The organism is Candidatus Methylomirabilota bacterium, from assembly GCA_028870115.1.
In the GTDB taxonomy this organism is placed as follows: Bacteria; Methylomirabilota; Methylomirabilia; order Methylomirabilales; family Methylomirabilaceae; genus Methylomirabilis.
The window spans coordinates 1-57,279 of sequence record JAGWQH010000048.1; the positions used below are offsets into that span (position 1 = coordinate 1).

At 60.4% G+C, this 57,279-nt stretch carries 49 protein-coding genes and 2 pseudogenes; 21 read left to right on the forward strand and 30 right to left on the reverse strand.

Going from position 1 to position 57,279, the window contains the following annotated elements; all coding sequences use genetic code 11:
• From gatB to KGL31_05345, 7 genes are all read right to left on the reverse strand, one after another.
• A partial coding sequence (gene gatB / locus KGL31_05315) for an Asp-tRNA(Asn)/Glu-tRNA(Gln) amidotransferase subunit GatB (GenBank protein ID MDE2321323.1) occupies positions 1-797 on the reverse strand: 797 nt, incomplete at its 3' end.
• 14 nt (positions 798-811) lie between these two features.
• Positions 812-1,255, reverse strand: a complete 444-nt coding sequence (locus KGL31_05320) for a gamma-glutamylcyclotransferase (protein MDE2321324.1) — start codon at positions 1,253-1,255, stop codon at positions 812-814.
• Between the two features lie 4 nt (positions 1,256-1,259).
• Positions 1,260-1,670 carry a hypothetical protein gene (locus tag KGL31_05325; GenBank protein ID MDE2321325.1) on the reverse strand — a complete coding sequence of 137 codons (411 nt, stop codon included), beginning with the start codon at positions 1,668-1,670 and terminating at the stop codon, positions 1,260-1,262.
• Between the two features lies 1 nt (position 1,671).
• The gene (gene gatA, locus KGL31_05330) at positions 1,672-3,132 is read right to left on the reverse strand and encodes an Asp-tRNA(Asn)/Glu-tRNA(Gln) amidotransferase subunit GatA (GenBank protein ID MDE2321326.1); all 1,461 of its coding nucleotides are present in this window, start codon (positions 3,130-3,132) and stop codon (positions 1,672-1,674) included.
• Between the two features lie 4 nt (positions 3,133-3,136).
• Complete coding sequence (gene gatC / locus KGL31_05335; GenBank protein ID MDE2321327.1) at positions 3,137-3,427, reverse strand: Asp-tRNA(Asn)/Glu-tRNA(Gln) amidotransferase subunit GatC; 291 nt, start codon at positions 3,425-3,427, stop codon at positions 3,137-3,139.
• The gene (locus KGL31_05340; protein MDE2321328.1) at positions 3,424-4,440 is read right to left on the reverse strand and encodes a cation transporter; all 1,017 of its coding nucleotides are present in this window, start codon (positions 4,438-4,440) and stop codon (positions 3,424-3,426) included. Before KGL31_05340 ends, gatC begins: the two co-directional genes overlap by 4 nt.
• Positions 4,441-6,672 (reverse strand): UvrD-helicase domain-containing protein, encoded by a 2,232-nt coding sequence (locus KGL31_05345; GenBank protein ID MDE2321329.1) that lies wholly within the window; start codon positions 6,670-6,672, stop codon positions 4,441-4,443. It abuts the gene before it with no gap.
• A 348-nt stretch (positions 6,673-7,020) separates the two neighbouring features.
• Between KGL31_05345 and KGL31_05350 the strand changes: the two genes are divergently transcribed.
• The gene (locus tag KGL31_05350) at positions 7,021-7,281 is read left to right on the forward strand and encodes a hypothetical protein (GenBank protein ID MDE2321330.1); all 261 of its coding nucleotides are present in this window, start codon (positions 7,021-7,023) and stop codon (positions 7,279-7,281) included.
• 31 nt (positions 7,282-7,312) lie between these two features.
• Here the strand turns inward: KGL31_05350 and KGL31_05355 are convergent, their stop codons facing one another.
• The gene (locus tag KGL31_05355; GenBank protein ID MDE2321331.1) at positions 7,313-10,369 is read right to left on the reverse strand and encodes a hypothetical protein; all 3,057 of its coding nucleotides are present in this window, start codon (positions 10,367-10,369) and stop codon (positions 7,313-7,315) included.
• Positions 10,370-10,850: 481 nt separating this feature from the next.
• Here KGL31_05355 and KGL31_05360 point away from each other — a divergent pair, with 481 nt between their 5' ends.
• Positions 10,851-11,462, forward strand: a complete 612-nt coding sequence (locus tag KGL31_05360; GenBank protein MDE2321332.1) for a hypothetical protein — start codon at positions 10,851-10,853, stop codon at positions 11,460-11,462.
• A gap of 48 nt (positions 11,463-11,510) precedes the next feature.
• Here KGL31_05360 and KGL31_05365 read toward each other — a convergent pair whose 3' ends face one another.
• The gene (locus KGL31_05365; GenBank protein MDE2321333.1) at positions 11,511-11,975 is read right to left on the reverse strand and encodes a hypothetical protein; all 465 of its coding nucleotides are present in this window, start codon (positions 11,973-11,975) and stop codon (positions 11,511-11,513) included.
• Between the two features lie 80 nt (positions 11,976-12,055).
• Positions 12,056-12,295: a type II toxin-antitoxin system Phd/YefM family antitoxin gene (locus KGL31_05370; GenBank protein MDE2321334.1), complete on the reverse strand. Its 240-nt coding sequence runs from the start codon at positions 12,293-12,295 to the stop codon at positions 12,056-12,058.
• Positions 12,296-12,351: 56 nt separating this feature from the next.
• Between KGL31_05370 and KGL31_05375 the strand changes: the two genes are divergently transcribed.
• From KGL31_05375 to KGL31_05385, 3 genes are all read left to right on the forward strand, one after another.
• Positions 12,352-12,657, forward strand: coding sequence for a hypothetical protein (locus KGL31_05375; GenBank protein MDE2321335.1), 306 nt, complete (start codon positions 12,352-12,354; stop codon positions 12,655-12,657).
• A gap of 335 nt (positions 12,658-12,992) precedes the next feature.
• Entirely contained in the window at positions 12,993-13,289 is a 297-nt protein-coding gene (locus KGL31_05380; protein MDE2321336.1) for an AbrB/MazE/SpoVT family DNA-binding domain-containing protein, read from the forward strand.
• Between the two features lie 3 nt (positions 13,290-13,292).
• On the forward strand, positions 13,293-13,691 hold the full coding sequence (locus tag KGL31_05385; protein MDE2321337.1) for a DNA-binding protein: 399 nt from the start codon (positions 13,293-13,295) through the stop codon (positions 13,689-13,691).
• A gap of 23 nt (positions 13,692-13,714) precedes the next feature.
• On the opposite strand, the gene KGL31_05390 is transcribed toward KGL31_05385, so the two are convergent.
• The 10 genes and pseudogenes from KGL31_05390 to KGL31_05435 all read right to left on the reverse strand — a co-directional run bounded on the left by KGL31_05390 (position 13,715) and on the right by KGL31_05435 (position 28,418).
• A complete protein-coding gene (locus KGL31_05390) occupies positions 13,715-14,152 on the reverse strand; it encodes a hypothetical protein (protein MDE2321338.1) in 438 nt (145 codons plus the stop codon).
• Between the two features lie 25 nt (positions 14,153-14,177).
• Complete coding sequence (locus KGL31_05395; protein ID MDE2321339.1) at positions 14,178-14,444, reverse strand: hypothetical protein; 267 nt, start codon at positions 14,442-14,444, stop codon at positions 14,178-14,180.
• 78 nt (positions 14,445-14,522) lie between these two features.
• Positions 14,523-15,704, reverse strand: a complete 1,182-nt coding sequence (locus KGL31_05400) for an ATP-binding protein (GenBank protein MDE2321340.1) — start codon at positions 15,702-15,704, stop codon at positions 14,523-14,525.
• 318 nt (positions 15,705-16,022) lie between these two features.
• Entirely contained in the window at positions 16,023-16,289 is a 267-nt protein-coding gene (locus KGL31_05405) for a hypothetical protein (protein MDE2321341.1), read from the reverse strand.
• Positions 16,290-16,363: 74 nt separating this feature from the next.
• Positions 16,364-18,412 (reverse strand): BREX system Lon protease-like protein BrxL, encoded by a 2,049-nt coding sequence (brxL, locus tag KGL31_05410; protein MDE2321342.1) that lies wholly within the window; start codon positions 18,410-18,412, stop codon positions 16,364-16,366.
• Position 18,413: 1 nt separating this feature from the next.
• Complete coding sequence (pglZ, locus tag KGL31_05415; GenBank protein MDE2321343.1) at positions 18,414-20,798, reverse strand: BREX-1 system phosphatase PglZ type B; 2,385 nt, start codon at positions 20,796-20,798, stop codon at positions 18,414-18,416.
• Positions 20,795-21,166: a four helix bundle protein gene (locus KGL31_05420; protein ID MDE2321344.1), complete on the reverse strand. Its 372-nt coding sequence runs from the start codon at positions 21,164-21,166 to the stop codon at positions 20,795-20,797. Before KGL31_05420 ends, pglZ begins: the two co-directional genes overlap by 4 nt.
• Positions 21,163-24,690, reverse strand: coding sequence for an N-6 DNA methylase (locus KGL31_05425; GenBank protein MDE2321345.1), 3,528 nt, complete (start codon positions 24,688-24,690; stop codon positions 21,163-21,165). Before KGL31_05425 ends, KGL31_05420 begins: the two co-directional genes overlap by 4 nt.
• Positions 24,691-24,918: 228 nt before the next feature.
• Positions 24,919-26,295, reverse strand: a complete 1,377-nt coding sequence (locus tag KGL31_05430; GenBank protein ID MDE2321346.1) for a putative DNA binding domain-containing protein — start codon at positions 26,293-26,295, stop codon at positions 24,919-24,921.
• Positions 26,296-26,314: 19 nt separating this feature from the next.
• Positions 26,315-28,418 (reverse strand): annotated as a pseudogene (locus KGL31_05435) (hypothetical protein).
• 602 nt (positions 28,419-29,020) lie between these two features.
• On the opposite strand from KGL31_05435, the gene dcm reads away from it, so the two are divergent.
• The 4 genes and pseudogenes from dcm (at position 29,021) to KGL31_05455 (ending at position 31,172) form a co-directional block, all read left to right on the forward strand.
• Positions 29,021-29,611, forward strand: coding sequence for a DNA (cytosine-5-)-methyltransferase (gene dcm / locus KGL31_05440; GenBank protein MDE2321347.1), 591 nt, complete (start codon positions 29,021-29,023; stop codon positions 29,609-29,611).
• Entirely contained in the window at positions 29,604-29,879 is a 276-nt protein-coding gene (locus tag KGL31_05445; GenBank protein MDE2321348.1) for a hypothetical protein, read from the forward strand. The genes dcm and KGL31_05445 overlap by 8 nt, the downstream gene beginning before the upstream one ends.
• A complete protein-coding gene (locus KGL31_05450; protein ID MDE2321349.1) occupies positions 29,848-30,633 on the forward strand; it encodes an HNH endonuclease in 786 nt (261 codons plus the stop codon). The genes KGL31_05445 and KGL31_05450 overlap by 32 nt, the downstream gene beginning before the upstream one ends.
• Positions 30,634-30,639: 6 nt before the next feature.
• A pseudogene (locus KGL31_05455) lies at positions 30,640-31,172 on the forward strand (HNH endonuclease).
• Between the two features lie 160 nt (positions 31,173-31,332).
• Here KGL31_05455 and KGL31_05460 read toward each other — a convergent pair.
• The 4 genes from KGL31_05460 to KGL31_05475 all read right to left on the reverse strand — a co-directional run bounded on the left by KGL31_05460 (position 31,333) and on the right by KGL31_05475 (position 39,614).
• Positions 31,333-31,578: a hypothetical protein gene (locus KGL31_05460; GenBank protein ID MDE2321350.1), complete on the reverse strand. Its 246-nt coding sequence runs from the start codon at positions 31,576-31,578 to the stop codon at positions 31,333-31,335.
• A gap of 128 nt (positions 31,579-31,706) precedes the next feature.
• Entirely contained in the window at positions 31,707-35,099 is a 3,393-nt protein-coding gene (locus KGL31_05465) for a UvrD-helicase domain-containing protein (protein ID MDE2321351.1), read from the reverse strand.
• Position 35,100: 1 nt separating this feature from the next.
• Positions 35,101-38,355, reverse strand: a complete 3,255-nt coding sequence (locus tag KGL31_05470) for a PD-(D/E)XK nuclease family protein (protein ID MDE2321352.1) — start codon at positions 38,353-38,355, stop codon at positions 35,101-35,103.
• 281 nt (positions 38,356-38,636) lie between these two features.
• Entirely contained in the window at positions 38,637-39,614 is a 978-nt protein-coding gene (locus tag KGL31_05475; protein ID MDE2321353.1) for a WYL domain-containing protein, read from the reverse strand.
• Positions 39,615-39,874: 260 nt separating this feature from the next.
• On the opposite strand from KGL31_05475, the gene KGL31_05480 reads away from it, so the two are divergent.
• The 3 genes from KGL31_05480 to KGL31_05490 all read left to right on the forward strand — a co-directional run bounded on the left by KGL31_05480 (position 39,875) and on the right by KGL31_05490 (position 41,215).
• On the forward strand, positions 39,875-40,363 hold the full coding sequence (locus KGL31_05480) for a hypothetical protein (GenBank protein ID MDE2321354.1): 489 nt from the start codon (positions 39,875-39,877) through the stop codon (positions 40,361-40,363).
• A gap of 247 nt (positions 40,364-40,610) precedes the next feature.
• Positions 40,611-40,889 (forward strand): type II toxin-antitoxin system RelE/ParE family toxin, encoded by a 279-nt coding sequence (locus tag KGL31_05485; protein MDE2321355.1) that lies wholly within the window; start codon positions 40,611-40,613, stop codon positions 40,887-40,889.
• Positions 40,890-40,912: 23 nt separating this feature from the next.
• Positions 40,913-41,215: a HigA family addiction module antidote protein gene (locus KGL31_05490; GenBank protein MDE2321356.1), complete on the forward strand. Its 303-nt coding sequence runs from the start codon at positions 40,913-40,915 to the stop codon at positions 41,213-41,215.
• A gap of 254 nt (positions 41,216-41,469) precedes the next feature.
• On the opposite strand, the gene KGL31_05495 is transcribed toward KGL31_05490, so the two are convergent.
• From KGL31_05495 to KGL31_05510, 4 genes are read right to left on the reverse strand one after another with little or no spacing between them, the layout of a single operon-like run.
• Positions 41,470-41,847, reverse strand: a complete 378-nt coding sequence (locus KGL31_05495; protein MDE2321357.1) for a TraR/DksA family transcriptional regulator — start codon at positions 41,845-41,847, stop codon at positions 41,470-41,472.
• 8 nt (positions 41,848-41,855) lie between these two features.
• Positions 41,856-44,108: an ATP-dependent RecD-like DNA helicase gene (locus KGL31_05500; GenBank protein MDE2321358.1), complete on the reverse strand. Its 2,253-nt coding sequence runs from the start codon at positions 44,106-44,108 to the stop codon at positions 41,856-41,858.
• A 25-nt stretch (positions 44,109-44,133) separates the two neighbouring features.
• Complete coding sequence (gene iscX, locus KGL31_05505) at positions 44,134-44,337, reverse strand: Fe-S cluster assembly protein IscX (protein MDE2321359.1); 204 nt, start codon at positions 44,335-44,337, stop codon at positions 44,134-44,136.
• Positions 44,338-44,352: 15 nt separating this feature from the next.
• Entirely contained in the window at positions 44,353-44,955 is a 603-nt protein-coding gene (locus KGL31_05510) for a superoxide dismutase (GenBank protein MDE2321360.1), read from the reverse strand.
• Between the two features lie 348 nt (positions 44,956-45,303).
• On the opposite strand from KGL31_05510, the gene KGL31_05515 reads away from it, so the two are divergent.
• The 3 genes from KGL31_05515 (at position 45,304) to KGL31_05525 (ending at position 46,674) form a co-directional block, all read left to right on the forward strand.
• Entirely contained in the window at positions 45,304-45,897 is a 594-nt protein-coding gene (locus KGL31_05515) for an iron-sulfur cluster assembly accessory protein (GenBank protein MDE2321361.1), read from the forward strand.
• Between the two features lie 76 nt (positions 45,898-45,973).
• A complete protein-coding gene (locus KGL31_05520; protein ID MDE2321362.1) occupies positions 45,974-46,294 on the forward strand; it encodes a nucleotidyltransferase domain-containing protein in 321 nt (106 codons plus the stop codon).
• Positions 46,291-46,674 (forward strand): HEPN domain-containing protein, encoded by a 384-nt coding sequence (locus KGL31_05525; protein ID MDE2321363.1) that lies wholly within the window; start codon positions 46,291-46,293, stop codon positions 46,672-46,674. Before KGL31_05520 ends, KGL31_05525 begins: the two co-directional genes overlap by 4 nt.
• A gap of 111 nt (positions 46,675-46,785) precedes the next feature.
• On the opposite strand, the gene KGL31_05530 is transcribed toward KGL31_05525, so the two are convergent.
• Both KGL31_05530 and KGL31_05535 read right to left on the reverse strand, forming a co-directional pair.
• Positions 46,786-47,490, reverse strand: coding sequence for an SCO family protein (locus KGL31_05530; protein MDE2321364.1), 705 nt, complete (start codon positions 47,488-47,490; stop codon positions 46,786-46,788).
• 191 nt (positions 47,491-47,681) lie between these two features.
• Positions 47,682-48,932 carry a selenium-binding protein gene (locus KGL31_05535; GenBank protein MDE2321365.1) on the reverse strand — a complete coding sequence of 417 codons (1,251 nt, stop codon included), beginning with the start codon at positions 48,930-48,932 and terminating at the stop codon, positions 47,682-47,684.
• A 340-nt stretch (positions 48,933-49,272) separates the two neighbouring features.
• On the opposite strand from KGL31_05535, the gene KGL31_05540 reads away from it, so the two are divergent.
• From KGL31_05540 to KGL31_05565, 6 genes are all read left to right on the forward strand, one after another.
• On the forward strand, positions 49,273-51,213 hold the full coding sequence (locus KGL31_05540) for an APC family permease (GenBank protein ID MDE2321366.1): 1,941 nt from the start codon (positions 49,273-49,275) through the stop codon (positions 51,211-51,213).
• Between the two features lie 117 nt (positions 51,214-51,330).
• Positions 51,331-51,423, forward strand: a complete 93-nt coding sequence (kdpF, locus tag KGL31_05545) for a K(+)-transporting ATPase subunit F (GenBank protein ID MDE2321367.1) — start codon at positions 51,331-51,333, stop codon at positions 51,421-51,423.
• Positions 51,420-53,225, forward strand: coding sequence for a potassium-transporting ATPase subunit KdpA (gene kdpA, locus KGL31_05550; GenBank protein ID MDE2321368.1), 1,806 nt, complete (start codon positions 51,420-51,422; stop codon positions 53,223-53,225). Before kdpF ends, kdpA begins: the two co-directional genes overlap by 4 nt.
• A gap of 14 nt (positions 53,226-53,239) precedes the next feature.
• Positions 53,240-55,306: a potassium-transporting ATPase subunit KdpB gene (gene kdpB, locus KGL31_05555; protein ID MDE2321369.1), complete on the forward strand. Its 2,067-nt coding sequence runs from the start codon at positions 53,240-53,242 to the stop codon at positions 55,304-55,306.
• Between the two features lie 39 nt (positions 55,307-55,345).
• Complete coding sequence (gene kdpC / locus KGL31_05560; GenBank protein ID MDE2321370.1) at positions 55,346-55,918, forward strand: potassium-transporting ATPase subunit KdpC; 573 nt, start codon at positions 55,346-55,348, stop codon at positions 55,916-55,918.
• A 19-nt stretch (positions 55,919-55,937) separates the two neighbouring features.
• On the forward strand, positions 55,938-57,279 hold a 1,342-nt coding region (locus tag KGL31_05565), incomplete at its 3' end, for a sensor histidine kinase KdpD (protein ID MDE2321371.1).

Sequence of the window (57,279 nt, forward strand, 5' to 3'; positions counted from 1 at the left end):
GCGTCCCACAACCGTGTCTCCTGGACGATCTTTCCCCCTTTTTCAAGGACCTGTGTCTGTCGCTGGATCTCATAGGCTAAGGCCTTCTGAACACTCTTAAAGGAGTTCATATTCTTCACCTCAGCCTTGACTCCCAACTCCTCGCTTCCGGCGCGCCGCAGGGAAACATTGGCGTCACAACGCAGGCTGCCTTCCTCCATGTTGCCGTCGCAGACTTTCAGGTAGACGAGGATTGCCCGAAGCTGGCGGAGATATTCGGCGGCCTCCTCCGGGGTGCGGATGTCGGGCTCGCTGACGATCTCCATCAACGGCACGCCACTGCGGTTAAAGTCCACCAGGCTATAGTCTGCCGCCTGGAGCGTGCCCGCATGCAGCAGCTTGCCGACGTCCTCTTCGAGATGGAGGCGATGGATCCGGATGCGCCTGGTCGTTCCATCGGCAGGGAAGTCGATGGACCCTCGCCAGGCGAGCGGAAGCTCATACTGCGAGATCTGATAGTTCTTCGGCATGTCGGGGTAGAAGTAATTCTTTCGATGGAAGCGGCACACGGGCGTGATGTCGCACCCCAAGGCGAGTGCAGTCCTGATGGCGAACTCCACTACCCGTTTGTTCAGGACCGGCAACGCGCCCGGCATCCCAAGGCAGACGGGACAGGTCTGGCTATTCGGCGGGGCGCCGAAGGCGGTGCTGCAGCCGCAGAAGATCTTTGATCTGGTCAGGAGCTGGGCATGCACTTCGAGCCCGATGACCGCCTCAAATCGAGTGTTGAGTGTTGAGTGTTGAGTGTTGAGTATCATGTTTCGATCCCTTGCTATGTCAGAGGGCGGATCGACTCGAGAAAGTCGATGTACTCGTCGGACAGTCCGTGTTCCTCGGCACCGCTGATCAGCAACTGCTTATACCGTTTTGAAGGCGGCATCTCTCTGGCCGGATTCTCCATGATGTATGCGAACGCCGCGATCACCTTGCCTGTGCGGCTCCGTACTTGAATCTCCTTATGAAGGTAGAGATCGGGGTACCCTTCGTATTCGTCCAACACCTTTCGTTCCGCTTCGCTGATCTCCCACACCACGCCTTCAACCGTTTTCCCGGACCGCTCGCGAATATCCGCGATCCCGCCGCCCCACATCGGGGTATTCCCGGAGAAGATCAGCTCGTAGTCCGTAAGGGTCGCCGCTGCGGCAAACTTTGCCTTCGGGCAGAGCCGCTTGAGCTGGAATCGCTCCATGTTCGAGCCGTAGGCGAAGTAGAACATCCGGCTAGCGCCCTCCGGAGCGAGCCCGACTCATCGCGCGCCAGATGGCGTGGGGTTCGAACTTGAACGATGTTGCGCTGCGGTGCTGCTCGGTGATCTCGACCTCGAAGGGCGCTTCCTGGCCGGAGTCAAGTGGAGGGAGTTTGACCGTCTGCCGGCCCAACTCCTGCCGCGTGGTATGCTTCCGCCTGTACGGCCGGGCGGGGGCGGCTGTCCCGTCGAAGAACCGGACGACAATGACGACCTCTTCCGCCCGATTGGCGCTCATATTCTTGATTGTACCCTTGAGGGTATCGATCCAGCGCTCCGATTTGAGGATCACCAGGTCGTTATTTGCGGCCGATACCTGGTACGGCAGCAGACTGACCGCCAGGAGAAGCGCTATGAAGAGTTGGCCTGCCGCCGTTCGCATCATCTTACACCGGAGGCGTCCGGCGGTGCCAGTCGGTCGCCTGCTCATAGGCGTGTGCCACCTTCAGGATTGTCGCCTCATCGAACGGCTTGCCGATCAGTTGAAGCCCAATCGGCAGTCCCGCCTTGGTAAACCCGCACGGAATCGAGATGCCGGGCAGACCTGCCAGGTTGACCGAGATCGTGAAGATGTCCGACAAGTACATCTGGAGCGGATCATCCATCTTCTCGCCGAACTTGAACGGCGGCGTCGGCGAGGTGGGCGTCGCGATCACCTCGCACGTGTCAAAGGCCCGCTCAAAGTCACGACGAATCAATGTCCGGACCTTCTGGGCCTTGAGGTAGTAGGCATCGTAGTAACCGGCTGACAGGGCATAGGTCCCAAGCATAATCCGGCGCTTGACCTCAGGCCCGAAGCCCTCTCGCCGGCTCCGCTGGTACATCTCCAACAGGTCGGCCGGCTTCGAGGTCCGATAGCCGTACCTGACCCCGTCGTATCGGGCGAGGTTGCTGCTGGCCTCGGCGGTTGCCACCAGGTAATAGGTCGCGATGGCGTACGGGGTGCTGGGGAGCGAGACCTTTTCCTGCCTTCCGCCTAGTTCCTCCAGTGTTCGGATCGCCGTCCAGACGGCCGCCTCAACTTCCGGGTCCATTCCCTCGACGAAATACTCGTCGGGAATCCCGATACGTACCCCCTGAACGTCTCCGGTCAGAGCAGCGCAGTAATCGGGAACCGGCAAGTCCGCTGAGGTCGAATCGTAGTGGTCGTGCCCGGCGATCGTGTGCAGCATGATGGCGCAATCGCGAATATCTTTCGTAAAGGGGCCGATCTGATCGAGAGATGAGGCGAAGGCCACCAGGCCGTATCGGGAGACCCGGCCGTAGGTCGGCTTGAGACCCGCGATGCCGCAGAAACTCGCCGGCTGCCGGATCGAGCCGCCTGTGTCGCTCCCGAGCGCAGCGGCGCAGAGATCCGCCGCCACGGCGGCCGCAGAGCCGCCTGAAGAGCCGCCTGGGACATAGTCGAGCGCCCAGGGATTGCGCGTCTGGAAGAAGGCCGAGTTCTCCGTCGAGGAGCCCATGGCGAACTCGTCCATGTTCGTTTTCCCGAGCAAGATCGCCTCCTGCGCCTTGAGCCGCCGGATGACCGTGGCATCGTAGGGCGGCACGTACGGTTCCAGGATCTTGGAAGCGCAGGCGGTTCGCACCCCTTGTGTGCAGATGACATCTTTGATCGCCAGCGGAATGCCGGCTAATGGCGGGAGAGATGTTCCGGCAGCGCGCAACCGATCGACGGCCTCAGCCTGCTTCAGGGCCGTCTCCTCAGTCAGGGTGGTGTACGCCATGACCTGTCCATCGAGGCGCCTGATCCGATCCAGCACCGAGCGGACAAGTTCAACAGCGCTGACCTCGCGCCTCGCGAGCAGTTCCTGCATCTCGTGGATAGTGAGTCGGGAGAGGTCCACGGCGTTACTCCTCCAGGATTCTCGGGACCCGGAAGAAGAGGTCGTGGCGGTCCGGCCCATTCGCCAGAGCCGCCTCCTGAGAGAGCGCGGGCGTGACCTGATCCTCGCGGAAGACGTTCGTCATCGGCAGAACGTGGGAGGTCGGCTCGACGGCCGACGTATCCAGCTCATTGAGCTTATCGATGTAGCTCAGAATCGAGTCGAGTTGAGCCCGCATCCGCTCCTTCTCCTCCGCGGTCAGCTCCAAGCGGGCCAGCCTGGCCACATGCTCGACCTCTTTAAGCGTGATTTTCACGGTATGTTCCTTTTCGTTGTTGACGGGATCCGAGAATCCGGTTGATGGTCGGCCGTCAGGGCGTGGTATGGATCGGCCCCTTCCCACGCGGGGTTGACGTGCACGAGGGCGTCGGCCAGCCGGGGGATGTGATGGAACAGTTCGTGCCGCACGGTCTCAGCGATCTGGTGTCCTTCGGCGACGGTCAAGCGTGGGCCGACCTCGATTGACAGCTCGATCATCACCTGGTGTCCGATCCAGCGGGCTCGCACCTCATCGACCCGGTACACGCCGGCGACGGCGCCGGCTATCCGCTCGATCTGATTGACCGTTTCCGGCTCGATGGCATCCATGATGCGCGCGAATACCTCATGGCCGGCCTCCCAGGTGATATACAGGATAGCTGCGCTGATCAGGAGGCCCATGAGCGGGTCTGCCCAGGGAAACCCCCAAAACACTCCAAGGATGCCGAAAAAGGCCCCGACAGAGGTCAGCGCATCGGCGCGGGAGTGTTGGCCGTCAGCCACCAACGCCGCGCTGCCAATCGCTTTCCCTACCCGGATCTTATACACGGCAACCAGCTCATTGCCGATAGCCCCGGCCAAGGCTGCCGCCATCCCAAGCCCAAGGTGAGTTGTTGGCGCCCCGCTCGACCACTTGTACAGTGCGGCATAGCCGGCCAGTACGGCGCTGGCCGCGATAAACAGAATGATGGTCACCCCGGCGATGTCCTCGGCGCGGGCGTAGCCGTACGTAAACCGTCGATTCGCCAAACGGCGGGAGAGGGCGAATGCGATCCCGAGCGGAATCGATGTAAAGACATCGACCAGGTTGTGAAGGGCATCGGCCAGGAGCGCCGCACTTTGTCCAACCCATACCACCGCAATCTGTATGATACAGGTCGCCATCAGGCCCACACTGGAGATCACCAGCGCCCTGATCCCGGCATCGAGCGTGGCCGGATCCGTCCACCGGTGACCGGTAGGGCGGCTGCCGGCTTCTACTGAATGTGCGCCGATCATGGCCGGACTCACTTACGCCTGCTCGAGTTGGGCATACTTAACCATGAGCTTCTTTTCACCGGCGCCATTGAACCTCACGACCACCTTCAGATCGTCCCCACTGCCGCTCCGTTCCCGGATCACTCCGATGCCGAAGTCGGGATGCCGGATGCGGGCTCCCGGATACAGGCGATCGACGAACGGCTCGTCATCGTGGCGCTCTGGAAAGGTGGAGAGTGATGCGCTCCTGGCCCCGGATTCCCACGGATCGCGGACCTGCACGACTTCGGACGGGATTTCATCCAGGAACCGTGACGGCAGGTTAAAACTCCTATTACCGTACAGGCGTCGCTGTCGCGCCGATGCAAGATAGAGCCGTCGCCTGGCCCTGGTCATACCGACATAACAGAGCCGGCGTTCCTCCTCCAGCTCCCGCTCGTCGGGCATCGCAAAGGCGTGCGGGAAGATTCCTTCCTCCAGCCCGACCATGAAGACGGTGTCAAACTCCAGGCCCTTGGCCGTATGGAGCGTCATGAGCGTGACCGCGCCACGGCCTTCGGCGTACTCGTCGAGGTCACTGATCAGGGCGACGGAGTCGAGGAACGCCGGCAGCCCACCGTCCGCATTACGCTCCGCAAACTCCTGGGCGGCGGTCACAAGCTCCTTCAAGTTTTCCAGACGGCTCTCGGCCTCCGGCGTTCGCTCGTGTTCCAACTCTGCAGCATACCCGGATCCGGTAATCAGCTCCGCGATCAGGTCTGAAATCGGGATGAAGCCGGATTTTGCCCTCACCTCTTCAATAAGGTGCAGCAATCCCTCCATGGCCGCCTGTTGCTTGGTATTGAACAGCTTCTTTTGCGCAGCGCGTCGGCACGCCTCCCAGATTGTCGTCTTCTCTTGCATCGCCAACAGTTCGAGCTTGGCGATCGTGGCCGGTCCGATCCCGCGTACCGGCGCATTCACAAGCCGCTTAAAGCTGACGCTGTCGGCGGGATTAACTACCCAGCGCAAATAGGCCAAAAGATCCTTGATCTCTTTCCGTTCATAGAAGCGGAGCCCGCCCACAATGACATATGGGATCAAGGCGTGCCGTAGCGACTCCTCCAGGACTCGGGACTGCGCGTTCGTCCGATAGAAGATTGCGTAGTTGTCGTACCCTGTCTCCTCGGCGGCCACCCGACCTTGGATGGTCCGGGCGGCGAAGAGCGCTTCATCGTTTTCGTCGAGGGCTCGGTACAGCACGATCGGATCTCCGACCTCGTTCTCGGTCCACAGGGTCTTTCCCTTCCGACCGTAGTTGTGAGCTACTACCCCCCCCGCGCCTTGGAGGATCTGCTGTGTCGATCGATAGTTCTGTTCCAGCCGGATCACGGCGCAGCCGGGATGATCCCGCTCGAAGTCCAGGATATTGTTCAGGTCGGCGCCGCGCCACCGATAGATCGACTGGTCGTCGTCGCCTACCACGCAGAGGTTCCCGTATTGGCTCGCCAGTAGATGGATCAGGCGGTACTGGGCGTGGTTCGTATCCTGATACTCGTCCACCAGGATGTAGCGCCAGAGATCCTGGTAGGCCGCCAGCACCTCGGGATGTTGCTCGAAGAGGCGCACCGTCGCCATGAGCAGATCGTCAAAGTCGAGCGCCTGCAGGCCATCCAGGCGCTCCTGGTATAAGAGGTATAACTTGGAGGTCCGTTCCTCCATCCGGTCATTGGCCTGCAACGCATACTCCTCGGCGGAGAGCAGCTCGTTCTTCGCGCGGCTGATGCGGGAAAGGATCGCGCGAGGGTTGGTCGCGCGCTCGGACAGGCCCGACGCTCGCAGGCAATCCCGCATCAGGCTCATCTGATCGCCCTCGTCATAGATGACGAAGGAACTCTTCAGGCCCAGCGCCGCGCCATGCTTCCGCAGAATCCGGACGCAGGTGGAATGAAACGTCCCCACCCAGACCCCTTCGACACCCCAGCCGTTCGTCCTGAGCTTGTCGAAGGATGCGGCTGGAGTGCTCAGGGCAGGGCTGATGTCAGCTTGCCTCAGCAGATCCGCCACCCGCCGCTTCATTTCACCGGCGGCCTTGTTGGTGAACGTGACCGCCAGGATGTTCCAGGGCGGGACCCCGCAGTGGTCGATCAGGTAGGCGATCCGCCTGGTGATCACCCGGGTCTTCCCCGATCCGGCCCCCGCCAGCACCAGGAGCGACCCCTCGGTGTGCAGGACCGCCTCCGCTTGTCGGGGGTTCAGATCGGCAACTATCGCGTCAGATCTCACTGCAGTGCGTCCCTCCGTCGGTTAGCTGATATACGTCAATAATCTCGCCTTCATCATAGGCGAACCCGCCCCATGCGACAAGCGATATTTCGCGGTTGAAAATCTTGACAAGCCATTGGAAACGCCGGAAAATCGCCGCAACTGCTTAAGGCTACTGCGAGCGAGATGCAAGGCTGGTGCTGGTATGGTTGAGCAAAGCGAAGGCGTCGCAAGTGAACCAAATGGTAGGCTGGACCGGAACGGGTGCTTCCCGAGAAAAGTGCCATGAGGAATCTTGACGCTACCCGGTAGATGACGCTAGAATTGCATCATAATGATGCATCATTTGCAACGGTACAGGAGACGCCAATGAAGGCAATCACATTGCGCAACCTTCCGCCTGAGCTCACTCGGATCATCCGCCAGAAGGCCGACGAGCAGCACGCGAGTATCAACAAGGTGGTTATCGGACTACTGGAGAAAAGCGTGGGAGTGCGAGGCAAGAAGAGCGAAATGGTCCTGTACCACGATCTGGATACGCTGGTCGGATCATGGACGCGGGAAGAGACAGCAGCTTTCAATAAAGCGCTGGCCAAGCAGCGTGCCATCGATCCGGATTTGTGGCGATGACGCGGGCGACGGGGGTCACGTCCACGTAACGTTAGCGTGATTGGATCAGGTACTCAAGGAGTACCAGTCCCCCAGATCCCCCGAGGAAGAACAGGAGAGTCCTGACGACGGGCTGCTCGCTGATGGGGCAGAAGGCTCCGTCGCGGTTCGCCTCGACCTCTTTAATGAGCAACCGGATCCGCTCGATTTGATCTGCCTCACTTCCCAGCAACTGAAACACCTTCCGGTTCAATGTATCAAGTACCCGCCGCCGACTCTTTTCGGCCCTATTCCGGAGTGCGATAGCGCAGCCTATAACCCAGGCAGCATTGAGCCCAAATACCAAGAGAAGAAACCACGGCTGACTCCATCGATCAAGCAGGGGGCTGCGGGCCACGATCATGAGCAACAGCACGATGAACGGATAATAGACAAGACGCCCGACCACCCGGGTCCGTCCGGCAATCAGTTGGATGTCCAGCCACTCGCGTAGATCATCCGGGTGCGCGCTCATACCATGTTGATCGGCGAACTTCCTCAGAGTCTGCGGAGGCCACTCGCATGGCTTTCCGACCAACCGCTCAATGAACCCGCGACACAGACGTGTCGCATCCACCACAAAGAATATCAACACAATCAAGCTGGATACGGCAAGTCGTACAATCACTCGGTCGCTCCAAAAACTGACCTCGCCACGACCCGGCGGCACGGGAAAGTCACTTGCAAAGATTAGAAAAATTGTCACAATCAAGCACCAATACAGCACAGAGGAAACCAGGACACGTTTGGGCCAACCTCTACTATCCTCTCGGTACCATGCCCACAACTGCTGCACGCTGAGCTCTTCCGACCGCTGGTCGTCGACAGCTTTTCGGCTCACTGGAGGCTCGCTCTTTATATCTAGGTCGTACCGTTCAGAGAGTTGCTTATTACTATTCCGAAGCGAGCAGATGCCTCGCACTATAAACCCCACAGCCAGGAACAGGGCATACAGGCGGATGGCCTCAGACGGCCAAAGGCTGATCCCCTCCCACAGATCCAATGGCTCGCCTTTTTGGGCATCCTGCCAGGTCACTAGCGCGCTGATCAAGGCGATGGGGGTTACAACGACGATACCTGACCGAATGAGGCGACTTTTGCCCAGCCGGCTGACCATCCAAAGCAACAGGAGGGCCAGCACGAAGATGGAACCGACAATCTGAATGATGAATCTCACACTTTTCTGCCCTGTGAGTACTGCCGGATGGACAAGATTAGGATCCTTGTGATCCTGGGGATCCTGATCTACGCTCAGGTCGAACGGCTGCCGTCTGCCGATCTCAAAGAGCCTTGGTGTTAAGCGGTCAGCCTGTGCCTGTGAAGGTTTCTCAAGCGCTACCTGGACGGCGTAGAACACTGCAGTCTGATAACTGTCTCGAAACGGCGGTATTCCACGCTGGTGGCCTGGAGCGAGTTCCAGCCCGAAACCCGAGCCCACGATCAAATTCCTGGTCCATTTGGATTGGGCTTGATGCGTATAGCGGGCATCGAGGTCGGTAGTGAAAAACAGCGCCGATGGAAAGCGGTCGTGCAGCGCCTGCAGGATGAGAAGCTTATCGTACACGTCGCTCCCCAGTACTCCGATGGCCTGCACATTCCCGTTCATGTCTTCCATCTCTCGCTCAATACGTGAGCCAAGACGGCGGAGGTAGTCGAATTGGCTGTTACCAATAGCCCTTTCCAGCGTCTGTGAATCCCTCTTGACCTCGCCCGCCTCCTTACTTGTTTTGGCCGCCTCTTTCTCCTGGAGCGGCGTCTCGCCGTCAAGTCCACGCATATAGCTGTACCGACAGATACCGTACTTGTAGCAGGCGTCTTCCCAGGTTATGTCATTCTGGCCGGTGAAGGCTCTGAAAAACGTCGCAGGCAGGCTGCGGCCATAAAATGTGTCCCATTCCGCGATCAGGGCGATATAATTCTTGGGTTTCTCCTCTGGACCCTTTGGTTTTTCCCACTTAACGCGGCGTCGGGCGAGCTCCTCTTTCAGAGAGCATGCGAGATCGTTATCGGTTGGGATGGTGCGTTGGAACGTTATTTTGAGCTTTTTAAATGCCTCGGCAATGGTTTCTCCCGCAATATCCTTGACCTTGTCCTGCTTGCCTCTTACCTCATCGTCTACCGAAAGACAGCGTAAGAACTGTTTCGGAGTGTCGTTCTCTGGAATCAGCAGCGTGTTGGGGACAGTGGCATTGGGGGAGTAAATCTCGCTTGACTTTAACGACGTGAGCGCTGGGGGTACCTTCTTAAACTTAAACGCCTCTTGTACCATCGCATGGAGCGTGGTGGAGCCGGCAGGACCGATGATCTTAATGCTGAGTGTGTCCTTTGAACCTTTGTCAATGGCCTGCTTAATCAAGTGCTCCAATCGCAACAATGGCTGATCGTCGAACAGGTTGTTATCAAGCCACAACAGTAATACTGCCCCGTGCTGTTCAGAAACGCTACCTGGAGATCTTAACTTCTTATCCTTAGGCAGCAGCCACTCATAGGGTATGACCAGACACCCTTTCGGGGAACGAGACCTAGGCGAGGATGGATTAAGATGACAGCGGTGAGCGTTGTCAGCTTGTTTATTCGAATTCAAGGGCCAGGGATCCCAAGGGATTTGCACATAGTCGATGTGCTCACCGTCGACCGGCTCATAGTCGGATACGGCTAGAGCGGACAGCACGGCATAGCGTTTGCGACGACGGTCTTCAATCTGCTCCGCATACGGGCCGCCAAAGACCATGACCGGCATGATCGTGACTTTGCCATGCTCTTTAGCCTGTTTCTTGATCTGCTTCTTCAAATGATCCGCGAAGTGATCTGGAGCGTACTGAAACATCCCCATCGGCCCTTTTTGGTCAGGTTGTTGCCCGAACTTCTTGGAAACTGCACTGAAGGGGTCCTCCCACAGCCGTGCGGGAACGAATTGGGGGCCGAGGGTAGACGACGTTTCGATCACGCCCTCGCGGGGTCGGAAACTTTCAAATGGTTTTCCATAAAAATAGACCCCGCCTACCGTCGCTGCCAGCAGGACCACACCTATCAGGGGGAGGTTTGGTTTCTGTTCCTTCGGGTCCGGCATGATACCTCGCTTATGACTTTGAGGTGTCTTCTCACCAGGAAATCCGGGGCAGTCACCCGCTCAGGGCTCCTGGGATTGCCGTGCCAGGGTGGAACTCCATCCACTACTCAGGTGCCCGTTACCTGGTGGTCTCTTCTTAATGGGCGGGGAATTTTCAGTCGCCACACCAGAGGAATTTATCATCGGTAATGACAGGTGTCCAATCGAAATCTACCATCAGCAGGATGAGTGCAACGATTATGATCGCACACGGTCAAAGCCTGCCGGAGATAGATACCTTGACGTCATCCGACGGATGACGCTAGAGTGTGCACAACAATAATGCAGAATCGGCAACGCTGCGGGGGTCGATGAAGGCAATCAGATTACGAAACCTTTCGTCTGGACTCAGCCGAATCGTCCGTCGGTGGCCTCAGGCTGGTGCTGTACAGATCAGCGAAACCACAGTGAGGCATCTGGGCGGCTGCAAAGGAACGCGTCAGTGAATCCCGAATCTTCGAACTCCGCGCAGAAACACCGGCGCCGAATGATGGTGGTCCACATTGCTGTGGTCGTTTCCCTGATTGCGGCAGGGGCTGCACTTGCGACCGTACCGGCGGTCAGGGATCATCTGTGTTATGAGCATCACATGAACACGTTCTGCTCGATAGGCCAAATCGGCGAATCCGAAGTGAGGGTATTTGCATGGTATCCGGGGGCGAAGCCGTTTGATCGGAACACGTGGACCCCTCGCACAATTCGGGGCGAGATTCCACCTTACGAAAACCGCTCATACGGCAGCAGCTTTCCGCGCGGAAAACAACTCTGGCTGTACTGGGAAGCGCGACTGAAGTCTCGTGTACCTCCAGGCCGCTCAATCAGGTTCGTAGTCCATGGGACGACTTATGATGCAGGTGGTAATTCTGTCGCGGGTGGTGTCGTTGAGGCCACGTGGGGTGCTGATGACCCGGCAGCCCTTGTTATTGGCCCTGTCGACACCGTTCCAATTGGAACCGGCGGTCAATTCCCGCCGGGGCACTATGAGATCGTTCTGAAGGCATATGGCAATCAACTGGCTGAGTCAGAGGTTCGCGGCGGCTTCGATATTTACTGATGCTTATACATTCTTTGTTCTATTTGCACACCGTTTGAATTCCGGGACTTACTTCTCTTCTCCTAAGAGCTTCTTTTCGGCCTTCTCGATCTCCCGTGAGGTCTTTGTTTCGGCTTTCTCTACGTGCCCCGTGGCCGTATCGAGCGCCTTCTCTGTTTGTTCCTTGACTTTCCCCTGCATCTGGATCGCCTTGGTCTCTGCTTTACGCTTCTGCTGCTCGGCCTTCGCCGCGGCCTTCTCCCTCTCCTGCTGGGCTTTTTTCTGCGCCTGCTCAATTTTCGCGGCCGCCTTGTCTGCGGTTTTCTTCGTTTTCTCGGCCGCCTTCTCCATGGCCTCTCTGACCTTCCCTTCCGCTTTCCCCTGTTCCTCCGCCGCCTTTTGCTCAACCCCCCTCTGGATGTCCGAGATCGTCGGCACCGTCGGGATGATGGGCGTTGGGTATTGGGCAAAGGCCCATGTGCTGAACAGCAGCGCGCTCGTGACGGTACCGGTGAATGTGAGAATCTGTTTCATCTGCGAGTCCTCCTTGGTTAGAATTCTGTTGATGAACGACAAGCCGACTTTGGGCGGCTGCCCAGAGCATCACGTGGGTGTCAAGGAGCAGGCGCACGACTCGATCCCTCAAATTCGCCGATCACGTCCTCGGGCAGCGGGGCGTCGAAGTCCTCCGGTACCAGGAGCTTGCCGGCCAGAAAGCCGAGCGTCCGCGTCTTTCGCGTTTTCTTTGCCGGAACCAACCGCGCAGCCGGCTTTCCCGCCTTGGCGATCACTACCTCGTGGCCCTCTACGGCTTGCTCAACGAGCCGGGACAAGTGGGTCTTGGCTTCATGAATGTTGACTGTGCGCGCGTCTAGTCCTCTACATGACTACGCTTAGCCTAGCTCACAACATGGATCCCGTCAACACCTGCAGCCCGATTGGGACAACTTACCTTCGCGGCGCAGCGGCCCTCGTGGATATATTACTGGGTACGGTTGGCGACGGAGATCTTTCGACTACACAGCCTTTGCATCGGCTCTGTCGTGAGGCCAAAGACCGCCATATCCGCAAGGCCAAGCTGAGCAACCACGTCGCGAATGACCTCGAGGTCGGCTTCATCGAACTTGCCTTCATTTTTCGCCTTCGCTCATTTATCGTTATAGGCACTGATCAGAGGTTAACCGATGTCGATGGGGTACAGAGCCTCAGCCCGTAGATCATTGCCGCTGCTCCTCCCACTCTTCCCGGAAGGCGATGTGGATCACGGTGAGATAGGATCGCGTTACGACAATGGACACTTGTCACTATTCATGGCGAATGGCTCTGCTGCCCAGGAGAGTAGTAAGGTCCATGCTGGCTTATGGCAATCGAGCAGGGGAGCAGACCAGGGTGGATCATTCACATCAACATGGACGCTTTCTACGCCGCTGTGGAGCAGCGCGATCACCCTGCCTATCCGGGCTGCCCCGTGTCATCTTGACAACCCTCTTGACTCAACCTATTATATGGTCAGATCATCTGAATATCAGATAATCAGGCAAGGAGACACTCGTGATCGCAGAGACGAGCAGGGTGGGAAAGCGGGGAACCATCGTCATCCCGGCGGCGATCCGCCGTCGTCTCAGAATCGAAGAAGGCGCATTCGTCATTGTCGAAGAACGAGAGGACGGAGTCCTGATCCGTCCAGCCGCCGTCATGCCGATTGAGATGTACACGGCTAAACGTCGGGCGGAGTTCCTCCTCTCGAACGCGATTGACGCTGAGGACTACGCGAAGGCGCGCGAAGAGGTCAGGCGTATGGGGCTAGATCCTGATGCTATCCCCCACTATGTGGTGGCCGGGGATTGATGGGTGGACCGGCTCTTCCTGGATGCCAATGTCCTGTTTTCCGCAGCCTATCGATCCGATGCCGGCCTCCGGCGCTTGTGGGAGATTGTCGGTATACAGCTCCTCACGTCGGTATACGCGGAGGAAGAGGCCCGTCGTAACCTGAATACCCCTGTTCAGTACGCTACCCTGGACGAGCTGCTTCGTCATGTAAAGGTGCTGATCTTCCAACCCGAGTCCTCTCATCTACCTTACGGTCTCGAGCTTCCGGACAACGACCGACCAATCCTGGAAGCTGCCATCTTCAGTCAAGCCACGCATCTACTCACCGGCGACATGAAAGCCTTTGGGCCGTATTATGGTTGCACGCTCGCAGGAGTTCTCATCTTGCCGCCCGCCGAGTATCTCCGCGAGCATCGATAATTCGGTACTCATAGCGCCATGTATCAGCCCTCGCAAGAGTCGTCAGATTCGCCATCCCCGAAGGCTTCCTTGGTGGTGTGGCGACGTAGCGGGGCGATGTCGAAATAGCGCTGCACGGTGTCCTCCATGATACCGGTGCGGAGGGTGTCGTCGCGACTGAACAGACACTCACCGCGCAAGACGTACAGGCGAAAGGAAATCGGCGCCGTATTAAGGGTGCGGACATCGACCGGCAGTTTGACCTTGGCGCTCAGATGGGCCGACAGATTCGCAGCCAGGGCGTTGTTAAAGTGGCTGCTGGAGAGGTAGACGCCGATATCTACGTTGGAAAATGCTTCAGATTTGAGGAATGAGCCGTAGACGTAGGCGAAGAGCACGTCGGGCTCATGTAAAAGCCCGGCGGCGATCTGATCCCGAATCGCGCCGCGTTCAGCAAGGCTCAGTCGGTAGAGCTGTTTCATGCGCGGATAAGGTCAGGGTTCAGAGTCATGTGCCGAAGGCCTCTCTGGTGGCGTGGCGAAGCACCGGGGCGATGTCGAAATAGCGCCGCATCGTATTCTCCATGATATCGGTGCGGAGGTCGTCGTCGCGACTGAACAGACACTCGCCGCGCAAAACGTGGAAGCGAAAGGCGACCGGCATCGCGTTGAGGATGCGGACATCGATCGGGAATTTGACCGTGCGGCTCAGGTAGGCCGACAGATGAGCAGTAATGCCGCCGTTGGTCTGGTCGGTGGACAGGTAGACGCCAATATCGACCGATCAGCTCACGTCGTCGGCCGTCATCGGAGAACAGCAGGTAATCTTCATAGCTGAACGTGATCTGAGCAGTCACCGTCTCTTCATCGGCTTGCTCCTGTCCGGAAACAAGGCATCCGCGTTGCCCTGAGCCAGGGCCGCCAGCGGCACCACATCGACCCGTTCGGCCAGCGCATACCGTCTTGCGCCAGGATATAGAACAGTGAGGTGGTCGAGCTGCAGATCGTGAAGCGCGATACGCATGGACGGCGTCAGGGTGGGTGCGTCGGCCCGCTTCACCTCCACGCCAAGTCGCCGCCTGTCCTTGAACAGGAGAAGATCCAGTTCGGCGCCGGTATGTGTCGCCCAGAAGTACGCCTCGTCCGGCTGCACGGCCTTGAGAGTTTCTTCGATGGCATACCCTTCCCACGATGCGCCGCACTTGGGGTGCGTAAATAGGTCCCTTTCCGTCCTGATGCCGAGAAGCTGGTGCAGCAAGCCGCTGTCCCGCAGATAGACCTTCGGCGCCTTGACCTGGCGCTTCTTGAGGTTTGCATGCCAGGGGTGCAGTTGCCTCACCATGAACAACCCCGTGAGCAGATCGAGATAGCGTCTGACGGTCGGTTCGCTTACCCCAAGCGATCTGGCCGGCTCGGCCGCATTCCAGCGCTGACCGTGGTAATGCGCGAGCATGGTCCAACACCGCCGTAACGCGGGCGCGGGGATGGTCACGCCAAGTTGCGGGAGATCCCGCTCAAGAAACGTCTGGATGAATTGACGTCGCCACGCCAGGCTGTCCGCGTGCGAACGGGCGAGATACGAGCGCGGAAAGCCGCCCCGCTGCCAGTGACGTGTCAGCGCGTTGACCCCGACCTCGGCGAGACTGAAGCCTGAAAGCGGGACCGTCTCGATCCTTCCCGCGAGCGATTCGGAAGATTGACGAAGCAGCACCGGTGAGGCGCTGCCGAGAATAAGAAATCTGGCGGGCAGCGGCCTCCGGTCGGCCAGCACCCGCAAGACCGGAAAGAGATCCGGTCGACGCTGCACCTCGTCAATTACCACCACCCCGCGCAGATCGGCCAGCGCTGTGATCGGCTCAGCCAGACGCGCAAGGCTTGCCGGGTCTTCGAGGTCGAAATAGTTGAGCGAATCCGAGGGAACGATCTGCCGGGCCAGCGTGGTCTTCCCGCACTGGCGCGGCCCGATGAGCGTCACCACACGGCTGCGCGACAGGGCGTGCCGGATCTGCGAGAGGATGTGAAACCGTTGGACCATGGAAGGACTATACTATGAAAATCAAATACCTGGTATTCCTTTTTCATGGTACACCGGACGACTTACAAATGGAGATGAAGTTCGGGTCAAAGTTCGGCATAGTGTCTGCGAGCCAAACTGTGACCAGTCGCTACGATGTGCCCGAGCACCTTCGAACCCCCGAGGAAATGGCGGCTTACCTTTGGAGCCATCTGTCGTCAGCAGAGGACCGAACGAAACCGTTCGTGCGAAGGTCGAAGCCTTGCCAGAGGAGATGCGAACATGGCGCCGCGTTCCTCCTGGCTCAGTCGGTAGAGTCGTTCTTCCATCAGGCTTGTCTCAAGCTCTCGTAGGTTGAATATCGACGCTTGTCCGATAGCCAAGGCGGCCCAGCCTTGCGACGGCATCCTCCCACGTGAGACCAAATGCCGTCACGTCTGCAAGGCCAAGTCGAGCAACTGCGTCGCGAATGATCTCGATGTCTGCCGCGTCGAACTCGCCCTCATTAAAGGCATCATGGGCCCAGGACACGACCTCGGCCAGGGTCCGACGACCCTGAAGATAGGCTGCAAGCTGCTCCGCTACTGTTTCCCAAGTAATCAGCATCTTCTTATTCCTCTAGTCGTTCATGGCCTGCATCTACAGGGTACTTGATATGACGCTCGACGGCAACTCCCCGTTCATTCGAGAATCGCCTTCATAAAGGCGTCTGCCTGGTCCGCGTAGAATACGATATTCACCTTCGTCGCCATTTCGTCCGGCAAGTCCAGCAGTTGCCGTCGCGCCGAAATCGGCATGAGAAGTTGGGCTGCGCCCTTCTCGACCGCTAACTCGGCGACGGCCACCGGATTGGGAATCATCTCTACCGAGCCGCCGAGGTTGAGCGAGCCGACCACGATCAGGCCGCCCTTTGTGCTTCGCTCCATCAGGCTTCCGCATAGCGCCACCAGTACCGGCAGCCCAAGGCCGTGGCCGGATCGATCCGTATCCATTGCTCGCAACTGCACTGAAAACTCGTGACTGCGAGGGTCGCGCTCCCCAACCAGTTCCTTGGCCTGCGCATACAGGTTCTGCTCGCCGTAGCGGACGCTCTCGCGGAACGGCGGCGGGACCGGGGCATTGAGAATCTTCACGCCGCTTCCCGGCCCGCTTGTCGCTTCAATGCGGTAGAGCGAAGCAGGCGCGTCTTGGCCGCCAGGGCTGATAGCCCAGACTTGCCCGGGCGGTAGCGGGTCGGTTTCGATAGCTTCGTCGCTGTGCAACTCCGGCGTCGAAACGAATTGCTCCACACCATTCACGCCCATGAAATAGCTGAAATGGGTGTTGCGGAACTCCGTCTTGAGGCATCGCTTCTGCTGCTCTTTCACCCGCCGGCGCGCCTCCAAAGCAATCCGCACAACGGAGTTAAGCTCTTCATCGGGGATTGGCATCTCCGGGTCGGGAAAGAGCAGTTTGAGCAGTCCGCTGACGGTCTTGTTCACTGCTTCGATATCCCGACCGCTCAACGCCCCGCCCCAGTGCGCTCGGCCTTGCAGCTTTGATATCCGCGTCCCTTCGCGCAACTTCGCCCAGCACTCGGACAGGTAATCGGTCACCAGGCCGAAGTGGTCTGTCAGGTGGTCATCCGCCTTGAGCTTTGGGAAGTCCCAGCCGGGCGCGTAGGCGTGGATCCGGTCCATGAACGCCGTGTCGTTGCGCATCTCCGGCGGCAACGGGCTGAGCAAATGGCCGATTCGCTGTTGCTGCGCCACGTCCACGTCGAAGTTACCGACCATCACGATGCCACCCGACGCCCGGATGCTTTCCTTGCCGCGCGAGAACTCGCCCGCGGCCATGTAGCCTTTGAGGATGTTCACGCCATCCTTCTGGTCGAACGAGATGCCCGACACCTCATCGAAGCACACTACGTCATAGAGACATACCAACCCCCGCTGCCCGCTGGACATATTCACGAACATCTTCGCGACCGTTGCCTTCCCGCCCGATATCAGGTGGGAGTATGGCGAAATCTGCTGGTATAGATGGCTCTTGCCCGTACCGCGGGGGCCAAGTTCGACGAGGTTGTAGTTCCGCTCGACGAATGGAACCATCCGCAGGAGCACCACCATTTTAGCCCGATCCGACATCGCCGCCGGCTCCAGACCGACCGAGCGAAGGAGGAAGTCCTTCCACTCCGACGTGGTGAACCGCTCGCGGCCTTTCCCGAGCGTTACCAGTACGTCCGACTTTGAGAGCTGGATCGCCCGCAGGCTCTCGATGGCGAATGGCCGGCCGTGCCGTTCCTCCGCAATAGCCGCATCGTACGTCAGCGTTACTTCGGCGTAGAAACCGTCGCTGAGCATTCGCTCGTGTTCGTGGACGAGGGTATCGGCGATCCGCACATCCTTCAATCCAAGGCTCGAAAGCTCCACAAGGAACGAGTCGGTCTTGGCGTCCAAACGGGCCTTCACCAGGTCGATGAGCTTTACCGCGCCTTTCTTGCGTGCGTTGGCTTTGAAAAGCTCCTGGTCACTGGTGCGGACGGTCCGGTCCTGTAGCTGCCGCTCCACGATCTTCAAACCTTCCTCGATCTCTTGCTCGTTCACCGTCGCGCAGTATCGCCCGAGTAGAAACTCTACGACGTAGGTCGGCACAGGATACTGCCGGCTGTACCGCCGTACGAGGTCTTTGCGGACGAGGTAGCCGTCGAAGACCGATGCCGCGAGCTGGTCCAGATGGTCGAGTTCCATGTTAGTCGTCACCTCCAACGGTAGTGGCTTCCTTGCAGAGCACGCGCCCGGACGCATCGACAATCACGAGGCTGGCCACTGTCCCTTTAAGGGAATCGTCGTCGACCAACAGCGCAACCTTTCCGTCGGCGCCCAGGGTCTTGGGTTTCTTGGGTTGCATAACGCTTGAGTCCGGGACGTTGGGCTTTGTCCGAAGGTCGGCCAGTAGTCCTTCGACTGCCGGCTGGACGCTCACCCGGCACCGCAGGCCTACCCACCGGACCTCACTGATCGTGACCACCACATCGGCTGGGGCATCCGTCGAAGCAAACGTCAGGACCGGAACCAGGCACTCCTGCAAGCTCGCGCCGCCGTGGGCGTACTCCTGTCCGGCGACGAAGCAATACACACCCGGCGCATAGGCAAATCGCTCGTGTGGGTTCCACGACCAGCCTGCGATGGGTACCTCCACATGAGAGCTGTCTTTGATCGATGCACACCGGGACCATCGGCTCTCCGCCAGGTACTTTGGCAGTTGCACCTTCGGCATCCCGCCGGGCACCAGCAGCCAGCCGTGGTCGGTTACGACGCGCACTCGCTTCCAGCCCGCCTCCAGCAGCCCCTGGACGCGCTCCAGCAAGAGTTCCAACTGGTCTTCGATCTGCGCCGTCATTTTCCCCTGGAGGTTGTGCCCGAGCTTGTCGAACTCGCCATACTCCACCCAACCGCGAGCATTAGTGGCCCGCGGGTCACCCGACTCTCCCGGCCCGACCATCTGAAATCCCTCGTCGGAAAGCAGTCGGCGGAAGCGGTCGATGGTCAGCCGGCCGCCGCCATCGGCTATCTCCGGGGAGAAATCGGCCTCTAAACGCCCCCCGTAAAGCTTGCCGGAAACCGGCGACGCCGCCGGCTTGGCCGTTGCCGTCACCGTGGGCAGCGCGGCCCAACGCCACCCGGCGGACACCTCTAACCGCCGCTCTCCGGCCATTGCCGTGAGCCGCTGGCCGATATCAAACCGCAATCCATCGGCGAACAGGATGCATTCGCCAGTGTCGGCTGCGACACGCTCCCGCTGCGCCACTGCGGGCAGGGCCTTCGACGCCAGGCATTGTTGGAAATGCCTCGCGGTATCTTCCAGCCACGGCAGGTACACGCATCGCACCGCTTGCTGGACGGCCGCAGTGTCTTCCGCAGTCTTCACGCAGGCCAGCGTCCGCATCGCGCTGTCGTCGGCCAGATACCCACCCTCAGCATAGAGCGTGGCCATTGCGTCGGCATTATCGCCGCCGAGCGCCATCGTCGTCCGCTTGGCAAGCATCGCCAGGTACTCCAAGGCGTTGGCCAGTGGGCACATGCCTAGCCGCGCCCAGACCGATTTGCGTCGTGGCCCGTGTTCGGTCTCCAACTGCTGCAGGCGCTGCCGCGCTTCGGTCGGCTTCATCGAACCAACGTTCATCAACTCCACCAGAAGCGCATTCTCCATCGACTCGTTTTCATCCGGCCAGGGGTCCTTTTCGAAGATCAGCGTTCCCCTCGGCTTGGCCCGCCGCAGAAGGTTCGATATACCTGGGTACAGTGCCGGCGACTCTGCGAACCGCTCCCACACACCACACCAGGCCTCCTGGCGCTGTCCGAGCTTCTCGCCGCCGATAATCTCGCCGTCGGTCTCCGGATCAAAGCCGTAGTCCTGCCGGCAACGGCTGCGAAACGCCGACCACTTACCTCTATCCCACCGCCCGCGGGTACCGTCCAGATCGCCCAGCCACAGCAGCAGATCGCGTGGCGTATCACCGATCATCAGCCGGTCGAAGTCCTCGGCCTCCAGCCGCTTGCCCTCCAACCGTGTCACCGGCGTCACCGCCAGTGCCGACAGTGCCCCCTGCATCGCCTGAAGGGTAAGCTTGTCTTCGGCCACGTCCAGGCCCAGCCCGCCGTCGTCGCTCACCAGGAACGCGCGAATGGTCCAGTCTTTCCCGTTCTTCTGGGTCCAGACCGTCCCTCGGTACTGAAGTTCGACCAGCGGCTTGAGCTTATCGGGGCATTCCTCTGCCGCCCGGAGCATCTGCCGGATCACGCCCGGCATGTAGATCACGGGCACGGTGTCTGCCGGCCAGGCAAGGTCAGGGAACTTCTCCGCCCGCACCGCCGGCTCGATGACGCATCGCAGCCAGATTGCGGGTCCCGTCCGCGTCTTGGCATCATAGTCTCCAAGTGTCAGCAGTGCGGGCATCAGCTCGCGCAGTTGCTCGACCACCGGCCGCCACTGGCCATCGGCGTCGGTCCACAATACCGTCACAGGCGCAACCACGTCGCCGGGGTTGTATCGCGCGACCTGCGCCAGTGAGGCTCGCACTGCCTCAAGCAGCGTGGCGGAAGGCGGACGGCGGAAGGATGAAGGCGGAGTCATACGTCGGTCCGCCGGTTCTTGGCGTTGCGAGCGCACGTTGTCAGGATGGCCATCAACTGGTCAGCTTCATCAAGCAGTTGGGCCAGGTCCATTTTCGTCTGCCCGGAATCCCGAAGCAGTTCGAGCCAGTACATCGTCTCCTCAAGCTCCTGCCGGCCGCCGTCCACCTTGCTCACGAACTCAGCCGTGCTCCGCGGCCGTATCGCTTCGCGGTAGTGTGCTCCGACTGATGTTCCTGCCCGGAGTAACTGCTTCCCGATGACCTGTGCTTCCGTGGCCTTCGGGAGTGCCGAGTAAAGTCGGATTGCAGCCAAGGCGAACTGGCGCGTCCGAGTCGTCAGGTCTATCTTTCCGCCTTCCGCCTTCATCTTTCCGCCTTTCCCTCGCAGGCTGCATGCTTCACCTTATTGGTGTAGTGACAGTCGTTCCAGCGGTTGCCGTCGAACGTCTTGCCGCCCAGGAAATCCTCGGTTTTCTCATCCCAGCCCCAGAACCACGGGTACTCAGCCTTGGGGCGCTCTGGTTCCTTGCCGCGGTCTTTGGTCCACTTGATGTTGGGCTTGCACCGCAGCACACCCGCGCCCTTCTTACCACCGGGCAGATCCGACGCCAGGAACGGGCGGATGTTCATCCGCACGCCGTCGTTGATGTCCGGCTCCCAGCCGATAGGCTGCCCAGCCAGCGGCTTCCAGCGGACGAACAAATCGAATGGCGGCTCGCCCTCGATGATCAATTGCAGGCGCTTCTGGAGTTCCAGCGCCGCGGCCAAACGGTCTTCCGCGCCGCCTTCCCCGCGCTTCACGCCGTCCGTCTGGCGAGTGATCCACTCGCCCAGGTAGGAGTAGGTGAGCGATTCGAGCAGCTTGCGGCCCTTGCCGTTGCCTTCGCAGAGCTTGTGGTAGTTGATAAGGGCGTGGAAACCGTCGCGCTTACGGCCGTCCCAGATGTGCCAGACGAACGGCCGGTCATGAAATAGCTTGCAGTGTTCCTCGAAAAAGCCATTGCGGAGCCAGTCCTCCAGGTCGGCCCCGCCGGCCAGTTCGCGTACCTTCGCCGGCTTGATCCCCGCCGCGGCCAGCAGCGCCTCCAGCCGGTCTCCCGCGGGTTCCTCGCCGCGCACGGACGGGATGCAGACGATGCCATCATCGTCCGCGAACTTGACCAGCTCGTCGCACCGCTTGGCCAGCGCCCGCGACCGCTTGCTCAAGCGCATCTTGTTGTCGAGTTCCGCCGGCCAGCGGTAGCCTAGCAACCGTGCCACGGCGACCTGGAGCGGGGGGATCGATTCCTCTGGCCAGCCGTGGAAGAGCCACTGCGTCGGGTCACCGCTCTCCGGCTCGGGCAGGCCGTCTGGATACTTCTCCATTCGCCCTGCCCATTCCTTGAGCGAGAAGGGGAGTTTTGCGAACGTAGCATTCGTAACGTTCATCTTCGGCTCAAGCTCTCGCACGGCGGCGATGAAATCAGGGGACGTGCAAAATACCCAAATCGCCGGGAGAGTCTTCTCGTCGAAAGGTGATACCACGGCGACGTTCGAGTCGTATTTGTGGCCAATGTAGAGCGCGACGGGGCAATTGCTCATCTGGGTGATGGCAACGCCACGTCGGCCCCACACCTGATTACCCCTTTCATCTGAGTTATGGAGCTTGACACGTCGGATAGTTGCGTCCTCCCGCAGATGACCTTCTACCTCATCAAAGAACACCAGATTCCTCATGCCTCCGTAGAGTCGAGTCGATTCTACGGTGGTTTGCTGGTATGCCCACAGGTCGCTCTTTCGAGGTAATTCCCAGAACAACCGCAGGAACTTTGGCGAATCGCCGTTCATTATTCCCGCGAGACACCAAGCATAGTTGCCGAGGGTTTCGGTCGAGCTTTGGAACCCGAAGACAACTCGAGCATCTGGATTCGCGAGGATGGACTCCTGCGTGTCGAATACAGGTTGCTGCGTACGGATTGTTACACTCTTTGCTTCCGGTGTGCTGCTGGTTGAGATATCCAGCGAAAAAGGCATGTTGCGGAGCACCGGAGCCTGTTCATTTAGAACAATTAGGACCGGCTGCACCACATGGCCAGTTATGGTACCGAAGGCTCCTGGTCCAAGCTTGACGACAGCGTGCCAGCTTTTCATCTTGAGGAGTCGTGTCCTGAGCTTCCCATAGGTAGTCAAATACAGCCAGTTCTGAGGGGTTACCAGGACAGCCGTGCCCCCTTGCACAAGAAGGCTGAAGCATCTGTCCACAAAGACCGAAGCAAGATCACCCTTTGCTTGTGAGTAGGTCTTCTGACAGAAAGCGCGGAGTTCGGTTGATTGCTTGCGTTGTTCCAAGTACGGCACGTTTGTAATGATGAGCGTGTACTTGCTGGCGAGCAGTTCAGCGGCCTTGGCCATGCCAGCAGCGGCGATGGCTCGTTCGCGGGTTTCGTCGTCGGCCTTCTCAACGGAAAGGATTGCTGCCAGCAGCGGCGCAACCGTGTGGTAATCAGCGTGGAAAAGGTCTTCAGGGAGATTCGAGGGGTCTATCAGTGAGCCGAGAATGGGGGCCTGAGCGAATAGCTCATAGAGCGCCTCCAACGAATTGCGCAGTGGGGCCGAGAGCAGCGATTCCTCAGTGCGGAAGAGGTCTCGCTTTGCTGGCATGCCGCCTCGTGCCGCAGCCTCTTCTGCCAGACGCAGCCATTGCTCCTTCGAGCATTGCGGCCCGATACCCGTGCAGGCGATGTGCAGGTCAGGCAGCGGCCGGTAGCCGCCGGCGTCGGGGTACGTCCATGCGGCAAACGCCAGGGCGAACGCAGCGATCTGGCAGCAGCGCTCATCGATCTCCAGGCCGTGCAGGTTGTCGCGGAGGACAGCATCGACGGCTTGAGCGGCCGATAAGCTCTCCTCGGCCATACGGATCGGCACCAGGTGATGCAGACCTGCGACCAGGAAATGTCCGGACCCATTGCACGGGTCAAGCAGTTTCAACTCCGCCGCGGTCCTGGGCCAGCCGTCGAACGTACCGGCTGCCGGGCGCCACGAACCGTCGCCCTCACCCCGACCCTCTCCCTTCGAGGGCGAGGGGGAAGACCGGACGAAGCGCAGGTACTCCCAGTTGACCCCTGGCAGGGCGATCTTCTTCCGCAGTTCCTCTTCCGTCTTGGCGCTGGCGGCGTCTGTGGCGCCGAGCCTCTTACCCGCCCACCATGCGCCCAGCGTGTTGTGCAGCAGAAATTCCACCATGTACGGCTCGGTGAAGAGCTGCGTGACCGCCGCGATCTCATCAGCGCCGATCTTGACCTCGGAGCGGTTGATCTCATCCTTCTTCTTGCTCTGCCAGAACTGATAGACCCACCCCAGCGCATCGGAGGCGGTGAAGACAGCCTCCGGCAACGACGCCAAGAGCTTTTCCAGCTTCAGCATGTGCTCAGTCGCGAAGGATACCTGGAGCAGCGGATCATCGGGTCGGAAGATTTGTGGCAGCATCCGCTGGGCGCAGCGGGAGGCGAAGACCCACACATCTACGCCGTCCTCCTTGGCCAGTTCCTCGGCTTCGGCCAGGCTGATGGCCATGTTCTCCTGGGGTTCGATCAGCAGACCGTTCTCGGCCAGGAACCGGGCGAACAGCATCCGGTGCCAGTGCTCGTAGGCACACTCGCTGACCAGATGGTCGATCTCGTGGTCTTTCCCGTTGCTGTCCGGCCTGGGCAGTTTTCGGTCTCCGAGTTGCCGCGCACGAGCGCGAAGATGGTTACGCAACTCGCGCTGGGCAGGCTTCATATGCGGGTACGGCTCGTGGTGATGAACGGCCAGCGCCTCCAGGGCGGCGCGCGCGCCAGCCTCAGCCACGTCGCGGGCCTCGATGACCACGCGCTCCAGCCGATTCCGCAGGCCTGTTGAGAGGGAAGGCATAGGATTAAGACCTCCTCGGCAACGGGCGGCTGGTTACATGGTGTGGAGCATTTCCGGGAGATGTCGCGGAACCCTGATTGGGGCTGTCTCGCCAAGATCTCGCCACAAAGTCGATGCCTACGTGGCGAGATTCAAGACACTTACGATCGTTACGTGCTGGTAATGAACGCCTTATGGCTAGGGATCGAGCCGGGGCTACCTCGCCACATCTCGCCACATCTCGCCAACTCATACGCCACCGCCCTTCGGCTCACCGGTTGCCAGAACGTACTTGGATTGCGGGCCGGTCCCACGCGGAGATAAAACGCCCTTCTTGACAAGGTCCTTCAAATCTCTGTTCGCCGTGCGCGACGAGACACCCAGCTCTTTCTCGTACTGGGTTCGGGTGATTTGGCCCCGTTGCTGCACGTAGAGCATCACTCTCATTTGCCGGTCGTTAAGCTGCACCGCCTTGACCTCGCCCGGTGAGAAGACTGCCCGGAAGGTATGGCCTTGCACTTCGAAGTTCGGCTCAGGCAAATGCTGGGCGTGGCAGTCGTCCAGAATGCGTTGGATGCCCGTGCCGAATTGCTCGATGTATTTGATAAGGAAGAAGGCATTCGCAATGAGCTTGTTGCGCGGCTTGGACTCGTGCTGGCGGCGGAGATCCTCGACCGTCATGCCCTCCGGCAACTCGCCCGGGTTCCAGACCTCCAACCGGTCATCAAAGATTCGGATCTGCACATTGGCCGAGCTGGCGTAATCTCGATGACAGATGGCATTGACGACGGCCTCGCGCAGACCCTCCAGTGGGTACTCCCATTGTTCATCGCGGCGGAGCCCCTTGATCTCCACCGCCATGCGGATATTCCGCTTTATAAACGCCACGGCTTCCTCGACCTGCTCGATGATGCTGCCTTGGATGACCTTCATGTCGAGGAAATGGACTTCCGTGGTCCCTTTGAATCGGGCGCAGCGAACCATCGCCTGGGTCAGCAGGCGCTGAGGGTTCCGGCCGAAGAGCAGCACGGCAGCTACGGTCAGCTTGCCATCCTGGATAAATCCGAGCTGGCGTAAGACGTGGTCCACCGAGGTCTCATCAGGAACTTCCCAGCGACGCTCGGTCCGAGCGACGAGAAGGAAACGACGAACCAGCGCAGTATCAATGTCCGCATCGACGGTGGCATCGGTCAGCGTCGATTGGTCCCACGTGACCCCGCGACTTGTCATGAACAGGCACAAAGCTTCCTCTTGGGACAGCCGTTGGTTCGTTCGCCCAGACCGACGGTAGGGTCGGTCGAAAGCGCAGACTGGCTTCGGCGTGCTCTCTGACACGGACACAACGACAATCGTCTTACCGTCCCGTTCGATGCTTGAGATGGACGGTGTTACCCGAGGACTTGTGCCCTGCGCGATTTTGTTGGCGAGATCCTCCAAGGTGCCCTTGCCAAGTTGGACACCACAGACTTCGCCCGCCGGTGTAATGCCAATACAGATCCGGCCGCCGCGGAGGGACGCCATTGCTGCAGAGGCCACAACGATCTCTTTCCACTCGCCACAGGATCGCTTCCACTCGACGGTTTCGCTCTCTGAATGGAGCAGGTGATCAAGGTCTTCTTTCAGCATCCCACTTCTTCCGTCTGATTCAGGCAATGACAATGGGGCCGTCGTTCAGCTTCTCCAGAAGTTTCCGTTCTGTTTCGGTGAGCCATTTGCTCACTTCGTTTTTTGTTCTCAATGTTCCACTCGTTAAGCGGATGTTTTGCGTCTTCGGTTCAAGCAGCTTGGCCGCCGCCATCGTCGCGCGGGCGAACTGTTGGGGCAGCGCGTCGGTCCGGGTCTTCCACGCCGGTAGCGCGGTCTCTCCAAGCGTGCGGATGAGGTCGGCCTCAGAGCCGATGGCCAGCGCAGGGAGGATGTCTATGCCTTCGTCGGCGAGTATCTGTGTGCGCTGGTCGGCCTTGAGCTTCTTCCAGTTATCGCTGGTGGTGAGGGCGGCCATCTGCGCCTTGTAGGTCTTTTCATACTCGGCATGGGCCGCGATCACGGCAGCGCGGAGCGCATCGACGGCGGCTTTGCGGATGTCGGGCACAGGGTCGCTCGCGTCGAGCAGCCGGCGCTCGGACTTCACGGCGTCGGTCTGCTTGCGGAGTTCGTCGGCTCCCGGCATGGCATCGGCGTGCTTGAGCAGCGTGCAGAGCGTTTCCCATGCCGGTTTGCGCTTGCCGGCGAGTTCGGCCAGCTTGCCCCAATCCTCAGCTTGCTGGGCCACCATGTCGTGCTGTTTGAGGAGTTCGGCCAGTTGCTCGGCCCCGCCGAAGCCACAGAGCCTGTCGAGGTGGACCGTGGCAGGCCGAGCGGGCATAGGCGACTCGCCGCCCGCGTGATCGGCCAGTTCCGCCAGACGGGCTAGATAGGCGGGAGCCTTGGCGACTTCCTCGTTGGGTTTGCAGTCCACGCCGGCGTCGTGGAAGAGCTTGCGAAGCTTCATCTTCTCGCGGGCATTGAGCCTGGCCGTCTCAGCACGGAAGTCCGTCGCGGAAATCTTCGCCTGGTCAAGCTGGCCCTGCGAGAGCGTCATGCCCTTGTGAGTAGCGCGGAGATGGCCGGTCGTGTGTAGCGTGATAAGCGCCGCATCTACGGCGTCGCGCGGCCAACCGTAAAGGCTGGCCTCAAAGGTATCGCGCACCTCCTTGCCGCGTTTGCCCGAACCGACCTCAGAGAGTACGGCCGCGCAGACAGGGTGTTTTTCGGGCGCGTCCTTCCAGTCCACCGCGGACAGTGCCGCTTCGTCGCCGTCCTTGGCGCGGTTGATAACTTTGGGCCAACGATTATCGTCGGCGTCCTTGAAGCTGGGGAACAGGCGGTCGAGCGACGCCTGCGTGGCCGCTTCGACCTTGACCACGAGGTTCAGTTCGTACCGTTCGCCGCCGCCGCCCTGGAAGACCTTTGCGCCGTCGATTACATCGTTGACGATCTGGTTGCGGGTGGCTTCGGCCGTCCCCATCCGCGTGGCCATCGCATCGCGGGCTTCTCGCCCTTCGGGCGTGGTGGGCGTGCCCTTGAAGTCGAGCGTGGACTTGGCGGCCTCGTACTCGACGATGGCTTTCTGGAGATCATCGGCACTGGCCTTGGGGACGTAGACGTAGATGATCGCACTATCGCTGCCAGCGGCTCGGGCGTCGTTGACAACGGTGCTTTCCTTTTCACCCCAGCCGTCGCGGACCCATACGGGAATGTCGCTGCTGCCGGTCGGCGGGGCTTCGGTGCCAAAGTGAACCAACAGTTTCCGCGGCTCCTTGCACTTGCCCTGCGCGAACTTGATTCCCTTGAGCGCGTCGCCACAGGCGGCACTGATGAGCGAGCCGCGCTTGCTCGACAGGGAGGTCAGGTCGCCGTTCAGTCTGGTCTGACGGTTGCGGAACTCGCGGTCCCACTCGCTGCCCTCGCGAGTTCGGAGACTGTATTCCTCGTCCAGCTTGATAAGCGTGCCGGCGTCCACCAGCTTTTTGAGGATTCGGGGGATGTCCTTCCGAAGCTGTGTGCCGTCACTCGACAGATCGGACACAAGCAGGTCGGCCAGCATGTAGTGAGGTACTTCGCGGCCATCAGGCGCGTCCTCGCCAGCGACAAGGCGACACGGCTGGTGTCGCAGGTGATCAGCAGCGGCCCTACTATTCGGCCACAGAAGCTGTGGTGCCGCTGCCGTACATTGGGTCGAGCACTGGATCGCCCGGATCGGTGGTCATCAGGCGGCAGCGCTCGATGACCTCCGCTGCCGTCTACGCGCACTTATTCCTGGCAAGTTAGTCTCAGTGTTGGAGCAGACGCTTGGTGCCGTAGTAAACATGATGGGTTTACTCCTTCATCACTCTCCAGATTGAGCCCCGTCAAGCCATTTGAAAATCTAACCGAACGGCTACCGTACATGGGTTCGCATTGCCTGTTGTTGCCGCTTAAGCCTTTTGCTGAATACCCAGCCTCGCCAGGAGGACGGATGTGGCATCTGGACAATTCAAGAGCTGCTAGACCACAAGGACGTGAGCACGACGATGATCTGCGCTACGTGTTAAACTGAGGCAGCAGGGGAGTCTACAGCCCGGCTGATCGCCTCGGATTGGAGGTAGGGAGTCCCGCTGATCAGCCGGGATAGGCTGATAAGACGTGCGGTGATTACCATGCTCCAGAAAGGTGAAAATGGCTTGCTAACTATTGAAAAAGCTAATAGGATTTGCCGCAACTACAAAACTCATCAGTGGAGATAAGCTGATCGGTCCACTTATAGTTCGCTGTATGGAGACAACAGTAAGATCGCGTTCTCCAATTCGCCGACATTTGGGATGATAGCCTGATGAACAAGAAACGCAGAATACCCGTTCGATACGGTAGACTGTCGGACAACGAATCGGTCTATCGCGTAAGACAGAAAGACCTACTGCGCGAGACCGGCCGGACATATGCACTTATAGATCTCTTTGCCGGTGCGGGGGGCTTAACGCTCGGCTTCACGGAATCGCTCGGTCAGGTGTTCGTCCCTGTCTGGGCCAACGATTTCAACTCCGACGCGACCAGGACATACAACGCGAATTTCGGCGAACATTGCACAACCGACGACATTTTGAGTCTGGTCGAAAACCGAATCGACGAAATACCGAAGGCCGATGTCGTTATCGGCGGCCCACCGTGCCAAGGATTCAGCCTGCTGAACAAGCAACGGGACGGCGATCCTCGGAAGCAATTGTGGGGGCCGTACCTGCGGATCGTCGAGCATTCTGGCGCAGAAATCTTTGTGATGGAGAATGTTCCGCAACTCCTCGGGTCGGCGGAACACGAAGAAATCGCCGAGGTCGCGCACTCGATGGGCTTCAAGATGGCTTTCGCCAAACTGTGCGCAGCCGACTACGGCGTAACACTATCCACAGGAGGTTGCAATCATGGCTAGGAAACGGTTGGTGATTGCCAGTTCAGATGGAGATACAATCTCCGTTCCTATGCAATCGGAGGGGCCGAGACAAGTCGGCAGTGTTTTGGTTGACGACGTAAAATATCACGTCGAGAGGATACGAGCGGCGGAGTATTTCTCCAAGTACAAGGTCGATGCTGATCCGGAGTACGAGCCGCAAACCGACCAGAATGGCTATTGCGTGATTTTTGCGCCTTTCTCCAAGAGGTTAGATCATGGTGCAGTCAAATCCAAAGTACGGCGTTGACTGGAGCCGGGACGAGTTGATTCTGGCACTCTATTACTATTGCCAGATTCCATTCGCTAGGACTAAGGCCAACAATCCAGAAGTCGTGAAGTTGGCCGATATTCTGGGACGGTCGCCGAGTTCTGTCGCGCGAAAACTCGGCAATTTCGGGGCGTTCGACCCTATTCTCGCCAAAAAAGGCATAAGCGGACTTACACACTACAGCAAAGCAGACAAAATGGTTTGGCTGGAGTTCGCTGACAAGTGGGATGCATTGGTGCGAGAAAGTCAGCGACTACTTGCTTCACTTGGAATCACATCCCAAGATGAGCAGACACACGATGAACCCGAATTTCTTCTGCCGACCGGGACAACCGAACGCCCGGTTGTTGGCGTTCAACGGGTCTATCAGGATTTCTTCCGGCGTGCCATCCTTGCCAGTTACGATTTCACATGCTGCGTTTGCGGCGCAGATCTCCCGATGTTGTTGATTGCGAGTCATATCATACCGTGGTCGGTGGATAAACAAAACAGAGTGAATCCTGAAAATGGCCTGTGCCTCTGTGTTCTGCATGATCGGGCTTATGATCGCGGCCTGTTGGCTGTTAACGACCAGATGGTTATCGTCATTTCGCGCGAAGCGCGGAAAAGTCGGAGCGAGTTTGTACGGCGCACCATCGTCGAGTTCTCGGACAAGTCGCTACATACTCCGCGACGATTCTTCCCTCGTCCGGAATTCCTGAAGTGGCATTTCGAAAACGTGTTTACGCAATAGGCGAACATGGACTTCTTCATTGCGAATGTCGGGAAAGTCATTACAATACAGAGGATTCGAAGGGTCGGCGGGATCAGCGAGTACGCTCGCCGAATTCGGGAACTGCGAGACGAGGAAGGCTACCAGATCAAGAGCCATGTAGACCGAGCCGACCTCAGCCCGGCCAGTACATCCTCCAAACTCTGGAGCAAAAACCGGTGATTGCCCGAGCGATTTCGCCTCAGTTGCGAAACGAGATTCTTGAGCGCAACGGATTCACCTGTCAATTGTGCGGTACCGGAGCCGGCGACCCTGATCCGTTCAATCCCAACCGCAAGGTTCGGCTCCATATCGATCACATCAAGCCGATCAGCCAGGGTGGAACGGATGACAAGGACAATCTCCGCGTTCTGTGTTCGGCATGCAATCAGGGCCGAGCGAATATCCAGCCACCTTCGGATACGGCACTGAATCTCCTTGCGAGGATCAGGAAGCTTCCTAAGGCGGAGCAACAGGAAATATTCAACTTCCTGAAGCGCAAGTTCCAAGAAAAAGATTAAGAGCCAGCAAACAACCGTTACAGCAGACGGTCCGCTGTGCGACCCGCCGCTGAACCAGAGCGATGGCGCGGACGCCTCGCGCCGCGCCATCGGAGTTGCAGATTGCCACCCGCTTTCTGTACGGTGCTTCGCACCGGCGATCACGCGGCTCCAGCGGGGGTCATCCGCGCGAGTCGGTTCGCCTTGCTCGCTTGCCCAAGCAGTTATCCTCTCGGATCGCCGAGACGTAGCTATCGCGCGTCGCGTCGGGCCGACAGGTGGCCATCACCGCCCGAAGTTCTTCGAGCATGATTGTGCGGCTGGTGTGCGTGCCCTTTGGCCCCCACCGAAAGCCGGCGTCTCGTAAGCGCGCTTCGTCGGCCTTGGTGCCGGGTCGCAACCAGTCTGCTGAAAGTATCGCGTCCATTGGGGGAATACTATACCATTTCGCCGGCCAGTCAGCCGGCGAAAATCGATAACTTCCTTTACCAGCCGTGCATGAGACATACTCTTTTATCCACACCCGCTCGACGCTCGCACCAATGTCCTTAAGTCTTAGCAATTTCCCGGGTTGGTGCGGCACAACGGCTCGCACCACCGAATGATGCCGTCAGCGGTGAAGAGAAGCCCGCATCGAAGACGACGGCTGGCAGTCACGCCGGTATTCTCTAATAGTCGGCCGTACATCCGTACCTGAGATACATATTCGGGGTAGGTTACATCAACAGATCCCTGAGGTGGAGCATCCGTCTTCAGGTCGATCACATCAAGCCGGTCTGCTGTCGCGCCAACAAGGTCGATATAGCCATTGAGTAATTGTCCATCCCCCCAGACGCCGGCGACCGGATACTCAATCTGCAGGTCTGGACCAATCGGGCGGAGGATGTCCTCCGACCGAAGCGCATCGAGCGCCCTTGATACGTCGCCCACGGCCTCATCCAGATGTTCAGTCAGCCCGAAGCGTTGTGCTGCACACCGGACCGCCTCCTCAACGGTCAGATTGCGATCGCGAAGCAGTTGGCCGAGGGCCTGATGAACTGTGCTGCCAAAGACGCTACCGAACCGCCCCTTGCGCGGCTTGCGGGTGGCAGGTTCGATCTGCTGCCACGCCTCGTCAAGCGCAACTGCGCGGGCCTGATCTGAAACGCTCACCGGCCGGTAGTGCGGGCGTACGGCCTCTGCACAGGCGACACTCCACCTGCTTGCCACCTGTTGTTCAATAGTCGTGGCGTCCCCACAGGAGCGTGAGGCGGGCTCTCCGACTGCCCTCGCCCACGCCGCCGCGGAGCCTTCCCTATACGTCTCCATCTCATGAGTCAGGGCGGAGTTAGGGTTATCGAGGAGGTCGCCGCATACGGATTTTCCTGGGGCGACGCTTCCGGCCCTCGGGACGACGACCAGGTCACGCGCCCGGGTGGCGGCCACATAGATGACCCGCCGCCGCTCCGCCTGAAGGTACGCGTCCTCGGTACCCTTAAGACCAAGCCCCTGAGGTTCCTCCCATGAGAGCGTCTTCAGGTTCATGATCCAACCTCGTGCGGTACGCTCCATGCGCCAGGCACTATTGCCGAGCTGCGTACTCCACTGGAGCTTACCGTCCCAGAGGATGACAACCGGAAACTCGAGCCCTTTGGCCTGGTGGACGGTCAGGACCTGCACCGCCTCAGATCCGACCGGGGACGGCGGATCGAGCTGGACCGGGGCGTCTACCCACTTGCGCAACTGGGCCGTCGCCGCGTCATAGTCCAGCCCTTCCGAAGCGGCGGTTTGCTCCAGCAGTACGCACAGCTCGCGAACCCGGGCCAACCGTTGGGCGCCATTCGGACTAAGGGCCACAGCGCGCGCGAAGGCGGTGCGGTCCAAGAGATCACGTGCCGTAGCTCCAACGGGTCGCTGGAAACGTAGCCGCCGGAGCTCGCGCACGAGTTCTCGCGCCTCTCGGACCCGGCCGACCCGTTCATCGTGAGAATCCTCCCCGCGAGCGGCCCTTTCCTGCAGGAGGTCCAAAAGGTCCACGGCAAAGAACGGGGGTCTGAGCAGTGCGGCCTCGGCGACCCCATCGTCGCGGTCGGCGAGCGCCCGTAGTCCTAGCAGGAACTGCCGGTTGAGCGGGTCCTCCAGGAACAGCATGCCCCCACGCGAAGCATAGGGAATCCCCTCGTCGTCCAGCCACTTGAAGAGGAGCGACAGGTTCCAGGTTGAAACGGCCAGAACCGCTATGTCGCCGTATCGCGTACGCCGTGGCCGACCATCCAACGGATCAGTAATCTGACGGTCGCTCGCCTCGACAAGCCATCGCAGGTACCGGGCCAGCACCCGCCCCTCGAGCTCCCGGTATTCGTCGGCAGCGTGACGAGTGGTATCCGAGAAGTCAAACGGCAGGATCTGCACGGCTGACTCTGATCCCCCCTCCCGTGCAGGGACGAGCGGCTGCTGGAACGTCCGTCCTGTGTCGGGATCGAAGGGACGTCCATCCGGCGAGGTGCCCAGCACGTGATCGAAGCGGTCGTTGAGCCAATTAATCAAAGGCGGTACAGTTCGGAAGTTTGCGGAAAGAGTTACCTCAAGGCAGCCTCCATGCTTGACAATCTGACGGGTCCGGTCGTACATGGCGATATCGGCCCGCCGGAACCGGTAAATCGATTGCTTCGGGTCGCCGACAAGCGTGAGGGCACTATCACGCAGGATCACCTCTTCCCACCGGTCGGCCGCCGGCTCACGCTCGCACAGGAAAAGAACGATCTCAGCCTGGAGCGGGTCGGTATCCTGGAACTCATCAACAAAAATGTGGTCGAACATGCGTTGAAACTCGGCGCGGACGCTGCGGTCGTGCACCAGGAGATCACGGAGCTTGATCAGGAGGTCGAGTTGGTCCAGTGCCCGGTTCCTGGCCTTCACCTTCTCGTAGAGCGTGACTACGACAGGGAACAGGCGGGCGAGGCGAGTTGCCATCCAGCGATGTAGGGGTGCGCAAAGGACATCCAGGAGCGGCGTCGAACGAGACCGGTCGGCCTCCGTGAGTCTCTTCCACACCTTCCATGCCGCCTCGTCGTTCTGGAACGTGTCCCGTTTGGTAACGTCATGCGGACGACGCTCCAACTGCTGCCGCAGCATCTGCAAAAGCCGAGCTGGATCGTCGAGGCTCCGCAGACTTTGAAGGCGTTCAGCCATCCTTATGATCCATGCAGTGCCCTGCGACGTCTCCTGGAGTGGCGTTGCCAGGTGGATATACTCGTCAGCGGCGGCCCGAAACGCAGCCAGGTCGAAGAAGGCGGGAGCCTTTTCCGGCGGTGGGATATCCCGCTCGCCAATGAAGCCAGCGACGAGCGCGTCCAGGCCATGCAGAGGCTGCCAGCCTGTTTCCTGCGAGTCGGCTGGGATTCCAACATTAAGGGCGTCGAGAATCGTCGAGGTGGCCTCTTGCGCGCGGGCTGCCGCCTCGGTGCCGGCGAGCTCCACATTGAGCGTCCCACTCTGGACGGCGTCCAGCAGGATCTCGGATGTGTCCCTTACAAGGCCACTGTTGTCCTCTGCAATCTCGTATGATGGACTGAGCTGCGCCTCCACCGGTCGCAAGCGCAGCAGCCGATCGGCAAAGCTATGGATTGTCCCCACATAGGCCGTATCGAGACCGGCCAGGGCGTCCTTTAAGCGTATTCCACGCTCGGCACTCAGCCGGGTCGTCGCCAGCTCCTCCAGGAGGCGCTGGCGGATCCGCAAACGGAGCTCGCCGGCTGCTTTCCGCGTAAAGGTGATAGCGGCCAGCCGATCGATGGCGATCGCCGGTACACTGTTGGTCGGGGCGAGCATCTCCACCAGACGATCCACAAGGGTCGTCGTCTTCCCGGTCCCGGCCCCGGCGTCGATCAGAACGTTCCGCGTGCGCTCGCAAACGGCCGCATCGCGCTGAGCCTGATCAGGTGCCGGCTTGCGTGACGTGCGGGCCATGTCAGTTCTCCGCCTCAAGGCCCTTCATTGTGGCAAATCCTGCGAGCGGCTTGCCGCCATTGGCAAGGACAAGAGCAGCCCGCTCGTAGGCCTTATTTCCGCACACAGGACGGAATGAGCAGTAGGTGCAGTCATCTGCATTCGGCGTGCGTGGAAACAGGCGTCCTTCAAGTAAGGTGGCTGCCACCTCCAGCCACGCCTGAGCGGCCGGCTCCAGGGTTTGGTGGAAGTCGTCGTGGAAGGAGCGCTCTTCGGCCCCTCGACCAATGTAGACATAGGCAGCGCTGATCCGGCTCGGGATCTGCCACTGATCGGCGAGGAGGTGCGTGACGAGACCATAGACGGCCAGTTGAATGTCCAGGATGGGTTTCGGATCGGTCTCCTTACCCAAGCGGGGATGAGGACGACCAGACTTGAGGTCGCGCACGACCGCTCGTCCTTGTTCGACGTCAAGGCGATCAATCCGGCCGCGCACGAAAAGTGAGCGACGACCGAGCGGCAGCTCCACCGGGGTCGGTCGCCCAAAGGTGCGCTCGACGGCCACAAATTGGCGCGAACCAGCCTTGCCCCAATCGTACTTGAGGAAATCGTGGATATCGCCTTGCAGCCGGTCATGCTGCCGGCTTTGGACTGCTCCACCCATAAGGGGGTATTGCCGTAAGAACTCTTCAAATAGACGCTTCACAACCTTATTCGCCTGCGGAAGCCAAGCTTTCAGGGTACCCTGGTGGGCCGAGAAGGCGGACCCGTGGATTCGATAAAACTCTTCAGCAACGTGGTGCAGAAGACCCCCATATATGGGCTGGCCAATGTCCCGTAGAGGGGGCGCCGATGCTGGTTCCTCGAGGCCGAGCAGGGTACTCAACGCGAACCGATAGGGACATTGGAGGAGCGTCTGGAGGGCTGAGGGCGAGAGCGGCCGGTCGGGGTGCAGTCCGGGAACGGCGACAGGTGTCCCTTGGATGCCGAGGATTCCATCCTGTGGCCCGGCCTCCTCAGCGTTGCAGAGTGCTGTGATGCGCCCGAGGTCAAGCGCTTGCGACCCGTTCCAGCATGCCGGCATGCCGATCGCGCCCATAGCCACGCCATCTTGCCAAGCCGATTCCCCCAGCGGTGTGTGCTCTCGGAATGCGCGCGCCGCGCGCCTGGCAGGGAGAAACGCATCGCGCTGAAGAGCTACGAAATCGGGAATGACGGCGCCGCGTGCACCGGTCGCAGAGTTGGGGCGCCCAAGCGCTGCAGCGGCTTCCAACAGCGCAGACGAGGGCTCACGCTGCGACCGCGCGACATCCAGCCGGGGAGTGGAGAGGGCGATTCGACCACCAGCACTGCGCATGACGATGTCGAAGGCATGGAGGGCTTCGAGGGCTCTGTCGGCTGCCGTCGGTGGGAGGGTGGTTCTGCCCTCCACCGCCGGGACCGTCAGCCTCGCTCGCAGTGAATCCGAAATGACAGGGTCCTCACCCGTCTGCGGAGGAAGGTGTCCTTCTGCGAGACCAATTACGCGTACCGCCCGGAAGACGAGTCCAGTGGTTTCGAGAACACTTCCTATGTAAACCGCCGGCTCACCGAAGCGACCGACCGGTATCCGAATCGATCTGAGTGATTCCTCAATAAGCCGCAGCGCCTCCTCACCTGTGAGAGCGCGGCAATCGGCCTCCGCCGTAATCGCGGCGAGCTGTTCATTCAAAAGTGCATGAGCTGGTGGGCCTTCGCCCGGCTGGAGCAACCACTCATCGAGGAATGTATGCAGAGTGGGCCACAGGACGTCGAGTGGGGCGTTCTCGACAAGGAGTGTGGCGACGCCAACCATCGCCTCCAGCGCTGGGCGCACGGCTCGCAGGTCAACAAGGAGCCGCTCGAGATCGCGCGCAGTCCTCGCAAGACTTGAACCTTCTGGATCATCGGCAGCCTCACGAGCCGACACAAGTTGGGCTTCGAGTTCCGCCTCGCGCTCGATGGCGCGTGTGCCCCACTCGAGCGCCCCCGAGGGACGTGCGGGGCTCCCTCCAACCGTACCCAGCGACCAGACGAGATCCGTCGCCGCTCCGCGCGAAAGGTGGCGGGCATCCGGAGAAGTCGTTCGGAGGGCAGGTAAGACATCAGAAAGCGCAGCGCCAGAGAGATGAGCACGAAGTGCGCGGATGATAGCGAGTACGCGGGCACCGTTTGCGGTATTTGTAAGGGGGAGCCCCCCTGCGACATGCACGGGAAGGGACCCGTCATGCCATGGGAGACGCTGGAGCCGCTCCGCGACGAAGCCGACAAGCGGGTCTGGCGCCGGTACCAGCACGGCGATCTCCTCGAGCGGTGTCCCGCCCAGGATTTGCCGGGCCACCCAGTCTGCCGTGGCCTCAATCTCCTCCTCGACGCCAGCGTGCTCCTCGAGGCAGACGGTCCCGTCCGGCCCGGCGCTTCGGGGACGTGTGGGGTCGGCCAGCACCGCAGGGGGCTCGAACAGATACGATACGAGGAGGTCACGCTCACTGCTGCTCGACCGAGGTGCGATTGTTGACCTGAGCGCGTCGCCCACCGGACTTCCGAAAAGCGCCTCAAGTCGTTCCAGGTAGTGTGGGCGGACCGGTCGCGCGACGAGCAGACCCAGCGCGATCTGTGGAATTGCTCGGAGGAATCGGCCCTCAACTGCGGTCACGTGTCCGGTGACGGGCGCCAGCGTCGGTCCGCAAAACGGCCAAAGGCCTGGATTGCGCTCGAGCGCGACGGCGGCTTCCAGATATATCCGCGCGTCCGTCCAAGACTGACCAGCCGACGCGTCCAAAGCACGCCAAACGGCTGCAACATCCCGGAATCTGGGGATTGCCCCAGGCCCTTCGAGATCTTCCGGTCTCAGGCCAGTACCCTCGAGATCCGAGACGGTCCGCGCGAACGCCTCATCCCAACCCGGCTTTGAGCGGAGAAGGTCCAGCGAAAAGTGCTCGAGTTGGAGTCCGCCCCGGAACAGCGCCAGCAGCCGGGCCTTCCGGAGAGCTTCTTCTTCCGCCCTGAACGTGATCCCCGCGCCACAGAGGACCTCGACCGCCGCGATGACAGGGGTCAGAAATCGCGTTCCGGCGAGCGCGTCGGGATGTCCGGCGCACAGGAGCTCGCGTCGAAGTGAATGCGCCACGCGCTCGTTCGGCACCAGCACGGTTCGAGAGGCCAGCGGGCCCTCGACTGGTAGTTCGGCGATTGCCTCTATCCAGTCACGAGTGCTCCAGAAGACCTCAGCACTCACCTGTCGCGTTGGCGCTATCATCTATCCCCCTACACGGTCTGCCGCCAGCGCTGGCCAGTGCGACTGCACACGATCCACGCTAGGCCTCTGCTGCAACCGTACTTTCTGGCTATGGCCTCCAAAGTCAAGCCACCGGCAGCGTAATCTTGCTGCATCTGCTCCCGCTGCTTGCCAGTGAGTCGGGCTTTGCCCTTCTGCTCCATTTTCGTCTCCTTCACAATCACCCCGCGGAAGGTTCTGACCACTGGGTCGTCCACGTACGGCAAGTGTACACGTTTCCTGTGGCAGCTAAGGTCACACTATTAGCGATACAGTGTGCCTGCGGTCCGGAGTTCTTCAGCCACCAACTGGCGCAGGGCCTTCGGCTGAAGGACTGTTGCGGCGCTGCCCCAGCTCAGGATCCAGCGGATAATCTCGATCTTTCCACCGGCCCGAAAGCTGAGACGCAGGTCGCCATTGCGAAGCTCGGTGAGATTTTGGGTCGGGTGCCAGATCCGCTCGCGGATGTAGGGAGCTTGATCCTTCCGGAAGCGGAGGACGACGTTCATTGGCTCCTCCGACGTGACTCCGAACGCCTTATCCCGAAGCGCCTCAAAGGAGAAGCCTTTGATGATGGTGAAGGGGTCGTCGGTTGGAGTGAGGTTCTTGATCCGTTCCACTGCCAGGGTGATGACAGCCCGGTGGGCTGGGACAAAGGCGAACAGGTAAAGCCCGCCGTGAAACTCAAACAACCGGTAGGGGTCAAGCTGGAACCGGGACGGCGCATCCCGTTGGGGCGATTGATACTCTACGAGGCAGCGGCGTCGCTCCAGCATCGCCTGGCATAATGTCGCGATCGTGGTACGGTGAGACTGGTACGACTTGGCGCCTTTCTGATAGGGGCTGAAAAGGGGACTGGTGAGCGCAAGGCGATCCAGCTCGCGTCCCGGGATGTGTGTCTTGACCTTGGCCACGGCTGTCTGCAGGTCGTCGTGGAGTTGGGTGCCCCCGAAGGAGTCCGTGGCCGACGCGGCGAAGGCAAACGCGAGCAACTCTCCAATGGTGAAGGGAATGCTGACGGTGGTTATGGATGAGCCGGCCAGCAGGCGGGGGTGGCTCTTGACGCCGTGGGCGTCGCCCGAGATGGGAAAGCCGACCTCCTCCAGGACCCGGAGGTCGCGGTAGATGGTCTCGCGGCGCACATTGAAGCGGGCGGCGAGATGCTCGACGTGCGGATGCTCGCCCTCCTGGAGAGCCTTCAGGAGACCCTGAAGTCGAATGGCCTGGCGGCTGCGTCGCATCGCTCTCCCCCGACGATTACACTGCTACAAACGAGACTCTCAGAGGCTCCTTAAGCAGCTTAGGGAACTTAAAGCAGCTTACTCTATCTTAGAGCTGAGAAAGACGTCAAGAGCAAAGCTTGGCATGACAATAATAGTAAATCATTTACTGCGTGCAGAATTTCCTGTGGCCGAAGGTGCCACAGGGCTGGTGTAGACTGAAACTATCAGTGAGGCGCGAAGCTCTTGTTATTTCATACCACCGAAAGGATGGGACGACGATGAGCGATGTACGGATTGCGGTACCGAAGTCGCCGAAGCGGATCAGGATCACCGACAGCGATGCCTTGATGGAGCACGCACAGATATTGCAACTCAGGTCGCAAGCCCACGATCTGCTTGACCAGCAACTGAGGCTGGCCCAACAGCGGGTGGAGGAGGCCAGGCTCAAGCTTCGGGAAGCGGAGATCGCGGCGAAGCAGGTGGAACTGGCGCTGAACGCCATCGCGCTGCAGGAGCGGAAGGCGCTGGAACGGTTCTTCGCCACTGTCCGGCGAGCACACCCCCAGGTCCGGGCGATAGCGGAGCGGTATGACAGCGCCGTCTCCTTCATCTTCGATTCCGATGGGCGGTCCGTGTGGGTGGTAGCGCTGTTCAGCAAATCAGCGCCCCCGGCACTGAGAACGGTTCCGGATGATGCGGTATCCTGGTCCTCTGAGTATGAGGATCAAGAGGAGAGCAGCGACGACGAAGAGGACGACGAATCGTAAGCCCTGCTCGCATGAGTGAGATCGCACCGCTTATCTTCAGCCTCGTGGGCGGGACGTTTTAACGGGGCCTCAGCCTTGGTCCTGGCACCGGGCAGATGTGGTACGCAGCGCCGGTGGGTTCCTTCGACTTCCAGATACAGGTAGCCTTAGACAGTGGGTCCAGCGATCAGAAAGAAATGCCGATCACGGTGAAATGGGCTTTCGTGACGACAATCGACACTTATCACTATTCATGCTATATTGAATTATGATTCGACGGTTGAGGCATAAGGGGTTGAGACGGCTGTTTCAACATGGTGATGTCAGGGGTATCTCCCCGGACCTGATCGAGAAAATCGAAAATATCCTGTTCGTGTTGAACCGCGCCAGAAGATTCGAAGATATGAACCTGCCAGGGTTCAGACTGCACCGGCTTAAGGGTAACCTCGCAGGCTTCTGTAGCGTGAGTGTCCGGGCAAACTGGCGCGTTATCTTTCGCTTTGAGGAAGGCGACGTATACGATGTAGATCTGATCGACTACCATTAGAAATGAAAAAAGGAGAACACGGCATGCGCATGAAGAATCCCCCCCATCCTGGAAGGATTGTCCGCCAGGAGTGCATCGAGTCACTTGGCGTGACAGTGACAGAGGTAGCGAAACGCCTTGGCGTGACGCGGCAGGCCCTTAACAACCTGGTGAACGAGAAAGCCGGGATATCTCCGGAGATGGCGATCCGGCTTTCTAAGGCCTTCGGCAGCAGCCCCGAGGTATGGCTCGGTCTACAGATGGAGTATGACCTTGCTCAGGCAGAACGACACGATGCGAAGATCAAGGTGAATCGAATTACCGTCACGCATTCTGCCACGCACTAGGGGATGCCGATTTCTGTCATTGGTCGGGCGGCGCTTTAGCGGCGCAAGAGGCCTGACGGCTAAGATGGCGCTGGACCAATCCAACAAAGGCCCCCTCATCCGTTTACGCGGCTTCTTCTTCGAGTGAAATGACCAGGCATTATCCGAACGCCTCCTTAGTGGTGTGACGATGCTGGGAGGCGTTGTTTAGATAGCGCCGCATGGTGTCCTCCATGATACCGGTGCGGAGGTCGTCGTCGCGACTGAACAGACACTCACCGTTGTTCCTCCCACTCTTCCTGGCAGGCTGCGCAACGCTGGGCGAAGGGGAGGGCCTGCAGGCGAGGTAGCGGAATCTCCTCGCTGCAGCCGGCGCAGCGGCCGTAGGTCCCTGTCTTGTGGCGCTGGATCGCCGCGTCGATCTGGGCCAGGAGCTGCTGCTGTTGTGCCACCATGGCCAGGCTGATGTTACCTTCCGGGGCCGCCCCCCAGCCGTGAGAGCCCGGCGCATCCCGCATCTGCGACTCCTCCCGCCGCTCGTGGAGCGCCTGGCGGATCCGCGCGGCAAGTCGCTCGCGCCGTTCGGTCAGCAGCGCCAGGATCTGCGCACCTCTGGTCTCTTCGTCGATATCCGCATGATTGTGCGCGTTCACCGATGACCTCATTCGGAAGGCAGGGGCGACCGACCGGTCGCCCCTACAGGGCAGACACACAGACCGTTTTGCAGTCGCGCCACGAGGCCCGTGTAGCGCTGCTGGATCTTCTGGTTTTTTACGGCGATGGCGATGGCCTTTTTGGTGCCTACCAGGACGACCAGGCGCCTGCCTCGCGTGATCGCCGTGTATAGCAGATTGCGCTGCAGCATGACGTAGTGCGCGGTGTGAACCGGGATGATGACCACCGGATACTCGCTGCCCTGGCTCTTGTGGATCGTGACGGCGTAGGCGAGCACCAGTTCATCCAGCTCATTGAAATCGTATGTGACCGGGCGGTCGTCAAACCGGACGGTGACCTCGCGATCCTCGAGATCAAGCTTGATAATCCGGCCAATGTCGCCGTTATAGACGTCCTTCTCATAATTATTCCTGATCTGCATCACGCGGTCCCCGCGACGGTAGAGGCGACCGGCGCGAAGTAACTCCGGCCCTGACGGGTTCAGGAGCGCTTGCAGCACCTGATTCAGTTGCATGGCGCCGATCGGTCCTTTCTGCATCGGGCTCAGGATCTGCAACTCCTCCAGCGGATCCACGCGATGCCGCGTTGGCAGACCGCTCGACGCCAGCTCCAGGATTGCCGCCTGGACCTCCAGAGCTTCTTGTTTGGCGAGCAGGTAACAGTCACCTCGCTCCTGCGCCTCCCAATCAGCGCAGAACGGCATCTCCCCACGATTGATCCGGTGGGCATTGACCACAATCTGGCTCTCCCGGGCCTGCCGGAAGATCTCGGACAGCCGGATCACCGGTACGAGGCTCGACGCGATGATGTCGCGCAGCACGGCGCCAGGCCCCACCGATGGGAGCTGGTCCACGTCACCCACCAGAATCAGACCGGCATCCGGAGGGATGGCCTTCAGGAGGGAGTTCATCAGCACCACGTCGATCATCGAGGCCTCGTCCACGATCACCAGATCGGCTTCCAGTGGTCTGTGGTGGTCCCGCTTGAACCGGCCGTCCTTGGGGCTGAACTCCAGGAGGCGATGGATGGTCTTGGCCTCCCGCCCCGTGGCCTCACTCATCCGTTTCGCCGCTCGCCCAGTGGGAGAGCAGAGGAGCATTCGGCGATGTTTCTTTTCCAGGATCTGCAGGATGCATCTCAGGATGGTCGTCTTGCCGGTGCCGGGACCGCCGGTGATGACCAGTAGCTTACGTATGAGGGCCTCACGAATGGCCTCTTTCTGTTGCTCCGCCAGGCTCAGCCTATTGACCTGTTCCGACCAGAGAATGGCGCGTTCGATATCGATGTCCGTAGGGAGCGCGCCGCCTTCAGCCAAGGTCTGCAGGCGTCGAGCGACCCCTTCCTCCGCTGCGTACAGCGAGGCGAGATAGACCGCCACCCCTTGCGGCCCCGGCTCACCTGTCTGCGTGCGGTCACGCACAGGCAGGCAGATGACCCGCTCCTCGTGTCGAAGCCGCTCAACCGCCTGGGTCACCAGATCCTCGTCCACCTCCAGAATGCTGACGCTCGCTTTCGTCAGGGCATCGAGCGGGTAGTAGACGTGGCCCTCTCCGGCCAGCTCGTTCAGGACATGGATCACGCCAGCCTCTACCCGGAGGGGCGAATGCGGCTCAATCCCAATCGCCTGGGCGATTCGGTCCGCGGTTTTGAATCCGATTCCGTAAATATCCTTAGCCAGCCGGTAGGGGTTCTCCTGGACAATGGTGATGGAGGATTTTCCGTAGGTCTTGAAGATCTTGGCGGCATAGGCGGAGGAGACGCCGTGGCCCTGCAGGAAGATCATCACCTCCCGGATCTCTTTCTGCTCCTCCCAGGCGGTGCGGATTCGGTGAAGTCGGACCTCGCCGATCCCATCCACCGTCAGCAGGCGGGAAGGCTCCTCCTCAATGATGCGCAGGGTGTCAATGCCGAAGGCCTCCACCAGCCTTCTGGCGAAGACCGGGCCGATTCCTTTGATGAGGCCGGAGCCCAGGTACTTTTCGATTCCGGCCACGGTGGCGGGGGTGATGGTTTCGAACGCCTCGACCTTGAACTGTTCGCCGTACCTGGTGTGCTGGACCCACTCACCGGTCAGCTTGAGGGTCTCGCCCGGCGTGACGGTTGGCAGGTTACCGACAATGGTGGCCAGGTCGCGACGCCCCGACACCTGGAGCCTGGCCACCACATAGTGGTTCTCTTCATTGACATAGGTGATTCGCTCCAGCGTCCCCTGGAGCGTGTCGTATGACTGGGCAGGCATCAGGGCGCCACTCCGACGTGAGAGTTTAGCCTGTCACCTCCTCGTACCAGGCCATCTGAACCGCCTCCAGCTTGGCCTCCGAGACGCCGTTGGGGTCGTCGTCGAAATCCGCGAGTTCAGTGATCCACCTGTGCAGAGTGGTAAACGGGACCTCCAGCGGATCCTGCTCAGGATGCGACTGAATCAGGGCCTGGGCAATTTCGTACGTGTCGTCCCAGTACAGGCTCATCTTTCTCAGTCTGCTTTATAGGGCCGCCTTCGGCGCATTGGCGTACCGCCGTGCCACAGCAGACCAATCGATGCCCTTGAAGAAGGCTTCGATGTAATCAGCCCGCTTGAGCCCGTAGTCGATCATAAAGGCGTGTTCAAACACGTCCATAATCAGCAGCGGGACGCCCCCGGCCAGGTGACCGGTGTCGTGCTCATTAATCCAGACATTGCACATTCGATTGGCGACCGGGTCCAGGTACAAGACGACCCAGCCGATCCCCCTCATAGTTCCCGTTCCCTTGAAGTCTTTCTGCCAGTTGTCGTAGGATCCAAAGTCGGCTGCGAGCTTCTGATATAGCTCTGAGGCCGAATCCAGACCCTTTCCACCTTTGACCATATTCCCAAAATAGTACTCATGCAAGCGCATTCCATTAAATTCCCAGCCAAACCGCCGCTTCAACTCTGCGTACTCCGGCGCGGCGGTCTTCCCTTCTTTCAGCATCTGACTCAACGCATCAGCCAGCTTATTGGTATTGGCGACATACCCCTGGTAGAGTGTAAAATGATTTTTCATGAGCGGATCGCTCAATCCCTCGATTCCCAGCAACTGCTCATAATTTCTTGCCTCGTACGCCATTGAGTGCTCCTCCTTAGATAAATTGATACGAGTTGACCTGTCTGTCACCACGAGACGTCGCTGGGCTGCCAGCGCGCGGGTGAAGTCACGAAACGCCTCACTGAAAACGTACTGACATTCAGGATGCCGGAGTTGGTTCGGATCAGACCACATATTGCCAAGGTCGATATAGTATCGCAAAAGAGAAAAAAACGAAAGGGCGCAAGGCTACTGATCGCGCCATGCTGAATAGGCTCTTCGAGTTGACGTGAAGGGACCTTTGCGTCTACCATAAAAGTGATCCGACTTTGACATGACACCGAGATTGAACCAATATGTATGGGCGTTAAGCCCCGGAGGAAGGAACAGATGCTCACGATCACTGAATCGGCAAAAAAGAAGATCCTCGAACTTATGGAGGCGGAGAGCCAGCCGGATATAGGGGTGCGTGTGGTGGTGACAGGGGGAGGCCCTGGAAGCTTTCGCTACGGGCTTGGGTTTATGGCCGAGAGGGATAAAGGGGCCGACGACACGGTGATCGACGCCGGCGGCTTCAAGGTCTATGTCGATGCCGAGAGCGCGCCGAAGCTCCAGGGCGCCACCGTGGACTTTATCGAGGGGATCAACCAGAGCGGCTTCAAGATCGACAACCCGAACTCCGGATGGAAGGATCCTGTAGCGGCGGCTGTCCAGCGGGTGATAGACACCAGGATCAATCCGGGCGTGGCGTCGCATGGCGGATACGTGACGCTGCTCGACGTCAAGGATGGTATCGCCTACATCACCTTCGGAGGCGGGTGTCACGGTTGCGGGATGGCCGATATGACACTCAAGCAGGGGGTTGCTGTGGCGATCCAGGAGGCGGTTCCGGAGATCCGCCAGGTCCTCGATACGACCGACCATGCGGGCGGTACCAATCCGTACTACCAGCCGTCCGCGCACGGCGTCTCTCCTGAGGTCTAACTATCTATCTACCGCTTCCCCGAAATGTCGGCGGAGGCGATAAAGCAGGTTGCAGGCGGATAAGGAAGCCGAGTCGATGAAGGCCGACGTAAAGACACTCATAGCGGAGTTGAAGGATGGGCTGCAGGTGCTCTACGGCAATCGTCTGAAGGGCCTGTACCTGTTCGGCTCCTATGCCCGGGGAGAGGCGGACGAGGAATCGGACGTTGACGTACTGGTCGTTCTCGACGATTACGAGAGCTACGGCGCGCAGATCGATCGCGCCGGGGTGCTGGGTGCGGAGCTGTCATTGCGGTATGGGGTGAGCATCAGCAAGGTGTTTCTCCGGGAGCGGGAGTGGCGCCAGGGAGATACACCGTTCCTGACCAACGTCAGGGGCGAGGCGGTCGCCGCGTGAAGGAAGCGACGGGGAAGCTTCTCGATAAATCCGCGCGCGCCATCGAGACAGCGCGCAGGACCCTTGCGATCCCGGACACGGAAGCGGCGATGGCCCGCGCCTACTACGCGAGGTTCTACGCCGCTGAGGCGCTGCTGTTCGAACGAGGGCTGACATTCAGGAAGCACGCCGGTGTCCATGCCGCCTTCGGTGAGCACCTCGCCAAGCCCGGAATTGTGGACGCGAAATATCACCAGTGGCTCTTGCTCGCGTTTGAAAAGCGGATCATTGCGGACTACGAGGTCGATAAGGCGATCCGGCCCGAGGAAGTCGAAGAGGTGATTCGGCGCGCAAGCGAGTTCCTCGAAGTAGCCCGGCGGTGCTTGGAAGAGAGCACATGACCAGCAACCGCAGGCTGATCGAAGATTTCCTGCCGACAAGGGCGGAGCGGAATGCGCTGCGAGCGGTTAAGGCCGTCGGACCGGGATTCACTCCATCCTCTCTGACCTGGCTTACCTGGCTTCCCGCTGATCGGCGGTCTTGGCGGCCAGCACCGTCTTGATGTCGTTGACCATGACCTGGGGAACCAGGGAGCCCGCGCTGTAGATGTTGCGGACCTGCCCCTCCTGGTCCACGAGGAACACCTTGAGGACATGACGGTATCGGCCGGTGAAGCGACCCTCCTCGTCATAGACCCTCGCTCGATCCTGCCCATAACTCTCCAGCGTCATCTTGAGAACCTTATCTGAGGGGGCCGTCAGCAGATGCCACAATGACGGCTTCGCCCCAAAGATGCGTCCGTAATCGGTAAGCTGCTTCGGGGTATCGTGTTCAGGGTCCAGGCTGATGGACAGGAGCACGGCCCGGTCCTGGAGACCCTCGCGCAGCAGTTGAGCCTGAAGCTCCCGGAGCGCAAGGCTGGCCAGAGGACAGCCAAGCCGGTCGGTGCAGGCCGTGTAGATGAAGCTGACGACCGCCACCTTGCCGTGCATGAGGGTCGCGGTGTTGACGCGGCGACCGGCGGCATTGATCAGGAGGACCGGCGGGACGCGCTTGATCGCGGGAAGGTCGTAGCTCCCGGCCGCAGGCGGGATGAACTTGGGCGAGAAGACGCCCTGCATATAGGTCTCTTCCAATTCCGGGATCTCGTGGGCATTGACCGTCCGGAAATCGGGCGCGAGAAGAGTCGCCGCAATCCAGATACCAGTCGGTATCAACCAGTACCGCCTCCGCGCCCGTGAGCATGAAAGTCCGATGCGAGGACTCCCGCGCCGTGAGTTGTCATTGCGAGCGACCGAAGGGAGCGCGGTAATCTCACCGTAGTTGCACTGCGAGATTGCTTCGGTCCCCTTCGCTTCGCTCTGGGTCCCTCGCAATGACCTCGAGGAACTTTCCGGGCAACGCATGGCTACTCAGGCCCGGCGCGCAGAGCCTTGCTCCCGAAGTTCATCAGGTGAGCCCGTCCCACCGAGTTGAAGTCCGTGGTGAACTTGTGTACGAGCTTTCCGTTCTCCCACGCATAGGCCTTGAGCCAATAGTCGCCGGGCTTATCCCATTTCGACAGCAGCGAGTTGGTGACGTAGATTCGCGTGCCATCCCACGATTCGGACACCATGTTGGCCGTCTCGCCCAGCTTCACCTGCCCGATCAGCTTGGCTTCGAATGGGTTCGAAATATCGTACACTCTCAACATTCCGTCCATGAATGATGCGACGTAGAGCTTGCTATCGTCCGGCGCGATGCTGATATCGACCGGGAGCGTGTCGCCGAGGTCGGCGATAGACTTTGCAGCCCAGGTGCCGTCCTCCTTCTGGTGAATGAGGACAAGCTGGTGAGCAAGTGCCGTTGCCGTAAAGGCATAGTAGTGGTTCGGCAGCAGCGCCCAGCGAAGCTCAAGCGGCGCGCCGGGGACTTGCAGGATCTGCAGCGGTTTGCGGGCATGGAAATCCCACACGACCACCGTATCGCCGAACTCCTTCATGGCCTCTGCATCCTTGACCAGCTCACCGAGCGGTCGCATGTAGTTCTTCTTGCCGGCAAAGGCGGAAGTCAGCATGCGGTTCAGATTGATGTTGACCCGCACGTCATAGCCATAAGGCGCCTCCTTCGGCATCCAGATCGTCCGGATGAAACGCCCTTCGTTGGAGTATTCCGCCAGCCCTGTCCGGCCTGAGCTGTCTTTCGCGTTGGAGAGCGCCGAGATCAACATCCGTCCCGGCAGGGCGTAGAACGTGTGGGGGCCGACCAGGCCGCCCGTATCCTTGACGAAGCTCTTGATGGTCTTGACGAGCTTAGGCTTGGCCGGATCTGAGGCGACATCGAAGATGAAGATGTAGCTGTCGTCCAGACCTCCGGCCCACAAGTATCGCCGGTCGTCGGTGAAGCCGGCGTGGTGGGCCTCGTGCTGCCCTGGGACGGAGACCCGATGGATAATCTGCCCGTAGGTCTTGGACTTGGGGTTCGTGTCAACGGTGACGAGGCTGTCGTTGCCGTCGGCGACGCCCTCAACCCCCAGCGTCCAGACGTAGACATAGTCTTCCTGTCCGGTGACCTTGGGCAGGAACGGTGACTGGCAGGTTTCATCGGCTAGAGCAGGGCTACCCATCAGCAGAACAGCCACGAGCCACAGCATTCCTGTCAGGCGATATCGCTTTTTCATGCTCGTTCCCCTCTCTCTGGGCGCTTTTGGATTCTCACACCTCAAGTGCATTCTTTCATACCCCCTCAACTCGGGTCAAGGCCACGCTTCCACCATCGTTACTGCAAGTCAGCTTACCGATCATCTTTATTTACAACTCCTTGATACTCCGGGCGTCGATCTTAACGGCCTTTTGATTTGACCGGACGCGTCCCCCGATCCTAAGTTGATTAAGGGACGGGGAGAGCGACGGGAGGAGATGATGCTGGATCTCGTACATCTGGGTATGGCGTTCGCCGGTTTTGCGCTTCCGTGGGCGCTGATCAGGCTGTGTGCGCACCTGTAGAGATGGAGTGATACGATGCCTATGCTCGACGAAGAGACTGAACTCAAGGTATTCGAGCGTGTCGTAGAGTACCGACCGCCCTCCTCGTGGCGTACATGGCTCTTTGGCCGTCCGCTTGCCAGTGCGGACGCGCCTCACCAGACCATCGGCAAGACGATCGGTCTGGCCGTGTTCGCCTCCGACGCGCTGTCATCGACCGCCTATGCCACCGAGGAGATTCTGCTCGTCCTGGCCGCGGTGGGTGCAGCCGCCTTCGTCTACGCCTTTCCGATCGCCATCGCGATTGTGGCGTTACTGACGATCCTCACCCTCTCGTATGAACAGACCATCCACGCCTATCCGGGCGGCGGGGGCGCGTATATCGTCGCGCGGGACAATCTTGGCGAGCTCCCTGCCCAGACGGCGGGCGCGGCGCTCCTGACCGATTACATCCTCACGGTATCCGTCTCTGTCGCGTCGGGTGTGGCCCAGCTTACCTCTGCCTACCCATCCCTCTTCCCCTATCGGGTCATCCTGTCCGTTGTGCTGGTCCTGCTCATCATGGTGATCAACCTGCGGGGTGTCAAAGAATCCGGCGTAACCTTTTCCATCCCCACCTACTTCTTCCTCGCGATGATATTCTTGACTATCGGGATCGGCTTCTACCGCTACATGACGGGGAGCCTTGATGCGGTCGTCAATCCGCCGTCCCTGCGAGCCCCGGAGATGGCCTCGGTGACGCTCTTCTTGATCCTCCATGCCTTTTCGAACGGCACCACTGCCGTCACGGGGGTGGAGGCCATCTCGAACGGCATCACGGCATTTAAGGAGCCCAGAAGCCACAACGCGGGGATTACGCTGATCTGGATGTCAGCCGTCCTGGGTACGCTCTTCTTGGGCATCACCTTCCTGGCGGTCAAGGTTGGCACCATCCCCGGGGAGGAGGAGACGGTAATCTCGCAACTGGCCCGCACAGTATTCCATGGGCAGGGACTGCTTTATCTGACCACCATCGCAGGCACGACCCTCATCCTGGTCATGGCCGCCAACACGGCCTTTGCCGACTTTCCCCGGTTGTGTGCCCTGCATGCCGGCGACGGCTTCCTGCCCCGCCAACTCACCTACCGAGGCAGCCGGCTCGTTTTTTCGCGTGGCATCGTGGTCCTCGCCCTCATTGCCTCGCTCCTGATCGTGCTGTTCCAGGCCAGCGTGACCGCCCTGATCCCACTGTACGCCATCGGGGTATTCCTCTCCTTCACGCTCTCGCAGGCCGGCATGGCCCGTCGCTGGCGGAAGGTTGGCCGCCTCGCGCCTGGCCAGGAGGTGCAGGAGCGCGGCTCGACGCTCCGCCATGATCCACGCTGGGCGTTCAAGATGGGGATTAACGGATTCGGCTCGTTCTGCACGGCAGTCGTGATGCTGGTCTTTACCGTCACCAAGTTCCGCGACGGCGCGTGGATCGTCGTCCTCCTTGTGCCTGCGATGGTCGTGGTGTTCTTCGCCATCCACCACCACTACCGGGACCTGGCCGCGCACCTGTCGTTGGAGGACTTCGGCGCGCCCCAGCGCATGTCGCGACATCGGGTGATCATGCCCATCAGCGGCGTCCATCGCGGCACCGTCGCCGCGCTCCGCTACGCCCGATCGCTCTCCGACGACATCACGGCGGTCTACGTCTCCATGGATCCGACTGATACCGAGCGGGTGCGTAACAAGTGGGAATGGTGGGGAGAGGGGGTCCGCCTCATCGTCCTGCATTCCCCTTACCGGCTGTTCCTCGAACCTCTGGTTGGCTACATCGAGGAGATCGCGGCTCAGCGTCAACCCAATGAGACCATCACCATTGTCGTGCCGCAGTTCGTGCCCCGCCGCCGGTGGCATAACCTCATGCACACTCAAGCCGCCATGTGGTTGCGGATGGCCTTACTCTTTAAACGCGGGGTTGTGGTAACCAACGTCCCCTACCAACTCGATTAATCACGATGAGTCAGGAGGACCATGATGCTGGATCTCATCTATGTGAGCTTGGCCCTCGCCTGCTTCGCGCTTTCGTGGGTGCTGATCAGGCTGTGTGAGCGTCTTTAGGAGAGACCTATGACTGGGCTGTATCTGCTCGGTGGGATTGTGGCGCTTGGCCTGTTGATCTACCTGGTCGTCGCGCTGCTCAAGCCGGAGGTCTTCTCGTGACCGCGAACGGTTACGCGCAGTTGGGTCTGTACCTCATGATTCTGGCCGCCCTCGCCGTACCCCTCGGCGCCTACATGGCCCGCGTCTATGAGGGCCGACCGTTCGGCCTCAATCAACTCCTTGGCCCGCTTGAGCGGTGGATCTATCGCCTCTCTGGGGTCCGGGCTGACGACGAGATGCGGTGGCAGACATACGCATGGGCAATGATGCTCTTTAACCTCGCGGGTTTGCTGGTGGTCTATGCCCTCCAGCGGATGCAGGGTCTGCTTCCGCTGAATCCGCAGTCGCTTGGAGCCGTTTCGCCCGACTCCGCGTTCAACACCGCCGTCAGCTTTGCTACGAACACCAACTGGCAGGGCTACGGAGGCGAGACCACGATGAGCTATCTGACCCAGATGCTCGCGCTCACCGTCCAGAACTTCGTGTCAGCCGCAACCGGCATGGCGGTGCTGGCGGCGTTGATCCGTGGGCTGGCGCGTCGCTCCACCCAGACGGTCGGGAGCTTTTGGATCGACCTCACCCGTACCATCCTCTACATCCTCCTGCCGCTCTCGATCGTTCTCGCCCTGGCGCTGGCGTCGCAGGGGGTCGTGCAGACGTTTGGGCCATACGCCAAGGCGAGCGTCGTTCAACCGACTACCTATGATGAACCGGTGACGGATAAAGACGGGAAGCCTGTGCTCGATGACAAGGGCCGACCAGTGACGAAAAAGGCTGTGTTCACAGAGCAGGTGATCGCACTCGGCCCCGTCGCATCCCAGGTCGCCATCAAGCAACTTGGGACCAATGGCGGAGGCTTCTTCAATGTCAACTCGGCGCATCCCTACGAGAACCCGACGCCTCTCTCGAACTTCCTCGAGCTGCTGGCCATCCTGTTGATCCCTATGGCCCTCTGTCACACCTTCGGGGTCATGGTCAAGGATACGCGCCAGGGCTGGGCCGTCCTCGCGGCCATGACCATCATGTTCGTCGGTCTGCTCGCCCTCTGCGTCGGCGCTGAGCAAGGCGGAAATCCCCTGCTGACCGGACTGGGGATCGACCAGCATGCCAGCGAACTGCACGCGGGCGGCAACATGGAAGGGAAGGAGGTCCGCTTCGGCATCGTCAACTCAGCGCTCTGGGCCACCGCCACGACGGCCGCCTCAAACGGCTCGGTGAATGCGATGCACGACTCCTTCACGCCGCTGGGCGGCCTGGTTCCGATATGGCTGATACAGCTTGGGGAGGTTATTTACGGTGGCGCCGGCTCCGGGCTGTACGGCATGCTGGTCTTCGCCATCATCGCCGTATTCGTGGCGGGCCTCATGGTAGGGCGCACACCCGAGTATCTGGGGAAGAAGATCGAGGCCTACGAGATGAAGATGGCCTCCCTGGTGATCCTGATCCCGCCCGCCCTGGTGTTGCTTGGCACAGCAGTCGCCGTTGTCACCAGTGGCGGCAAGGCCGGGATCTCAAACCCCGGCGCCCACGGCTTCAGCGAGATCCTGTACGCCTTTTCGTCGGCCGGCAACAACAACGGAAGCGCCTTTGCCGGGCTCAGCGCCAACACGCCCTTTTATAACATCTCGCTGGGGGTGGCAATGTTCTTTGCTCGCTACTGGCTGGCCATCCCGACCCTGGCGATCGCGGGGTCGCTTGCCGCCAAGAAGCCTGTTCCGCCCGGCGCGGGGACCCTCCCCACCCACACGCCCCTCTTCGTGGTGCTTCTCATCAGCGTTGTGGTCATCGTCGGGGCGTTGACGTTTTTCCCGGCGCTCGCCCTGGGACCCATCGTGGAGCATCTGATTATGATGTCGTCATAGTCAGGAGAGATCTGATGGCCGCTCGAGGCAAGGCTCGCTCATTATTCGATCCCGCCATCGTGCGTCAGGCCGTGGTCGATGCCTTTCGCAAACTCGCGCCGCAGCGCCAGGTGCGCAACCCGGTTATGTTCGTGGTTTATATCGGCTCCATGCTGACAACAGGACTGTTTATCCAGGCGCTGTTTGGCAGAGGTGAGGCGCCGGTCGGGTTCATCCTGGCGATTTCGGTCTGGCTCTGGTTCACGGTGCTGTTCGCCAACTTCGCCGAGGCGATGGCCGAGGGGCGGGGCAAGGCGCAGGCGGCATCGCTGCGGAAGGCGCGGCGGGACGTCCAGGCCAAGCTTCTCACGCGTCCCGAGCGGGGCGGCGAGCACACGATGGTCCCGGTCACGGCATTGCGGAAGGGTGACGTAGTGCTGGTGGAGGCGGGCGATACGATCCCGGCCGATGGCGAGGTGCTCGAAGGGATCGCCTCGGTGAACGAGGCGGCGATTACCGGCGAGAGCGCGCCGGTCATCCGCGAGAGCGGTGGTGACCGCAATGCGGTGACCGGAGGGACCCAGGTCCTCTCTGACTGGCTGATCGTACGGATTGCGGCGAATCCTGGCGAAGCCTTCCTGGATCGGATGATTGCACTGGTTGAGGGGGCCAAACGTCAGAAGACGCCTAACGAGATCGCGCTGGACATCCTGTTGGCGGCATTGACCATCATCTTCTTGCTCGCGACCGCCACCGTGCTGCCGTTCTCGATCTACAGCGCCGAAGCCGCCGGGCAGGGCAGCCCTGTGACGGTGACGGTCCTCGTTGCGCTGCTCGTCTGCCTGATCCCCACGACCATCGGCGGGCTGCTCTCGGCCATCGGCATTGCCGGGATGGACCGGATGATTCAGAAAAACGTCATCGCCATGTCAGGGCGCGCCGTGGAGGCCGCCGGTGATGTTGATGTCCTGCTGCTCGACAAGACCGGCACCATCACACTCGGCAATCGCCAGGCCACCGCTTTCATGCCGTCGCAGGGGGTCGATGAGCGGGCCCTGGCGGATGCGGCCCAGCTCGCCTCGCTTTCTGACGAGACGCCTGAGGGCCGCTCGATTGTTATCCTCGCCAAGGAGCGATATGGCCTTCGGGAGCGCGACCTCCAAACCCTCGGAGCTACCTTTGTTCCGTTCACCGCTCAGACCAGGATGAGCGGGGTGAGCCTCAACGGCCGCGAGATCCGAAAGGGCGCCGCCGACGCTATCGAGGCGTATGTGAAGCGCCTTCGGGGGAAGTTCCCGGCGGACATTCGCGCCAAAGTGGACACGATCGCCAAGCAAGGTGCCACCCCGCTGGTGGTCGCTGACGGGGCCAACGTACTCGGTGTCGTGCAGCTCAAGGACATCGTGAAGGGCGGCATTCGAGAGCGGTTCCTTGAGCTGAGGGGCATGGGGATCAAGACAGTGATGATCACCGGCGACAACCCGCTGACGGCGGCCGCGATTGCGGCGGAGGCAGGCGTGGATGAGTTTCTGGCTGAGGCGACGCCTGAGGCGAAGCTTACGCTGATCCGCGACTTGCAGGCGCAGGGCCGCCTGGTGGCGATGACGGGCGATGGGACCAACGATGCCCCGGCGCTCGCCCAGGCGGATGTCGCGGTAGCGATGAATACCGGGACGCAGGCGGCGAAAGAGGCCGGCAACATGGTGGACCTGGATTCGAACCCGACGAAGCTCCTGGAGGTGGTCGAGACGGGGAAGCAGATGCTCATGACGCGGGGGGCCCTCACGACCTTCAGCATCGCCAACGACGTGGCCAAGTACTTCGCGATCATCCCGGCGGCCTTTGCGACCACCTACCCGGCGTTGGGCGCGTTGAACATCATGCGGCTCGCCACGCCAGCCAGCGCCATCCTCTCGGCCGTCATCTTCAACGCGCTGATCATCGTCGCGCTGATCCCGCTGTCGCTCCGCGGGGTCCGCTATCGGGCGGTCGGCGCGGCTGCGCTGTTGCGACGCCACCTGTGGATCTACGGGGCTGGGGGGCTCGTGGCGCCGTTCATCGGAATCAAGCTCATCGATCTCTTGCTCCTGGCCTTTCCCTAAGTCCAGTCAACGATATTACCAGACAGGGGAGTAGATGGTATGCGTGCGCATTGGCGACCGGCGATCGTCTTGCTGGCGCTCTTCACGATCCTCACGGGGCTCGTCTATCCGCTCATCGTCACGGGCGTGGCCCAACAGCTCTTCCCGAGTCAGGCCAATGGCAGCCTCATCGTTCAGTCAGGCCAAACCGTGGGCTCCGCCCTCATCGGGCAGCCGTTTGACGACCCTAGGTACTTCTGGGGACGGCCCTCGGCCACAGCGCCGTTCCCATACAATGCCGGGGCCTCCTCAGGTTCCAACCTCGGCCCAACGAATGAGACGTTACGGAAGGCTATCCAGTTGCGCGTTGAGACCCTGCGCGCGGCCGACCAAAACAACCAGACCCCTATCCCCGTAGATCTGGTCACGGCGTCAGCCAGTGGACTGGACCCGCACATCAGTCCGGCTAGCGCACTCTATCAGGTCCGGCGGGTCGCCAGGGCGCGCGGACGAGACGAAGCCACGGTGCGCCGCCTCGTCGAGCAGCATATCGAAGGGCGCCAGCTCGGCATCTTGGGCGAGCCGCGAGTCAACGTGCTACAATTAAATGTGGCGTTGGATACCATGCGATAGCACGGATGACCTGTGAGTCGTGACTGTCATGCCCGAACATCGACCAGACCCGGATGCTCTGCTGGCTCGCGTAAAGGAAGAAGCGGCGCGTGAGAAGCGCGGGAGATTGAAGGTCTTCCTGGGCGCAGCCGCGGGTGTCGGCAAGACTTACGCCATGCTTGAAGCCGCTCGCGAACAGCGCGTTGAGGGCGTGGATGTCGTGGCCGGCTGGGTGGAAACCCACGGCCGACCCGAGACCGAGGCGCTCCTTGAGGGGCTCAAGGTGCTGCCGCCTCGCCGCCTCGAGTACCGCGACGCCACGCTTGTGGAGTTCGACCTGGATGGCGCGCTCGCCCGCCGCCCCACGGTAATCCTGGTCGATGAGCTGGCGCATACCAACGCACCGGGCACCCGACACGCGAAGCGCTGGCAGGACGTTATGGAACTGCTCGACGCCGGGATCCACGTCTACACCACGCTGAATGTCCAACACCTCGAGAGCCTCAACGACGTCGTCACCAAGATTACTGGGACAGTCGTGCGCGAAACGATTCCCGACTCGGTCATCGAGCAGGCCGATGAAATCGAGTTGATCGACCTGCCCCCCGACGACCTGCTCCAGCGTCTCAAGGAAGGCAAGGTCTACGTCCCGGAGTTGGCGAAGGAGGCGATCGACAACTTCTTCCGGAAAGGCAATCTGACCGCGCTTCGGGAACTGGCCCTCCGGCGCACGGCCGACCGAGTGGACGCGCAGATGCGCGCCTATATGAGTGATCAGGCCATCCCCACGACTTGGCCCGTCACGGAGCGGCTGATGGTCCTGGTCAGTCCGAGTCCCCATGCGGCCCAGACCGTCCGGGCCGCCAAGCGGATGGCGGCGGCGCTGCGAGCGGAATGGATCGCGGTGTATGTTGAGACGTCCGCGCATGCGCGGCTCAACGAGGCGGACCGCAGGCGTGTCGGCGAGACGCTCCGGCTGGCTGAGGCGCTTGGGGCGGAGGCGGTGACCTTAAGCGGGGTGCGGGCCAATGAGAGTGAGGAGGTCCTGCGGTACGCCAAAGCGCGTAACGTCACCAAGATCATCCTGGGGAAGCCGAGCCGCTCCCTGTGGAGGCGGATCACGGCAGGTTCCATCGTGGACGCCCTGATGCGCGGCAGTGGCGACATCGATATCTATGTTATCAGTCGGGTGGGGGCTCCGCTCGTGCCGGTTGCCAGGGTGGAGCGAGCCCATGAGATGGACTGGTCAACCTACGGCCGCGCCACGGCCGTCGTCGCATTCTGCACGGCGGTGGCGTGGCTGATGTTTCCGTATTTCGGACTCTCCAATTTGATCATGGTGTACCTGCTCGGGGTGACCGGCGTCGCCGCCCGCTCCGGCC

Coding starts and splice junctions, on each gene's coding strand:
- KGL31_05490 (MDE2321356.1), top strand. CDS start 40,913: ATGCGCATGAAGAATCCCCCCCATCCTGGAAGGATTGTCCGCCAGGAG.
- kdpF (MDE2321367.1), top strand. CDS start 51,331: ATGACTGGGCTGTATCTGCTCGGTGGGATTGTGGCGCTTGGCCTGTTG.
- KGL31_05480 (MDE2321354.1), top strand. CDS start 39,875: ATGAGCGATGTACGGATTGCGGTACCGAAGTCGCCGAAGCGGATCAGG.
- kdpC (MDE2321370.1), top strand. CDS start 55,346: ATGCGTGCGCATTGGCGACCGGCGATCGTCTTGCTGGCGCTCTTCACG.
- KGL31_05325 (MDE2321325.1), bottom strand. CDS start 1,670: ATGATGCGAACGGCGGCAGGCCAACTCTTCATAGCGCTTCTCCTGGCG.
- KGL31_05355 (MDE2321331.1), bottom strand. CDS start 10,369: ATGCCGGACCCGAAGGAACAGAAACCAAACCTCCCCCTGATAGGTGTG.
- dcm (MDE2321347.1), top strand. CDS start 29,021: ATGAACAAGAAACGCAGAATACCCGTTCGATACGGTAGACTGTCGGAC.
- KGL31_05430 (MDE2321346.1), bottom strand. CDS start 26,295: ATGCTGAAAGAAGACCTTGATCACCTGCTCCATTCAGAGAGCGAAACC.
- brxL (MDE2321342.1), bottom strand. CDS start 18,412: ATGGAACTCGACCATCTGGACCAGCTCGCGGCATCGGTCTTCGACGGC.
- KGL31_05500 (MDE2321358.1), bottom strand. CDS start 44,108: ATGCCTGCCCAGTCATACGACACGCTCCAGGGGACGCTGGAGCGAATC.
- KGL31_05515 (MDE2321361.1), top strand. CDS start 45,304: ATGCTCACGATCACTGAATCGGCAAAAAAGAAGATCCTCGAACTTATG.
- KGL31_05390 (MDE2321338.1), bottom strand. CDS start 14,152: ATGAAACAGCTCTACCGACTGAGCCTTGCTGAACGCGGCGCGATTCGG.
- KGL31_05470 (MDE2321352.1), bottom strand. CDS start 38,355: ATGATAGCGCCAACGCGACAGGTGAGTGCTGAGGTCTTCTGGAGCACT.
- KGL31_05405 (MDE2321341.1), bottom strand. CDS start 16,289: ATGCTGATTACTTGGGAAACAGTAGCGGAGCAGCTTGCAGCCTATCTT.
- KGL31_05400 (MDE2321340.1), bottom strand. CDS start 15,704: ATGGTCCAACGGTTTCACATCCTCTCGCAGATCCGGCACGCCCTGTCG.
- KGL31_05425 (MDE2321345.1), bottom strand. CDS start 24,690: ATGCCTTCCCTCTCAACAGGCCTGCGGAATCGGCTGGAGCGCGTGGTC.
- pglZ (MDE2321343.1), bottom strand. CDS start 20,798: ATGACTCCGCCTTCATCCTTCCGCCGTCCGCCTTCCGCCACGCTGCTT.
- kdpB (MDE2321369.1), top strand. CDS start 53,240: ATGGCCGCTCGAGGCAAGGCTCGCTCATTATTCGATCCCGCCATCGTG.
- KGL31_05365 (MDE2321333.1), bottom strand. CDS start 11,975: ATGAAACAGATTCTCACATTCACCGGTACCGTCACGAGCGCGCTGCTG.
- iscX (MDE2321359.1), bottom strand. CDS start 44,337: ATGAGCCTGTACTGGGACGACACGTACGAAATTGCCCAGGCCCTGATT.
- KGL31_05520 (MDE2321362.1), top strand. CDS start 45,974: ATGAAGGCCGACGTAAAGACACTCATAGCGGAGTTGAAGGATGGGCTG.
- KGL31_05375 (MDE2321335.1), top strand. CDS start 12,352: ATGGATCCCGTCAACACCTGCAGCCCGATTGGGACAACTTACCTTCGC.
- KGL31_05445 (MDE2321348.1), top strand. CDS start 29,604: ATGGCTAGGAAACGGTTGGTGATTGCCAGTTCAGATGGAGATACAATC.
- KGL31_05450 (MDE2321349.1), top strand. CDS start 29,848: ATGGTGCAGTCAAATCCAAAGTACGGCGTTGACTGGAGCCGGGACGAG.
- KGL31_05350 (MDE2321330.1), top strand. CDS start 7,021: ATGAAGGCAATCACATTGCGCAACCTTCCGCCTGAGCTCACTCGGATC.
- KGL31_05465 (MDE2321351.1), bottom strand. CDS start 35,099: ATGGCCCGCACGTCACGCAAGCCGGCACCTGATCAGGCTCAGCGCGAT.
- KGL31_05320 (MDE2321324.1), bottom strand. CDS start 1,255: ATGTTCTACTTCGCCTACGGCTCGAACATGGAGCGATTCCAGCTCAAG.
- KGL31_05485 (MDE2321355.1), top strand. CDS start 40,611: ATGATTCGACGGTTGAGGCATAAGGGGTTGAGACGGCTGTTTCAACAT.
- KGL31_05535 (MDE2321365.1), bottom strand. CDS start 48,932: ATGAAAAAGCGATATCGCCTGACAGGAATGCTGTGGCTCGTGGCTGTT.
- KGL31_05540 (MDE2321366.1), top strand. CDS start 49,273: ATGCCTATGCTCGACGAAGAGACTGAACTCAAGGTATTCGAGCGTGTC.
- KGL31_05420 (MDE2321344.1), bottom strand. CDS start 21,166: ATGAAGGCGGAAGGCGGAAAGATAGACCTGACGACTCGGACGCGCCAG.
- KGL31_05475 (MDE2321353.1), bottom strand. CDS start 39,614: ATGCGACGCAGCCGCCAGGCCATTCGACTTCAGGGTCTCCTGAAGGCT.
- KGL31_05510 (MDE2321360.1), bottom strand. CDS start 44,955: ATGGCGTACGAGGCAAGAAATTATGAGCAGTTGCTGGGAATCGAGGGA.
- KGL31_05460 (MDE2321350.1), bottom strand. CDS start 31,578: ATGGACGCGATACTTTCAGCAGACTGGTTGCGACCCGGCACCAAGGCC.